Annotated in this window: 35 protein-coding genes and 1 riboswitch; of the genes, 14 read left to right on the top strand and 21 right to left on the bottom strand. The window is 48.2% G+C overall.

Annotation, left to right across the window (positions count from 1 at the left end; all coding sequences use genetic code 11):
• On the bottom strand, positions 1-110 hold a 110-nt coding region (locus KDK16_RS10945; protein WP_257276131.1), incomplete at its 3' end, for a GIY-YIG nuclease family protein.
• 437 nt (positions 111-547) lie between these two features.
• Here KDK16_RS10945 and pgtP point away from each other — a divergent pair.
• Complete coding sequence (gene pgtP, locus KDK16_RS10940; RefSeq protein WP_257276130.1) at positions 548-1,903, top strand: phosphoglycerate transporter protein PgtP; 1,356 nt, start codon at positions 548-550, stop codon at positions 1,901-1,903.
• 173 nt (positions 1,904-2,076) lie between these two features.
• On the opposite strand, the gene KDK16_RS10935 is transcribed toward pgtP, so the two are convergent.
• Together KDK16_RS10935 and KDK16_RS10930 are read right to left on the bottom strand one after the other, a co-directional pair.
• On the bottom strand, positions 2,077-2,508 hold the full coding sequence (locus tag KDK16_RS10935) for a DUF2147 domain-containing protein (protein ID WP_257276129.1): 432 nt from the start codon (positions 2,506-2,508) through the stop codon (positions 2,077-2,079).
• 97 nt (positions 2,509-2,605) lie between these two features.
• Positions 2,606-3,817 carry an aromatic amino acid transport family protein gene (locus KDK16_RS10930; RefSeq protein ID WP_257276128.1) on the bottom strand — a complete coding sequence of 404 codons (1,212 nt, stop codon included), beginning with the start codon at positions 3,815-3,817 and terminating at the stop codon, positions 2,606-2,608.
• A gap of 138 nt (positions 3,818-3,955) precedes the next feature.
• On the opposite strand from KDK16_RS10930, the gene KDK16_RS10925 reads away from it, so the two are divergent.
• Positions 3,956-4,297 (top strand): 5-carboxymethyl-2-hydroxymuconate Delta-isomerase, encoded by a 342-nt coding sequence (locus KDK16_RS10925; RefSeq protein WP_257276127.1) that lies wholly within the window; start codon positions 3,956-3,958, stop codon positions 4,295-4,297.
• Here the strand turns inward: KDK16_RS10925 and hisA are convergent.
• A complete protein-coding gene (gene hisA, locus KDK16_RS10920; RefSeq protein ID WP_257276126.1) occupies positions 4,294-5,061 on the bottom strand; it encodes a phosphoribosylformimino-5-aminoimidazole carboxamide ribotide isomerase in 768 nt (255 codons plus the stop codon). The two genes, KDK16_RS10925 and hisA, sit on opposite strands and share 4 nt — an antisense overlap.
• 143 nt (positions 5,062-5,204) lie before the next feature.
• Here hisA and KDK16_RS13640 point away from each other — a divergent pair, with 143 nt between their 5' ends.
• Positions 5,205-5,408, top strand: coding sequence for a S1/P1 nuclease (locus KDK16_RS13640; protein WP_368736483.1), 204 nt, complete (start codon positions 5,205-5,207; stop codon positions 5,406-5,408).
• Here KDK16_RS13640 and KDK16_RS10915 read toward each other — a convergent pair.
• Positions 5,402-6,151 (bottom strand): META domain-containing protein, encoded by a 750-nt coding sequence (locus KDK16_RS10915; RefSeq protein ID WP_257276125.1) that lies wholly within the window; start codon positions 6,149-6,151, stop codon positions 5,402-5,404. The genes KDK16_RS13640 and KDK16_RS10915 overlap by 7 nt on opposite strands.
• A gap of 178 nt (positions 6,152-6,329) precedes the next feature.
• Here KDK16_RS10915 and KDK16_RS10910 point away from each other — a divergent pair, with 178 nt between their 5' ends.
• Entirely contained in the window at positions 6,330-6,461 is a 132-nt protein-coding gene (locus tag KDK16_RS10910) for a hypothetical protein (RefSeq protein WP_257276124.1), read from the top strand.
• Between the two features lie 73 nt (positions 6,462-6,534).
• Here KDK16_RS10910 and KDK16_RS10905 read toward each other — a convergent pair whose 3' ends face one another.
• From KDK16_RS10905 to KDK16_RS10895, 3 genes are all read right to left on the bottom strand, one after another.
• Positions 6,535-6,915 (bottom strand): SET domain-containing protein, encoded by a 381-nt coding sequence (locus KDK16_RS10905; RefSeq protein ID WP_257276123.1) that lies wholly within the window; start codon positions 6,913-6,915, stop codon positions 6,535-6,537.
• 143 nt (positions 6,916-7,058) lie between these two features.
• Positions 7,059-8,885, bottom strand: a complete 1,827-nt coding sequence (locus KDK16_RS10900) for a DEAD/DEAH box helicase (RefSeq protein ID WP_257276122.1) — start codon at positions 8,883-8,885, stop codon at positions 7,059-7,061.
• Between the two features lie 632 nt (positions 8,886-9,517).
• Positions 9,518-10,093 carry a lysophospholipid acyltransferase family protein gene (locus KDK16_RS10895; RefSeq protein WP_257276121.1) on the bottom strand — a complete coding sequence of 192 codons (576 nt, stop codon included), beginning with the start codon at positions 10,091-10,093 and terminating at the stop codon, positions 9,518-9,520.
• Positions 10,094-10,417: 324 nt separating this feature from the next.
• On the opposite strand from KDK16_RS10895, the gene KDK16_RS13635 reads away from it, so the two are divergent.
• From KDK16_RS13635 to KDK16_RS13620, 4 genes are all read left to right on the top strand, one after another.
• Entirely contained in the window at positions 10,418-11,026 is a 609-nt protein-coding gene (locus tag KDK16_RS13635) for a hypothetical protein (protein ID WP_373690683.1), read from the top strand.
• Positions 11,027-11,263: 237 nt separating this feature from the next.
• A complete protein-coding gene (locus KDK16_RS13630; RefSeq protein ID WP_373690682.1) occupies positions 11,264-11,863 on the top strand; it encodes a hypothetical protein in 600 nt (199 codons plus the stop codon).
• Positions 11,864-12,113: 250 nt separating this feature from the next.
• Complete coding sequence (locus KDK16_RS13625) at positions 12,114-12,713, top strand: RING finger domain-containing protein (protein ID WP_368736485.1); 600 nt, start codon at positions 12,114-12,116, stop codon at positions 12,711-12,713.
• Positions 12,714-12,915: 202 nt separating this feature from the next.
• Entirely contained in the window at positions 12,916-13,494 is a 579-nt protein-coding gene (locus KDK16_RS13620; RefSeq protein ID WP_368736486.1) for an RING finger domain-containing protein, read from the top strand.
• 73 nt (positions 13,495-13,567) lie between these two features.
• Here KDK16_RS13620 and moaA read toward each other — a convergent pair whose 3' ends face one another.
• The gene (moaA, locus tag KDK16_RS10890; protein WP_257276120.1) at positions 13,568-14,548 is read right to left on the bottom strand and encodes a GTP 3',8-cyclase MoaA; all 981 of its coding nucleotides are present in this window, start codon (positions 14,546-14,548) and stop codon (positions 13,568-13,570) included.
• Positions 14,537-14,702: riboswitch (molybdenum cofactor riboswitch) on the bottom strand. (Overlaps the previous gene by 12 nt.)
• 407 nt (positions 14,703-15,109) lie before the next feature.
• On the opposite strand from moaA, the gene moeA reads away from it, so the two are divergent.
• The 6 genes from moeA to aqpZ all read left to right on the top strand — a co-directional run bounded on the left by moeA (position 15,110) and on the right by aqpZ (position 23,473).
• Positions 15,110-16,348, top strand: a complete 1,239-nt coding sequence (moeA, locus tag KDK16_RS10885; RefSeq protein WP_257276119.1) for a molybdopterin molybdotransferase MoeA — start codon at positions 15,110-15,112, stop codon at positions 16,346-16,348.
• 267 nt (positions 16,349-16,615) lie between these two features.
• Positions 16,616-17,785 (top strand): Na/Pi symporter, encoded by a 1,170-nt coding sequence (locus KDK16_RS10880; protein WP_257276118.1) that lies wholly within the window; start codon positions 16,616-16,618, stop codon positions 17,783-17,785.
• A gap of 105 nt (positions 17,786-17,890) precedes the next feature.
• Positions 17,891-18,637 (top strand): TonB family protein, encoded by a 747-nt coding sequence (locus KDK16_RS10875; protein ID WP_257276117.1) that lies wholly within the window; start codon positions 17,891-17,893, stop codon positions 18,635-18,637.
• A gap of 287 nt (positions 18,638-18,924) precedes the next feature.
• A complete protein-coding gene (locus tag KDK16_RS10870) occupies positions 18,925-20,529 on the top strand; it encodes an esterase-like activity of phytase family protein (RefSeq protein ID WP_257276116.1) in 1,605 nt (534 codons plus the stop codon).
• A gap of 200 nt (positions 20,530-20,729) precedes the next feature.
• Positions 20,730-22,436, top strand: coding sequence for a type IV-A pilus assembly ATPase PilB (pilB, locus tag KDK16_RS10865; RefSeq protein WP_257276115.1), 1,707 nt, complete (start codon positions 20,730-20,732; stop codon positions 22,434-22,436).
• Between the two features lie 326 nt (positions 22,437-22,762).
• Positions 22,763-23,473: an aquaporin Z gene (gene aqpZ / locus KDK16_RS10860; protein ID WP_257276114.1), complete on the top strand. Its 711-nt coding sequence runs from the start codon at positions 22,763-22,765 to the stop codon at positions 23,471-23,473.
• Positions 23,474-23,520: 47 nt separating this feature from the next.
• On the opposite strand, the gene putP is transcribed toward aqpZ, so the two are convergent.
• The 12 genes from putP to KDK16_RS10800 all read right to left on the bottom strand — a co-directional run.
• On the bottom strand, positions 23,521-25,011 hold the full coding sequence (gene putP, locus KDK16_RS10855; protein ID WP_257276113.1) for a sodium/proline symporter PutP: 1,491 nt from the start codon (positions 25,009-25,011) through the stop codon (positions 23,521-23,523).
• Between the two features lie 159 nt (positions 25,012-25,170).
• Positions 25,171-28,341, bottom strand: a complete 3,171-nt coding sequence (gene putA / locus KDK16_RS10850; RefSeq protein ID WP_257276112.1) for a bifunctional proline dehydrogenase/L-glutamate gamma-semialdehyde dehydrogenase PutA — start codon at positions 28,339-28,341, stop codon at positions 25,171-25,173.
• A 304-nt stretch (positions 28,342-28,645) separates the two neighbouring features.
• Positions 28,646-30,442 carry a hypothetical protein gene (locus tag KDK16_RS10845; RefSeq protein WP_257276111.1) on the bottom strand — a complete coding sequence of 599 codons (1,797 nt, stop codon included), beginning with the start codon at positions 30,440-30,442 and terminating at the stop codon, positions 28,646-28,648.
• Between the two features lie 141 nt (positions 30,443-30,583).
• Entirely contained in the window at positions 30,584-31,762 is a 1,179-nt protein-coding gene (locus KDK16_RS10840) for a hypothetical protein (RefSeq protein ID WP_257276110.1), read from the bottom strand.
• Positions 31,763-31,805: 43 nt separating this feature from the next.
• Positions 31,806-32,681 carry a hypothetical protein gene (locus tag KDK16_RS10835; RefSeq protein ID WP_257276109.1) on the bottom strand — a complete coding sequence of 292 codons (876 nt, stop codon included), beginning with the start codon at positions 32,679-32,681 and terminating at the stop codon, positions 31,806-31,808.
• Positions 32,682-32,818: 137 nt separating this feature from the next.
• Positions 32,819-34,948, bottom strand: coding sequence for a hypothetical protein (locus KDK16_RS10830; protein WP_257276108.1), 2,130 nt, complete (start codon positions 34,946-34,948; stop codon positions 32,819-32,821).
• A gap of 96 nt (positions 34,949-35,044) precedes the next feature.
• Positions 35,045-36,838 carry a hypothetical protein gene (locus KDK16_RS10825; protein ID WP_257276107.1) on the bottom strand — a complete coding sequence of 598 codons (1,794 nt, stop codon included), beginning with the start codon at positions 36,836-36,838 and terminating at the stop codon, positions 35,045-35,047.
• 88 nt (positions 36,839-36,926) lie between these two features.
• On the bottom strand, positions 36,927-38,492 hold the full coding sequence (locus KDK16_RS10820; RefSeq protein WP_257276106.1) for a hypothetical protein: 1,566 nt from the start codon (positions 38,490-38,492) through the stop codon (positions 36,927-36,929).
• A 156-nt stretch (positions 38,493-38,648) separates the two neighbouring features.
• Positions 38,649-40,586 (bottom strand): hypothetical protein, encoded by a 1,938-nt coding sequence (locus KDK16_RS10815; RefSeq protein WP_257276105.1) that lies wholly within the window; start codon positions 40,584-40,586, stop codon positions 38,649-38,651.
• 144 nt (positions 40,587-40,730) lie between these two features.
• On the bottom strand, positions 40,731-41,276 hold the full coding sequence (locus KDK16_RS10810) for a hypothetical protein (RefSeq protein ID WP_257276104.1): 546 nt from the start codon (positions 41,274-41,276) through the stop codon (positions 40,731-40,733).
• Positions 41,273-42,412: a hypothetical protein gene (locus KDK16_RS10805; protein WP_257276103.1), complete on the bottom strand. Its 1,140-nt coding sequence runs from the start codon at positions 42,410-42,412 to the stop codon at positions 41,273-41,275. Before KDK16_RS10805 ends, KDK16_RS10810 begins: the two co-directional genes overlap by 4 nt.
• 105 nt (positions 42,413-42,517) lie before the next feature.
• Positions 42,518-43,582, bottom strand: a 1,065-nt coding sequence (locus KDK16_RS10800) for a hypothetical protein (RefSeq protein ID WP_257276102.1), incomplete at its 5' end; no start/stop codon positions are given.

Below are 43,582 nucleotides of genomic sequence, written 5' to 3'. Positions count from 1 at the left end.
CCGCCTTTCTTTTCGCCCGAGTGCTCTTTCCAGCGCCGTTCGATATTGGTGGTAATACCCGTGTACAGACTGTTGTTACTTGCCAGAATGATATAAACGAACCAGTTCATGGAACCTGCATATAAAAGATAATTAACAGCATTTTACTGTACCGGACAGGCAAGTACATGGCTTCAATAACAGAAAATTAAACGATAGTTCTATTTAACAAATTTCATTCGGATATTAAGTTTTTTAGACTTTCGACTTGCTAAATCACAAATCTGGACTGAAATTAACACTTGATAAAAACCCATAGGCACATCTTCACACAGGTTCTGTGGGAGTTATAAAGCAGCTTCTCTTTTGATATCGGTGAGTCTAACCATCATTTTGCAGTTGCCTGTAAGAATGATTCTCGCAGTATGGAGAGAAAAGCCGTTTCGGATCATTCAGCCATGGACCCAATTGTCGGCCAAAGGAATACAAGACGTAACTCTTGGCTGCCCAGACATAAAAACATATTCGGGAAAAATGGCACTAGCAAATAAATTCGGGAGTACTTCATATGCTGGGCTTTCTCAGTCCTCCTGCTCATCAAGAGCAGATTGCGTCCAAAGAAGTCGATGAAACTTATAAAAAGCTCCGTTTTCAGGTTTTGTTCGGCATCATTGTTGGCTATGCCGCTTATTACCTGATTCGCAAAAATTTCTCTCTGGCCATGCCCAATCTGATTGAACAGGGTTTTAGCAAATCCGAACTCGGCGTGGCCCTCTCAGCCGTTTCTTTTGCCTATGGCTTTAGCAAGTTTCTCATGGGCAACCTGTCTGATCGCAGTGACGCCCGGAAATTCATGAGTATTGGCCTGATTCTTTCGGCTCTGACCATGATCTTTATGGGAACCGTTCCTTTTGCCACAGCTTCAGTCCCTGCCATGTTTGCCCTGCTGTTTCTTAATGGCTGGTTTCAGGGCATGGGCTATCCGGCGGGCAGCAGGGTCATGACACATTGGTTCTCCGTTAGAGAAAGAGGGGTTAAATGGGCCTACTGGAATACCTCTCATAACCTCGGAGCCGGTCTGGTGGGACCTATGGCCATATTTGCGGTCTTTCTGTTTGGCGACTGGCAATCACAGCTCTGGTTCCATGGCGTCGTAGCCCTTGTTCTGGCCGGTATCACCTGGACATTATTAAGAGATACCCCCCAGTCCTGCGGTCTGCCCAGCATCGAAGCCTGGACTGGCGATAAGCTTAAATCCTATGACGAGCATCACCATGAGCAAGAGATGTCGGCCAAAGACATCTTTTTCAAATATGTATTCAACAATAAACTGCTCTGGTATCTCTCACTGGCCAATGTCTTCGTTTACCTGGTTCGCTACGGAGTACTGGACTGGGCGCCAACTTACCTGAAAGAAGTTAAAGGTTTTTCAATGGCTCAAAGTGGCTGGGCCTATTTCTTTTACGAGTTTGCAGGCATTCCGGGTATCCTGCTCTGTGGCTGGGCCAGTGACCGCTTTTTCAGAGGCTGTCGTGCTCCAGTCAGTATGTGGATGATGGCGCTGGTCTGTGTAGCCATTGTTATCTACTGGCAGAACCCTGCCGGGCACCCGATGATTGATAACCTCTGCCTGATATTTGTGGGCTTTCTGATTTATGGTCCTGTGGTGCTGGTAGGTTTGCAGGCCGCTGACTCAGCCCCGAAGAAAGCGACCGGAACCGCCACTGGCCTGACCGGCCTGTTTGGTTACCTCGGTGGTGCGCTGTTTGCCAACCTGGCCATGGGAGTCATTGTTGACGCGATGGGCTGGAGTGGCGGTTTTATGCTGATACTGGCAGCCTGTGGCATGGCAATTCTGTTTTTGGCACTGACTTTGAAAAAGGAGAAAGACGACAAAGCTGAGCTCTTCAGTCAGTACAAATGACTGCCATATGGCTTCATTGGAGCCATTCACTGACCCCGGCAGTCATCTCTGCCGGCTATTATTGGCCCATGGACTTAGGGCCATTTTCAAATCTATCTAGCAGCCTGTCGGACTTAAGGCTGTCCTACTGCGTCTTGCAATCCTCGCTACGGACGCTTAAGTCCGACAGGCTGCTAGTCGGCTTTAACCCAAACCTGGGTTCTGCCTAACAATGAAAAGCCCACATACCCCCTAAGCTTGAGCTTTTTACCTCCGTCAATCAATTTCATGCTGCCGCTGTATACTTTGCCCGACTTCGGATCTAGCACTTTTCCGTTGTCGTATTGAGAACCGTCTTTTTTCATCCCCCAGAGAAAAGTCAGCCCCTCTATCTTCTGATCCTTATTATCACCTTTGCATTTTTCACAGACCGCATTTCTGGATGCAGGATCAAGGATCTCCACAATCTTGCCTTTCAGCTGATCACCTTCTTCCCAGATAGTCACCAGAGATTCCTTTTTATGGGTTTCTTCATCAACGGTGTACCATTGACCAACGTATCCATTGGCAAGAGACAAAGCCGGGAGAAGCAGCGCAGAGGCTACCAGAAGTGCTTTTCGTAACATGAGGAGTTCCTGTTTTCCTGAGTGGATGAACTGATATTAATCGGATCATTCTCAAACAACCAGACAAACTCTTCTGACAGTGATTTTTTATGAATGATCAAGAATCCAGAGCTGGCAGCCAGCCGGAAACAATGCCTGCCTGAGCAAGAATGACGGCCAGCCCGATCAAACACATAATCACCAGCAACAGTTTGCCCCCGGCCACCTGATAAGGCTCTTCAAGGTCCTGCTTTCGTGCTTCCCAGACCAGCATGACAGGAATAAAGACCGCCAGAATCACCAAAGCCACAGCAGCATAGCCCAGAGTCATCACGAAGCCTCCCGGAAACAAAACCGCCACCAGCAATGGCAGGCCCAGTGTCAGGCAGACAGTCTGAATACGACCCATGATGTTATCAGGTCTCTGGCTGACCTCAGCCAGATAATCAAACAGGCCAATGGCCACTCCTAAAAATGAAGTACCCAGCGCACAGACTGTGAAACCACTGATGAGATAACTAAAGCCGGAATAATGACTGGCATCCCCAATTTTACGGATAAGCTGGCCCACTGCATCCGGACTACTGTGCAGGCTGTTGATCTCCACAGATGACAAAGTACCGTTGGTCGCAACCTGCCAGAGTGAATAGACCACAAGGGGCAAGACACTGCCCAGCACCAATGCCAGGCGAAAATCTCCGGGCCTGCCTTTGACATATCGCACGACGGTAGGTACTGCACAATGATACCCAAAGGAGGTGTAAAGTACTGGCAAAGCGGCGAAGAGCATACCGGGTTCACCGACTCCAAGGGTGAGATTTTCGGCTTCTGCTTCTGGCAGTAGAAGCACCATGATGAACATCAATAACATCATCATCAGGAAGAACATTGTGCGATTGGCATAATCCACAACCACAGTCCCGATCACCACCATAACGGCAATAACAACTGCCACCAGCGTAGCTGACTGAGAAAAACTGAGAGCCAGTCCCATCCTGTGGCTGAAGGAAACAACTTGCCCTGCGCCGGCTGTGATATAGGCTGAACAGAGTGAATAATATAGAAACAGCATGGCCAGAATAGCCACAGCCTGACCAGATTTTCCCAGCAACCGCCCCACCACACCATGAAGGTTATCGGCTTCTGGCACGGCGCGGCAGGCCTCCGCTATGAGCAAACCTCCATAGCAGGCCAGAGCAGCCATTAACATCATCAGCAGGATGCCTGACCAAATACCCGTAGCAGCAGAAACCAGCGGCAAAGCCAGCATACCTGCCCCAATAGATGTGCCTGCTACCAGCAGGGTGCTTCCCAGTGTTTGACTGTTCATGTATTAGTTCATCGTTTCCTTTCCAAACAACCAGAATAGACAAGAATCAACAGGAATTTATAGAGCCACCTTTCTTGCTGTTTCTCTTCCCGAGCTTTTGATAGGCTACTTCACAACACTTCTTAAAGACAATTCGCCATGCCACATTGCGTCATCGAATACTCTTCAGACATTGAACAGAATCACTCAATCAGAGATCTGATTTCAACTGTTCATCAAAGCGCTCTGGAATCAAGGCTATTTAAAGCAGAAGACATCAAGTCCAGAGCCATCCCCTGTGAGTACTTTCAAACCGCTCAGCCTGAGCAATCCTTTGTTCACATCACCGTCAGGATTATGAAAGGTCGTACCACCACCGAGAAGAAAGACCTGAGCCAAAAAGTGCTCAGTGCTGCTGACCAGATCATCCCGAACGTGAATATTCTGACGGTTGAAATTCTTGATATTGATACTGACAGTTATTCAAAACGGCTTGCTTAAGATGGGTAATCCGTTTTACAGCTCGCGACGACATCCATAAACGCCAGGGAACCACCAAAAATATCCAGAGCACTGCCTATGGTAATGTGCACCTGACCGTTACCGGCTTTTCTCACCGCCTCAATGTCTTCCAGAGAGGCAATCCCCCCCGCATAGGTCACCGGAACGGGTGAATATTGAGCCAGCAGGGAAACCAGTTCCAGATCAGGCCCACCCATCAAGCCTTCAACCGATGCGGCATGAACAAGAAACTCATCACAATAGTGAGCCAGCTTCTCCAGTGTCTGAGCATTGATTCGAGTATCGGTAAACTTCTGCCAGCGATTCGTGACAATGAAATAGTCACCGCCTTTTTTCTTACAGGAAAGATCCAGCACCAGGCGCTCCCTGCCCACCGCGGCCAGCAATTTGTTGAGATTTTCAAAATTGATCTGACCATCCTTAAAAACGTAGGAGGTCACAATGACGTGGGAGGCTCCCATATCAAGGTACTGAACGGCATTTTCTGCTGTAATACCGCCGCCAACCTGAAGGCCTCCGGGCCAGCCTGAAAGAGCTGAAGCGGCGGCGACCTCATTACCGGGCCCCAGTTTTATGACATGGCCACCGGTTAACTGTTCCTGACGGTAAAGTTCCACAAAATAAGCCGCTGAACGGTCACTTTCAAAATTCACCTGAGCCGAATTATCACCATCACGCAGAGAGCTTCCCACAATCTGTTTCACCTTGCCTTCGTGCAGATCAATACAGGGTCGAAACTGCATAACGGGAACTCCTTTGTGTCTTGTTAACAGTAAAATGGAAGGTCTAAATCTATCACATTAACCGTGAGCTGAAAGAATCTTTCCAGCCATACCCTGACCAATAAGTTAGTAGTTGCTTCCGGAACAGAGGAAAAGAAGGCGCCATGTGTCGGTGGAAGTCCCCTGCAAACCGGACCAGGGAGAGCCTTGATATACAGAGAACATCAGTCTTTGATCAGATCAAAACAGGCAAGCCTCTCAGCAAAGAATATTTGCTGAGAGGGCAAAGGATTGCAAAAGAGAGGATAACGACTTCAGGTTATCAACTGGCTGAAGTTCTGAACAGGCATTCAAGCCATAATCATTGACCTGAGTTAAATTCCAGAGGTCTGGAGAAATCAATAATCTTATTCGAAGTACTGTGGGAAATCAGCTTTCCATTTTGCCTGACTTCTACAGCAACAGAATAGGTGTGGTTTGGCTCAATCAGAGAGGGCGAGTATGGAACATCAAATTTCAAGGGTCCATCAACCCCCTGATCCAGCCTGATTTTTTTCTCACCAATCAGATTCGAGTGATGATCCTTGTTGGTGATATCTTTCATCGAAACGATAACATCCGAGCCAGCAGGGAAACTGCCTGTGGATGATTTGATGACCCCTCTCACTTTCGCGCTCTCTGCAAAATAAGTGATCGTCTCATCATTGTGGCGCCCCTTGAGAGTCATCACCAGACCATTGGACGTCATGGTGTCAACCTGCTGAAGCCCTTTGAAATAAGCCATTTCCTGTTTCATGTAAGGTTCCGGACAGGCCATCATGGTGGAGCCCACTCTACCAAACTGCAGCTCATCCTGCTGCATCGTATAGCTACCAAAGTAACCATTACAAGGGCCGCGACCACTGATCTGACCATCCTTGCTGGAAGCAGACTGAAACTCAAGGGTAACTCTTTTACCATTTACCGGTGGCGCGCCATTCAGGGAATGCAGCACCCAGGTTTTACCCTCAACGTCAGTGGGTGTTACCACCACACTCTTGTCCGGTGTAGTACAGGCAGCAAGAAAACCTCCTGCTGCCAGCACCAGAACATAACGGCCCATGGTTCTCATGATTTTACCTTATACCTCACGTGAGACGGTTCTTGATTTCTGCTCTGGCAGAAAGGCCTGAGCATAAACCCTGAAGCTGCTCATTGAAAACCGCCAGAAACCTTCATTACCAAGGCCTGACACAAAATACGGAGCTATATACGGAATACAGTTCTATAAAAAGTAGTACAGAATCCTGATGAAACCCAAGATTGCAGTGACACCACTAACCCGGATAGAAGCGACACCTATACACGACAAAGAAGTAGCAAACAGTAGAACATCGACCGATACTCATATGACTGAACACCTCCAGATAAACATCTCTTAGTGTAGCAGCCAAATGATTCACAACATAAATCAATCATACTAACTAATGATTCCTGAATTCAGGTATCCACTGTTCAGGGTTCCCACTGAATACCTTCCCAAAGCGGCGATCGATCGTTTGGTGAACCGTTGTAGTTAATCGTTATCTCTTCATTGGGCCGAATTTTTTTAATGGCAATAAATTCAATCACCCGGTCGTCCATATCAAACCGATAGAGTGCATTAGGTGTGTAAGAGTGGTTATAAATTGAACCCAGCCCCAAAGCAATGGCGGCTGAATCCATTGCCTCGCCCCAGGTAAAGTAATAGTTGTATATTGACGTTTGATCGATATGTTCAAGATCTTCAGGAGGCAATTCAAGAACAGGGCAACGCTCGATGACCGTATCTCGCTCAATCTTTTTACGGGTAAAGACTCCTCGCCCTTTCGAGCCAGAAAATGCCACGTATAGCATAAACGAGACCTCTTTAATTTTTATTTCCTGACAGTCTACCCGCCCTTTAACGGTCTGTTAATCGACTTTTGCAGTGCTCCACTCAAAAAAAAAGCAGAAGTACCGGGCTTCTGCTTTTTCACCATCAGGGAAAGATGACCGGCTTATGCTTCACGACGAGGCCTGCGTGAACTCTGACGTCTGTCTCCACCACGATTATCACGATCTCTTCTGAAACCTTCACCTTCACGACCACGACCACGACGAGGAGGACGACTGTTATCACGACGACCATCATCAACCCAAACTTTCAGACCGAGAGCCTTGTTGCGTACCTTGACATTTTTCAGAGCATCCAGCGTAGTCGCATCCACACCTTCCGGCAGGTAGATGGAAGAGCAGGTGTCGAAAAGGCGGATGTGACCGATGTTTTTGCCAGAAATATTACTTTCGTTGGCAATCGCACCGACCAGGTCTCCGGGCGAAATACCCTGATCGCGACCTACATCAACACGGTAACGAACCATGCCTTCATTATCTTCTTTCCGATCACGACGAAGACGCTCACCACGATCACGGTCTCCCCTGTCGCCACGATCCCGGCGCTCACGCTGTGTACGTTCTGGTTCTTTACCATCCGGGAACGGACGATCTTTCTGAGCCATAAAACAAAGAACAGCGGCCATGTCTTGGTAACTCAGTGCATGTTCGGTTTCCAGCTCAGCAATGATTTCACGAAATGCATCCAGCTCTTCACCCATTTCCAGGGATTTCACAACCTCTTCCTTGAAGGCACGGATGCGCATATCACGGACGTCACGCATGGATGGCAGACGCATAGTTTCGATGCGCTGACGGGTAGCATGCTCAATAGCACGCAACATACGACGCTCACGATGCGTAGCAAACAGAATAGCAACACCCTGACGACCAGCACGGCCAGTTCGACCAATACGATGAACATAAGCTTCCGTGTCATAAGGAATGTCGTAATTTACGACGTGAGACATACGCTCAACGTCAAGACCACGGGCTGCAACATCGGTGGCGATGAGAATATCGAGAGAGCCTTTCTTCAGTCGATCCACCACTTTTTCACGCAGCCCCTGACTCATGTCACCGTTTAATGCAGCAGCAGCAAAACCTCTTGCCTCCAGCTTTTCAGCCAGCTCTACGGTCGCGGTTTTGGTGCGCACGAAGATAATCATGGCATCAAAAGGTTCGACTTCAAGGATACGGGTCAGTGCGTCCAGCTTGTGAAAGCCGCTGACCATGCAGACTTTCTGAGTGATGGTATCAACAGTGGCGGTTTTCGCCTTGATCTCAACAGTGGCAGGATTTTTCAGATGCGTATCAGCAATCTTGCGAATCTGTCTGGGCATAGTGGCAGAGAACAGGGCTACCTGACGCTCTTCAGGTGTCTGTTCCATGATCCATTCAATGTCATCGACGAAGCCCATGCGCAGCATTTCATCGGCCTCATCCAGAACGACCGCTTTAAGTGCATCCAATTTGAGGCTTTCTCTGCGGATATGGTCCATGACACGACCCGGCGTACCCACAATAACATGAGCACCACGCTTGAGACCTCTCAGCTGACCACGCATATCCTGACCACCATAAACTGGCAGTACATGGAAGCCAGGCATGTGACGGGCATAACGCTGGAAAGCTTCAGCCACCTGGATGGCCAGTTCGCGCGTTGGTGTCAGGACCAGAACCTGAGGATCATTGGCCTTCATATCCAGTCTGGAAAGCATTGGCAGGGCAAAAGCGGCGGTTTTGCCTGTACCGGTCTGGGCCAGACCCAGCAGGTCTCTACCATCCAGAATCCGGGGAATACTCTGAGCCTGAATAGGAGAAGGTGTTTCATAACCAACATCCTGTACCGCCCTGATCACCGCCGGAGAAAGGGGCAGTTCAGCAAAGGTAATCATTGACTCAGTAGGGGTTGTGTCGTCAGACATCAAGTGCTCCGAAAAATTAGGCATTGATATGATCAGTGCTGTCCCTGTAGATACTCTGACAGGCAGCCGACGGGGTAATGCCGGTCTTAAGCCGTGAGAATCACCCATGGGCCAGTCGCAGGTAGAAAGACGGTCATCATGTTCTATGGAACAGGACAGGTTTCAGAGAGTCAGACAAGTTATTGATTAGCTTGAATAATCCAATGAAAACGCTGATCGCTCTTTCCGGATCTTGCGACCTGAGCCTGTGAACAGACTCCCATGTACACTGATCCACTGCACGATCCTTTTCGTAACGTGCGGTGATTATTAACCATGTTCCGGCCGCTCATTAACAGCCAGCGGCCTTTTCACTCATGGCAGTTGGGTGTCCATGACTTCGTTGATGATCTCGAAAGAACTGACAGGGTCGGTATCCGATGAGCATTCAATATGCAAACCGACCACAGAGGTAAACGGAGTACCAGGACTACTGGGAAGCCTTATTGAACAGCCTTCCCACAAAAGGGCGGTCATTCTATCGCTAATCGCTCAACATAGATAGCTGTATTTCAAGCAACCGGCCTGTTTTTAGCCGATAGAGAGAAGGGGTTTATAGCTACTGATGACTATTTGCAGCCATTTACCTATCCCACACCAAATACCAGCGGGTCTCTTCAGAATCTATGAGGCCTTTTGCCCGTCATCCCCCGATAGAAGTCCTGAATCTTCTTCAGGTCATCCTCGTATTTTTCCGTAGGGAAGAACATGGGACCAAAACCTCCCACTTTGGTTTTAAAATCCAGAAACCCCAGGGCAATGGGCACACCTGCACCAGCCGCAACATGATAAAAACCACTTTTCCACTGGCCTACCTTGCTGCGCGTTCCCTCAGGAGGGATAGTCACGATAAGATCCTCAGAAGCATTAAACCGGTCGACGACTTGCTGCACCAGTCCGGTATTTCGGCTTCGCTCCACAGGAATGCCACCCATCCAACGCATTATGGGGCCCATGGGCCCCTTAAAAAGGCCGCTCTTGCCCATCCAGGAAATCTTGATACCGAATCTGAAGGCAATGGCTATCACCAGAATAAAGTCCCAGTTGCTGGTATGGGGGGCAGCAATAAGGACATATTTTCGAGCATTTGGCTTTTTACCTGACAATTTCCAGCCTGTCAGTTTCAGACCCAGAGTAGAGATAAAGCGAAAGAGAGTATTAACAATGGGAGTATCAAAGATCGTATGAGTCATCAAGAAGGTTACCACAGGCAGTCAAGATCGAGACTGGCCCAGTATCCATAACAAATTAATGTTTATGATAAATTACATTCGCCCGGCCAGTCTTCGAGCGGGATTATACCCGTCCTAACCGGAATGTACACTTCAGCACACATTTTTACGTTTACCAAATTTCTCTTAAAATGGCCCAGAGGGGCCATGACGTGCAGGCACTGATAGAAGCGATCAGTCCGGGGGACTGATCATTCGGTGGGTGTTTGCAGATACAGAGTGTTTTTTTGTAGTGTAACCTTTCGTAATCTATCATCATCGAATGCTACCTGAAATTGATGCGCGATGAATATGTTTAGTTTATGCAAACTAGTGATTGTTATCTCACTAATATCATATGGTGCTTCCTACGGGTCTCAAGATAATACTTTTAATGATGAACGTGTAAATTCCAACCACACTATTTCAAATGAGGATTACGAACAGAACTTTTCGAGTGATCTAATAAATTTATTAACCTCAGTCTTGTTATATTATGATGAATTCAGACTGCCTTTACGTATAGCTGAAATATCAACTATTTTTTTGCTAAATTTCTATCTACTTAAAACGGGTAATATTTTCCCCCGTGAATGTATTTTTATTCTTGCCATTGCCTTGTTGTCAAGCTTTGTCTCTAACACTTCATATGACCTAAAAACAATTACCAATAATAGTGATAAAAACTCACCAGTAATCTATTTTAAACTCGTTGCACAAGAAATAGAGCACGTATCATCTTTATTGATTTACGACTACCTGTCAGTAAAGCTCTTTGCCGGGTTGTGTCCTATCTGTATAGAAACAGTGAGATACCCTGGCTGCTATGCGGCCTGTAAAAGGCACTGGTATTGCGAAGTGTGCATTCGTTCATGGCAGACACAATCACTTCTTTGCCCTCTATGTCGGCAGTAACCTCCAATTAAAATAATGAGAGCAACCGTCACCTCCTTCAATAAATGAACATTTCGGACAGTGAACTGCTTTTAGCTGAAGCATCTTTTTCTCCAGCCATTTTCTGTGGATAAAATATAGCCAGGACTTTCGTAACTCAGCAGTTGTTCGCAAGCGCAGTCTGCTGAATTTTTTTGTGATGTGACGCTTCATAACCTATGCTGACCAACTACACATTTAAATTCACATACAATAATTATGTTTGATTTATGCAGATTAGTGATATTTCTCTCGCTACTGTCTTATGGTGCTTCCTACGGGTCTCAAGATAATACTGGTTATGACGAACATGAAAGCTCCAACCGCACTATTTCATATGAAGATTACAAACAGAGCTTTTCGACTAACCTGTTAAATTTATTAACCTTTCTCTCGTCACATTATGATGAATTCAGGCTACCTTTACGTGTGACCGAGATAGCAGTTGTATGTTTGTCACATTTCTATCTACTTAAGCTGGGCAATACCCTTCATGATGAATATAATTTTATTTTTTTATCAGGCATTTTATTAAGCGGTGTTGCTAATATTTCATATGATCTAAGAATTAATCTGCATAATTATGAAAGCCTAACATTATTCATATTTAAATTAATCGCGCAAAGAACAGAGCACGCATCATCATTATTAATAACCGAATATCTGGCAGTAAAACTTTTTTCAGGATTATGTCCTATTTGTCTGGAACCGATGAGATACCCTATCGCCGTTGCAGCCTGTAAAAGGCACTGGTATTGCAAAGCATGCATTCGTATGTGGGAGGTGCAATCACCTCTGTGCGCCGTATGCCGACAGTAACCCTCGATGCACTATAGTGTATATCAGCCTTTCAAGGTAGCCGCTCATTTGCGGTGATCTTAAAAATTTCCAACCTGACCGCCAGCCTTTGCCCTTCAAACAACGCATTATTTACCATCCGGCTTGGATACTGAGAGCTGATCCCGCGAGCCTGGAAAGATAAATTCGGGGCCAATCCACTAAAATTCAATCTCGATAAGCAGGAGGTGTCTCTTCCCTGCTTGGATGTTCAGGAATTCAGGTAATAAATATGTATCATTTATGCAAATTAGCGGTGTTTATCTCACTAATATTTTATGGTGCTTCCTACGGGTCTCAAGATAATACTGGTTATGACAAACATGAAAGCTCCAACCACAGGCTTTCATATGAGGATTACGCACAGAGCTTTTCAAGTGACCTATCAAATTTATTAACTGCTCTCTCGTTATATTATGATGAGTTCAGGCTACCTTTACGTGTAACTGAAATAGCATGTCACAGTTTATTAAATTTTTATCTGCTTAAGCTGGGCAATACTTTTCATTATGAGTATCTTTTTATTGCTGCATATGGCACATTTTTTAGTCTTCTCGCTAATGCCGTATATGACATAAGAAAAAACAAGAATAATCCCGAAGACTTATCATTGTTCATATTTAGATTCTTTGCGCAAAGAATAGAGCACATATCGTCTTTATATGTTTCAGACTATTTGTCTGTAAAACTTTTCTCGGGACCATGTCCTATATGCCTGGAACCCGTGAGATACCCTATCGAAGTTGCAGACTGTAGAAGGCACTGGTATTGCACAGCATGCATTCGTATGTGGGAGGTACAATCACCTTTGTGTCCTGTATGCCGACAGTAAGCCATCGATGAAATAAAGAGTATACCGGTCAGCCTGTTCAATAAATACCCATTTCGGAAACAGAAAGGCTTTTAGCTGAAGCAGCTTTTGCTCCAGCCATTTTCAACGGGTGCTCGCAGGTGCAGTGTGCTGGACTTTTGGTGATGTAAGCTTTCGTAATCTACCATGACCTGGTGTTCCCTAAAATTCATATACAATAGATATGCTTTATTTATGCAAATCAGTGATATTTACCTTACTCATATCTTGCAGTGTTTCTTACGGGTCTCAAGATGATGCATCCAACCACACTATCTCATATGAAGATTACGAAAAGAGTTTTTCCAAAGACCTGATAAATTTATTAACTTCTCTTTCGTTATACTATGATGGACTCAGGCTCCCTTTACGTTTAGTTGAAATAGCAAGTGTTTCTTTTGTAAATTTTCATTTACTTAAACCAGGTAATGTTTTTCGTCAAGATTTTATAACTGTTTTTTCAACGAGCTTGATATTTTGCTTTTATTCTAATTTTACTTATGACTTAGTAGCATTTATCAAGAGTAATGAAAGCTTATCACTGGCCTTTTGTAGTCTCGTTGCACGAGTAACAGAGCACGTATTATCAGCAAGAATTTCCGACTACCTGACAGTAAAGTTCTTTGCAGGATTATGTCCTATTTGTATGGACCCCATAAGATACCCTGTCGCCGCTGGAGCCTGTTTAAGGCACTTCTATTGCGCATCATGTCTTCAAATATGGAAGGCACATTCACCTTTGTGCCCTGTGTGCCGACAATAATCCCCGATGAACCAAAGAGTATACCGGTCAGCCCATTGGAGGCCTAACCCTCTTAATCGAAGGGCGGGATCTCTCAGCCACCAATCTGGGCAAGATTCCGGGTGCCTCCGGTATACCCCTGATCCAGAAAATGACTGTCGACTTTCAATCTCAGTACTGATCGAATCTCCCGGATCAATTCATCCTGCTGACTGTCGTCCTGTAATAAACGTCGAAGGTCGTGGCCTGATTCAGAGAACAGGCACAGTTGCAGATGGCCCTGACTGCTAACCCTCAAACGGTTGCAGTCTTTACAGAAGTCTCTTGAATAGGGGGTGATCAGTCCAATGCGCCCCTGATAATCAGGATGACAATATTCGTAAGCCGGACCCGCATCCTTATTTCGGGCCATTCTGACCCAGCCCTGCTCCAGAAGCTGATCTCTTATTTGCTTTCCGGGGACATGGTATTGATTGAAAAAACAACCATTATCACCCGTCTGCATCAACTCAATGAAACGCATGGTAACAGGCTGGTGCTTAATCCAGTTCAGAAACGCGCCCAGTTGAATGTCGTTGACCCCTTTCATCAAAACTGCATTGACTTTGATAGAGGTAAGACCGTTCGCAAAGGCCTTATCAATACCTACCAGTATTTCCTGAAGACGGTCGTGCCCGGTTATTGCTGCAAACGCTCGGGGGTCGAGGCTGTCGATACTGACATTAATCTGATCAACACCGGCATCCAACCAGGACTCTACCCTCTGATCCATTTTGTAACCATTCGTGGTCATGGCAACATTCTGAATACCCGGAATGGACTTGATCGTACTGACAATGTCATTAAAGTCATTGCGCAGGGTGGGCTCACCACCGGTCAGACGAATTTTCTCAACACCGACCGCCACAAAAGCGGTCACCAGACGTTTAATTTCGGCAATACCCAGCGACTGCATGTGACTGTGCTCTTCACAGCCATCAGGCAGGCAATAGTTGCACTTGAAGTTGCACAGATCAGTCAGAGACAGTCTCAGATAGGGGAACGTTCGTCCCTGTCGGTCATGTAATGGTCGCATTTCACACCTTTCCAAACACGGGAGGCCCAGACATTTCTATATGAACCCTGGCAACCTTGCGTGTAACACACACAGGTTACGGCTTGGCAGCCATGCCTTCAGGACTATTACCTGATCAAGGGTTAGGCTGCGAAGCTCGGCGCTTTATTTAAATTAATTAGGCCCCCATCCTAACGCCAACTCAGTTAAATAGCCATGCCCGAAAGGACAATATTGAATGGCACAAATACCGTGAAACAGGCAAACCTTCCCGGTAAATTCAACCATGACACTGCGTAATCCCTATCAAAACCCGGAAAGAGTGATTGAGTAGCAACGGATACTTCAATAGACTTCTGCGCACTCAATGAATGATCGGGAATGCAAATACTGCCCCCCTACTGCAATCCTTCCCCTGAGCTGTTATCGGACTGACCGCATTCAACGGTTCGGGTAAAACAGCCCTGCTGGAAAAGCTGATCCCTCAGCAGGATCTCAACGACCCGGAGCAGATTGCTGAATTCATTTACGGCTTTTGTTTCAAAAAAGCCGTTGCAAAAACAGTAACGAGGAGATCTCTCAATGACTGACTGCTGTACTACCCCGGGGCTGATGCCCCTGCATGAAGGGCTGGAGAAGCTGATGACGGAAACACCGGTCGTCACAGAAACGGAAACGGTGGCTCTGGCTGACTGCCTGGACAGGGTTCTTTCTGACACGATCATTTCGCCGGTTAACGTTCCGTCCCACGATAATTCAGCCATGGACGGGTATGCACTCCGTTTCGGCGACCTGGCACAACATTCTGTAATGCCGCTGGCCGGAAAATCCCTGGCCGGACACCCTTATCAGGGTACTCTGCCCGCTGCTCACTGTATAAGAATCATGACTGGTGCCTCTCTTCCCGAAGGTGCCGATACCGTCATCATGCAGGAGCAGACCGAGAAAACTGAACAGGGTATTGCTTTTCGCAAGCCCCCTTCCCGCTCAGGTGATCACATTCGCCGTGCCGGTGAAGATATTCTTCATGGCTCTCAGGTTTTTGAAAAGGGTCACATCATCAAAGCTCAGGATGTAGGGCTGCTGGCTTCATTGGGACTCCCCACAGTTTCGGTCGTTCGCAAAATTAAAGTAGCGCTCTTTTCAACGGGTGATGAGCTGAAACTGCCCGGTGAAACACTGGGTCAGGGCAATATATACGACAGCAACAGATTTGCAGTATCTGCGATGCTCAAGCGCCTGGGAGCAGAAGTGATTGACCTTGGCAAACTCCGTGATGACCGCGAGGAGATCTGCAAAGCTTTACTGGAGGCTGATCAGCAGGCTGATGCGGTTATTACCTCCGGAGGGGTATCCGTGGGTGAAGCCGACTTTGTCAAAGATATTCTCAATGAAATAGGCCATACTTCCTTTTGGAGACTGGCCATCAAACCCGGCAAACCGTTTGCCTTTGGTAAACTTCCCAACAGTATCTTCTTTGGGCTACCGGGCAATCCGGTTTCCGCTACGGTGACTTTCCAGCAGCTGGCAGCACCCGCGTTGCATCATATGATGGGAGCAAAACCCGCTCCTGCTGCTGAACTGCCAGCAACCTGTCTCACCCCCCTCAAGAAACATCCCGGTCGCCTGGAATTCCAGAGGGGCATACTCTCAACCAACGAGAAAGGAGAAGCCGAGGTAGTCACAACAGGCAGTCAGGGGTCGGGCATTCTCAGATCCATGAGCATGGCTAATTGTTACATCGTTTTGCCTGCTTCCCAGGGAAGTGTTGAGGCAGGAGAAACAGTTAAAGTACAGATGTTTGACAAGCCTCTCGGGTAATTGCTCCCTGCCCTGAGGGCTGTCCCTAAACTCAGGTTTCCGCGCTTTAAGGCTCTGTAGGTTCTGGCGTGGAACGAGTTGAGCTTTCAGATACATCAGAAAACGATGACTGTCGTTTTTAGACGGTCTTTGTCCTGACTGCCTGTCATTGATCGACAGGTGTCTGCTTTAAATATTTCAAAAAAAAGTCATAACTGTAATATTTTTGAAATAAAACACCTATATTTTCGCCACCACCTTTATCCAAACAGCACCAAGGTGCAGAAAATGTCTGAAGCAACAAGTCAAGCCAGCACCAAAGCTGACTACAAATACACCAGCAGGCACTATGGACGCATCTGGATGAGAGTTATCCTCTGGATCTACGCTCTCCTGGTTGCCGTCAGCGTAGTGGGCTCTGGTTTTAAAATGGCTGTGGGCGGCGCAGAAGCTGCTGCCGAGCTGTTCAGCTTTGCCAACAATGCTATGCTGGCTCTGATTGCCGGTACCCTTGCCACCGCCCTGGTTCAATCTTCCAGTACGGTGACCTCTGTTATCGTTGGCCTCGTAGCTGGGGGCCTGCCCGTTGAAATGGCGATCCCCATGATTATGGGCGCCAATATCGGCACCACCATTACCAATACTCTGGTCAGCCTGGGTCACATGGGTTGCGACAAGTCCTTCAAACGGGCCTTTGCTGCTTCGACGGTTCACGACTTCTTTAACTATCTGGCGGTTCTGATTCTGCTACCTCTGGAATTGATGACCGGTTTCCTGAAAGATATTTCACAACACGTAGCCGCATTACTGGTAGGTGGCTCTGCTATTGACATGGGCGGCCTGAATTTTATCAAGCCTCTGACCAAGCCGGCCGTGAATATAGTGAAAGAGTTTGCAGGCCTTTTGCCGGACAGCACACTGGGTGGCCTGACTATGATCGCCTTCGGTATCTTTCTGATCTTCAGCTCAGTAGTGAGACTGGGCAAGCTCTTGAAAAAAGTTATGGTCGGTCGTGCCAAGGACGTTCTGCACAAGTCTATTGGTCGTGGTCCGGTTTCCGGTATTGCCTCCGGTACTGTTATGACCGTCATGGTTCAGTCATCTTCTACCACCACCAGCCTGATGGTTCCCCTGGTGGGCAGTGGCGTGTTCACCGTTCGTCAGATGTACCCTGTTACACTGGGTGCTAACATCGGTACTACCATCACAGCCCTACTTTCGGCAACGGCCATTGTCGGTGCAGAAGCCGGGCACGCCATGACCATTGCCCTGGTACATTTGTTCTTTAACGTGTTTGCTGTAGCCCTCATTTATGGCATCAAGTGGCTGCGTGAGATTCCTCTTTACGCTGCGGAAAAGTTGTCAGACCTGGCTGTAAAAAATCGCTCTTATGCATTCCTTTATCTGTTGCTGGCCTTTTTTGTCATACCGGGCCTGGGGATTTTCATAGCCCGGTAAAGCTTGCTTGATATCCTGAAGAAGCCCTGAGCATGTCAGGGCTTCTCTCTAATAACTGCTTATTTAATTCCTGTTTAATCTGCTATGCTCCGTGGGTTGCAAATCATGGAACAGGAATCCACCATCAGGCACCTGGCCATCCCCCTGACCCTGTCAGTGGTCTTTCACACCTTGCTTTTGGGCTTTATCGGAAGTATCCGGATGCCTGCTCCCAAAACACCGGGTATTCAAATACAACTGGTGTCTCATCACCGCTCTGTCACACCTGCCATTGAAGAAAGCCTGACCGGCACAAACGCGATAAACGACTCGGAACTAACAAAGCATGATTCTCAGAAAGAAAACACTGAGCACACTCAAATCACTGAACAAACAGAGCAGGCTGAAAAAGCAGAAAACAAGAAAGTCATAACAACCAGAGCAGAAAAGAAAGAGATTCAGCAAGAACCGACCAAACACGAAGAAAAAAAACACAGTGATGCAAGGCCTGCCGAACCTCCAGCTTCCACAGTCAGTCAGCAGACAACAGGAGAGCCTGTTGAGGAACTCATCAACTCAGAAGCCGGGCACACAAAACCAGATGAGTTTCAGAAATGGGTGGCTAAACTTCAGTACCGGATCAATCGCTACAAAGTTTATCCCTATCAGGCCAAAAGAAGGCGACTGGAAGGAGAAGTAAAAATGAAAATTGAAATCAACTCTGACGGAACATTGGGAAAGACCAGTGTGCTGGACGGTAAAAAGGCGTTTGAAGCCAGCAGTCTGAAAGCCATAGAACGCTCCCTACCCTTACCGCCCCCTGACAAAAAGCCTGTTACCTTGATTCTCTCCATTCATTATCAACTGCTGTGACATCGACCCCAACGTAAAGTTACAGAAGCCGGTTTCCGGAGTGTATACTTTCCAGAGCTTGGTGTTCTCATTCCTACACTTCAAAAACGCTGAAAAATCCACCAACAGAGCAACAGGTTCTGTTAGCCAGACTTCTTAAAACAGACCACATCAAACCTGGCTCTCAGATTTTAAAATACTTCTTTCCTGCCTCCGGCACTTTAGGAGCGACTTCAGTCAAAAATACACCTGCAATGAAAAATTGTGGCTATCTTTATGGGGTTGTTTCACTTCAGGTGTTGTAATCAATGATGAAAAGAAGAAGTGCCCTGCTTGGCTCAGCGCTTTGCTTCATTCTTTCGGCTACCGGCTGGTCAGAAGAACCCACAGGTAAAGAGGCCCCTCATAAAGGCGTCCGTTACTTGGGCAACCACATAATGCCCTCAGACACCCAGAGAAAGGTCACTCATATTACCGGTGCGCATTTCGTTTCCACCAGAAATGATTCAGCAGGGAGACTGTTCCTGCTTTCTGGAGATGCCGGGGCAGGTTTCACTGGTACTAACGGATGGAGCGTCTTCTCTAAACCCCACTATTACGAGGTCAATTTAAGCAGGCTCAAGCCGGATCGCCAGAACCCTCGTGACTCCATATTCTCACCCAATGATGTTACTGAGTATCAAATCACTGAGGGCAAGTATGCCAGAACCCACCCCCTCTGGCTGAAGGATGGCCATATTTCCCCCAGTAGCATCACAGCGACTCAGGACGGCAAACTGCTGATTGCCTCCAGTCAGAGTGAAAGAAGGGGCATTACCGGCGTTATTGATTACAGGGCTATCGATATCCCCGCTTATGCAGGCTACGGTTACCGACACGCCAATCGTGACGAAACCAGCATTGAGACCAGGAACAATGGTTTCCTGAAGGCCTGGTATGATGCCCATGAATTTTTTTCCGTGCCGATCCTTGACCTGATTCCCGCTGCTTTCCTGCATACCTTCAGGGAAATCCCTTTGCAACTCTCAAAAGGTGTTCACTTTTGTGATGTGGGTCTGTCATCAAAATTTCTGCTTACGAATGCGTATCCCAGAGCAGGTCAGGTGGATAGCGCATTAAGACTGCCCAAACATTTTGAAAACAACAACTGGATTCCTTTACATAAAGGTTTCAGTGGTATTCAGCAGGGACTTGGTGTGAAAAGTCTCGACCATATTCCCGATAGCAACGTTTACGTTGCTGCGGCCGCTGGTCCTCTGGTTCAGGATGCCACCAAGTGGGCTATCAAGGGACATGTCCCACCTGTCAGGGTGGTGACCTTCACTACCGAACGACTGTACAGTGGTGACGAGCTGATGCACGGACAATACTCAAACAGTGATGAGCTTCCCGCCAGGGGTGTAGTTTCAACTCTGTCAGAGAAGCTCTACAACTTCTCTCTTCTGGTTGTCACCCCCACTGTCAGAAAACAGCTAAAGAGTGATCCTGTTCGAACCGTCAGCGATATTGCGGTTCTCAATGATAAAAAGGCTCTGTTCCTTGAGAAAACAGAAATGCCTTATCAGGGTGCTCAGCCCAGCTTTATCACCAAGGTTTATCTGGTCGATCTGAGCAGCGGCAAGAATTTCAAAGGCAATGAAACCTTTGTTGACGAAGCATTGAACAAAGTATTTATGAAAACACCCAAAGACTTTATGTCCAAGACACTGCTCTTTGCCAGCAACCACCCTGATTCTCTGAGACAGATGCCTGACAAACCAGACTTCGATATTCATGAGGCCAATTTTGAAGCCATTGCACTGGGTCCTGATACTGCACAGGGGGACAAAACCTTCATGCTGGTGAGCTACAACAACGGCGAAGTCGAAACCCAAACTCGTCTTCTGCACTTTACCCTGCCGGTCATTGAATAGAGGCTGACACCTGACCTCTATAGAGTGTCGACAACGCCATTATCTCTGGTAATGGCTTTGTCGTTACCGGACTTCCTTTCCCGGGAACGACGCGCCCGCTTCAACACTTTACTAAATATCCTGTTTATGCTCTTGTCTTAGTGCTGATATAGTAGAAATCAGAGAACATACTCAAGAACAATAAAACGGATAGACAAGGCATGGTCGATAAACCTCTGACAGGACTGGCTGCTCGACTGGTTGTCGACCAGCTAATTGATGAAAAGACACTCCGCTCAGCACTTTCACAGGCAACTAAAACAAAGCAGCCCCTGTCCAGTTACCTGATCCGGGAAAAACTGCTCAGCGCCAAAGACATATCCGTGGCTACCGCGGAAGAATTTGGCATGCCAGTCATGGACCTTAACGCCTTTGACCCTGAAAACGTCCCAAAAAACCTGATTCAGGAAAAGCTGATCCGCAAGCACAAACTTATCCCTCTGATAAAACGGGGTACCAGGTTGTTTGTCGGGGTTATTGATCCCAGTGACCATACAGCCATTGACGAAATCCGGTTCAGCAGCGGCCTCATGGTGGATTCGGTAATGGTTGAAGAAGATAAACTGGACAAGTTTATTGATCAACTGCTGGATAGTGGTTTTGATGCCCTGTCGAATTTAGATGACGATGAGTTTGGTAACCTTGAAGAGCTGGAAGTCGGTGCCGTCGAAGATACCGATGAGGAAGTAGCAGGAGGAGAAGATGACGATGCTCCTGTCGTAAAATTCGTAAATAAAATGCTGCTAACCGCCATCAAAACAGGTGCGTCGGACCTTCACTTTGAACCTTATGAAAAAACCTATCGGGTGCGCTTTCGAACCGACGGTGTTCTCCATGAAACCGCCAAACCCCCTTCAGGCCTGGCGCCCAGAATTGCATCCCGTCTGAAAATAATGTCCGCTATGGATATTTCAGAACGACGTAAACCTCAGGATGGCCGTATTAAAATGCGTCTGTCCAAAAGCAAATCCATCGACTTCCGGGTTAACACCCTGCCCACCCTTTGGGGTGAAAAAATTGTACTGCGGATTCTTGATCCTTCCAGTGCCCAAATGGGTATTGATGCCCTGGGTTATGAAGAAACCCAGAAAGAAATGTACATGGAAGCCCTACACCAACCCCAGGGTATGATTCTGGTCACTGGCCCCACCGGTTCGGGTAAGACCGTCTCTCTCTACACAGGTCTTAATATACTCAACACCCCGGAAAGAAACATTTCCACGGCCGAGGACCCTGTAGAAATCAATCTGGAGGGCATCAACCAGGTGAACGTTAACCCAAAGCAGGGAATGGATTTCTCCCAGGCTCTGAGAGCCTTCCTTCGTCAGGATCCCGACATCATTATGGTGGGGGAAATTAGAGACCTTGAGACGGCCAACATTGCCATCAAAGCGGCCCAGACCGGTCACATGGTCATGTCCACACTGCACACCAACAGCGCTCCGGAAACTCTGACACGCCTGCAAAATATGGGAGTTCCTTCCTTCAACATTGCTACCTCTGTCAGCCTGATCATTGCCCAGCGTCTGGCTCGACGTTTATGCAGTCACTGTAAGGAACAAAAAGAGATCCCAAAAGAAACGTTGCTGGAAGAAGGCTTTACAGAAGCGCAGATCGAGGGTGCCAAAATTTTTGGGCCCAAGGGATGTGATCAATGCAGCAAGGGTTACAAAGGCCGTGTAGGCATCTATGAAGTCGTAAAAATCACACCGGCTCTACAGCAGATCATTATGGAAGAGGGTAACTCCCTTCAAATTGCCGAAATTGCCCAGAAAGAAGGGTTTAACAACCTTCGCCAATCTGGATTGTTAAAGGTTCTGGAGGGTATAACCAGTCTTGAAGAAGCTAACCGGGTAACCCTTGAGTAATAACGGCACCCAAACAATGAACATCGAACTCACAAAACCAAATGAAAAGCATTCATATTCATAACTTTGCAAAAAACAAAAAAGTTGTAACGAATGAAAAGTTTTCGAACAGACATTCAAAAAAACACGCTAAAAGTTTAAACAAAAAAACAAACTAACGACCATTTCCTAATAATTTGCAGGACAGAATGGCTTTTACTGACTAAATTGAATCAGGCGAGGGAAGGTATCGAAAATCAATACATTGTCTTCGTATTATAAGTCGGCTTAACAGTCGCTGTTGATGCGATTCCAACTGGTGTGCTGTTAGCTTTAATCAGGAAAATATGATGAGCTTAACAAACAAATTGGCGGCTGAGTTTTTCGGTACGCTTTGGTTGGTATTAGGCGGTTGTGGCAGTGCAGTACTGGCTGCTGGCTTTCCTGAACTGGGTATCGGTTTTGCTGGTGTCTCTTTGGCATTTGGCTTAACCGTTCTGACCATGGCGTACGCTATTGGCCACGTTTCCGGGAGCCATTTAAACCCTGCCGTATCCTTTGGTTTATGGTCCGGTGGCAGATTCCCGTTGAATGAACTGGTTCCCTACATTATCGCACAAGTGGCTGGGGGTATCGCCGGTGCGGCAATATTGTATTTCATTGCCTCAGGCGCACCGGATTTTGATGTATCGGATGGTTTTGCTTCAAATGGCTATGGGGCCCACTCCCCTGGCGGCTACTCAATGGTGGCGGTGCTGATCGCTGAGGTAGTGATGACCTTTATGTTTCTTATGGTCATTCTTGGAGCGACCGATAAGCGCGCTCCCGCGGGTTTTGCGCCAGTCGCTATAGGCTTGTGTCTAACCCTGATTCACCTGATAACCATTCCGGTGAGTAACACCTCGGTTAACCCGGCCCGAAGCACCAGCGTGGCAGTATTTGTCGGTGATTGGGCAACTGCCCAGTTATGGTTGTTCTGGGTAGCGCCTGTTGTTGGCGCCTTACTGGCAGGTAAAGTTTACGGCTGGGTGAGTGCTGAGAATGATGTACGTCAGTAATCCAGTGACTGCTCTTTAAACCGCAGCCACTGGAATACTCATGGCCTTCAGGCCAGAGCTTTTTCTACCCCATCAAACTCATCCACGATTTCCGCTTCAGGCTCGCAAGACATCAGGCTGACAACAACAATGGCAATGAGAGCAAACAAAATGCCTGGCACAATTTCGTAGAGGTCGAAGATACCCCCGGACACTTGTTTCCACAAAACAACAGTGACACCACCAACAATAATCCCCGCAAGAGCACCGTTGCGATTCATACGTTTCCAGTAGAGACTCATGATCAGTGCGGGGCCGAATGCGGCACCAAATCCAGCCCAGGCATATGAGACCAGACCCAGAACGGAGCTGTCAGGCGACATAGCCAGAACAAGGGCGACCAGAGCGATGAGGACTACCGCCAAACGACCAACCATCAAAACCTCTTTCTGCTCAGCATTCTTGCGAATCACTGCCTTGTAAAAGTCTTCTGCCAGTGCAGAAGAAGACACCAATAGCTGAGAGTCAGCGGTACTCATGATCGCAGCCAGAATAGCAGCGAGCAGAATGCCGGCGACGACCGGATGGAACAGTGCGTTGACCAATACCATGAAGATCGTTTCACCATCACCCAGAGACTGATTTGTTTCATTGATATAGAGCAAACCGATCAGCCCCACCAAAATGGCACCTAGCATGGAGATAGCACTCCAGCTCACTGCTATACGACGGGCTGTAGGTACATCCTGTTCCGAACGGATTCCGGCAAAACGCGCCAGGATATGAGGCTGACCAAAGTAACCCAACCCCCAGGCGACCAGAGAAATAATGGCCATCCACCCGAGAGCATTGCCGTCAGACGTGGTAAATGGATTCAACAGTTCGGAGTTATGAACACGCAGCTGCTCAAACACTGACGCATCGGAGCTTCCGGTTTGCAATGCAATAACCGGTACGATCACCATAGCCGCGGCCATCAAAAGGCCCTGAACCAGATCTGTCCAGGAAACAGCCAGGAAGCCACCGAACAAGGTATAAGAAATCACACAGAGCGTTCCGATGATGACCGCCCAGCTATAATCAAGGCCGAATACTGTTTCGAACAACTTGCCACCGGCAACCAGACCGGAGCTTGTGTAGAACAGGAAGAACAGCAGGATAAAGAGCGCCGATACTACCTGCAGCACCTTTGAAGTATCACGGAAGCGATTGGTAAAGAATTCCGGCAGGGTGAGGGCATTTCCGGAAGCTGCGCTGTAGACACGCAGACGACGGGCCATCAGTAACCAGTTCAACCAGGTACCCACCAGCAGGCCACCGGCCAACCAGAAGGCTTCAACGCCTGATGCAAAGGCATAACCCGGCAAACCCAGCAGAAGCCAGCCACTCATATCAGAAGCGCCTGCACTCAGGGCAGCAGGCCAGGGTCCCAAACTGCGTCCACCCAGAAAGTAATCTTCAGAGTCTGAAGTCCGCTTCCAGGCCCAGAGGCCTATCATCAGCATCATGCCCAGATACACGACAAACGTCATAATTGTCGCAAAGGTATTTATAATCATTATTTTTCTCCATACTGCATAACTTGTCCTGAGTACTGTCAGACAGAAATTTGATCCGCTCCCAACAGAGACACAGGCAAGATTTTGTTTTCAGAGCATCTGAAAAAGAGTAAAGGCTACAACCCTGCCCCTAAAGCCATAAAGGGCAGGCAAAGACGATCAGTGACCAGCCCCCAGAGACAACAGCGTGGCGTTACCACCGACTGCCGTTGTATTGATAGTGCGGGTACGTTCAGTAGCAAAGCGATACAGATAGTGAGGTCCACCGGCTTTTGGGCCTGTGCCGGAGAGTCCCTGCCCACCAAATGGCTGAACACCAACTACTGCACCAATCTGATTACGGTTTATGTAAGCGTTACCTACCTTGAGGCTCTGCTCAATGTAAGACGAAGTCGCTTCGTTGCGGCTGTGTACCCCCAGAGTCAAACCGTAACCTGTGCCGTTAATTTCCTGAATCACTTTATCCAGTTCAGAAGCCTTATAGCGGACCACGTGAAGAATCGGACCAAACTGTTCCTTTTCCAGTTGGCTGATGCTCTCAATTTCAAAGGCAACCGGCGCAATAAAGTAACCTTGATTGCACTCAGCGCCCAGATCCACTTCAGCAATCAACCGTGCTTCCTGCTTCATGCGATCGACATGAGCCTGCAGTCCTGTGTGGGCAACTTCGCTGATGACAGGACCAAGGTCTGTTTCGTGCAGAGCTGGATTACCCACCTTCAGTTCTGCCATCGCACCGACCAGCAAGTCCTCAATACGTTCAGCAATATCATCCTGAACGTAGAGAACCCGCAGAGCAGAACAACGCTGCCCGGCACTGGCGAAAGCTGACTGAACAACGTCATTAACGACCTGCTCCGGCAGAGCAGTGGAGTCTACGATCATGGCATTCTGACCACCGGTCTCAGCGATCAGTGGAATGATAGCGCCCTCACGCGCAGCCAGAGTCTGGTTTATGAGTCTCGCTGTCTGGGTTGAACCGGTGAAAGCGACACCAGCAATTCGGGGATCGGTGGTCAACTGATGACCAATATCCTTACCTTCACCCGGAACCAATTGAATCACATCGGCAGGCACGCCGGCTTCCAGCATCATCTCAACAGCACGTGCCGCAATGAGAGTAGTTTGCTCGGCGGGCTTAGCCACAACGGTGTTACCAGAGGCCAGAGCCGCGACAACCTGCCCCAGGAAAATAGCCAGAGGGAAGTTCCAGGGACTGATGCAAAGGAATACACCACGACCGGTCAGATAAAGCTCATTAGATTCGCCGGTAGGCCCGGGCATAACCTGAGGTGCAGAGAATTTCTCACGAGCCTGGTTGGCATAATAACGACAGAAGTCAACCGCCTCTCGCACTTCATCGAGACTGTCGTGAATCGTCTTGCCGGCTTCTTTGTGACAGAGTGCCACCAGCTCTTCAAGATTGGCTTCCAACAGACCTGCCAGCTTTTCAAGGCTCTGGGCACGAGTTTCTACTGGCGTCTGATTCCAGCTGTCAAACGCCTTGTGAGCCACTGAAATAGCCTGATCCACTTCTTTTTCTCCGGCGTAATACAGACGACCAGCCAGCTCACTGAGCTGATAAGGACACTGCACATCTACCGCTATTCCAGTTTCAACCTGTTGACCGGAAATCACAGGGCCTTTCTGCCATGTTTGGCTCATAAACTTCTGAACCGATTTCGAAAAAGGCTGCCATTGGGACTCAATATCGATATTTACACCTATGGAATTGACTCTGTCCCCTCCAAAAATATCTGAAGGTAAGGGAATTCGGTCATTGGCCAGAGAGCTGTGTTTCTCAAGCACACTGACAGGATGATGCACCAGATCCACCGCAGGCGTCCTGGCATCCACCAGACGATGAACAAAGGATGAGTTAGCTCCATTTTCCAGTAGTCGGCGCACGAGGTAGGGCAGCAAATCTTTGTGACTACCCACGGGTGCATAAATGCGAACGTCTGATTTTTCCTGATCCAGCACTGTGTTATAGAGGGCATCGCCCATTCCGTGCAGACGCTGGAATTCATATTGTTTGTGTTCAGCCATGCTCAGAATGCTGGCGACAGTATGAGCATTGTGGGTAGCAAACTGGGGATAAATAGTCCCTTTAACAGGCTCACTCAGCAGAAAACGTGCACACACCAAATAAGCGACGTCTGTTGCTTCTTTGCGAGTATAAACCGGGTAGCCGGAATATCCTGACTGCTGACACAGTTTGATTTCACTGTCCCAGTAGGCGCCTTTTACCAAACGCACAGGAATTTCATCACCCTGCTCTTTTGCCAGAGCAGCCAACCAGGCAAGAACGGGGAGTGCTCTCTTACCGTAGGCCTGAACAACCAATCCAAAACCACCCCACCCCCGGCATTCAGGATGACGGTAGAGCTTCTCGAACAGTTTCAGTGACAGCTCAAGGCGATCTTGCTCTTCGGCATCAATGGTGATTCCCACATTCAGACTTCTGGCACTTCGAATCAGTCCCAGCACACTGCCAAACAGTTCTTTAAGAACACGGGCTTCATTGGCCACTTCATAACGGGGATGCAAGGCAGACAGTTTGATAGAAACGGTGGGACGAAGGCCTTTATCACCGATACTCTGTTCCAGGCCAACGGACTCGACAGCCGCCATATAGGAAGCCAGATATTTCTGTGCATCTTTTTCGGTCAGTGCCGCTTCACCCAGCATATCAAAAGAATAGGTGTAGCCTTTCTCTCTTGGCTTTCGACCATTCTTAAGCGCTTCTGAAATCGTGCGACCCAGTACAAAATGCTCACCCATAATTTTCATCGCCTGATTCACAGCCTGACGAATCACGGGCTCACCCATTTTTTTAACCAATCGACCAATCACGCTAGCCGGGCGGCCGTCTTCAGACTTGCCCAATGTCACCACCTTACCGGTCAACATCAGCCCCCAGGTGGAAGCATTCACCAATAGTGAGTCACTTTGTTTGAGATGTTTTTCCCATTCAGCGACACTGAGCTTGTCGCGAATCAGGGCATCCGCAGTTTCCGAGTCAGGAATTCTCATCAGGGCTTCTGCGAGGCACATCAGCAGAATACCTTCACGGGTATCCAGACTGTATTGCAACAGCATGGAGTCAATCATATGAGTGGAATCTTCCCGGGCTCGAACCTGTTCGACCAGGTCGGTGGCTCGTCGGGTCACTGCAGCGAGCTGCTGCGGATCAGGCCTGGCCAAACCGGTCAGCTGTGCCAGCAAGGCTGACTCATCCACGCTGTATTGTGGAGAAATAGCCTCCCAAAGTTTGGCTGGACTCTGCTGGATGAATTCAGGCTTAAATACGGCACTAGCCTCGAACATGCGGTGTCTCCCCCAGTCACGGCAAACGTAATCCTATGCCGTATGATCAATCTAATCGGAAAATGCCTGTGTTTTTCATACCTATTGATGATGGCATTTCCACTAAAGGCGAATTAGCAGCCTCCAATGGCTTTTGGCCAGTGCACAATCATGCACAAAATCAAACAGAATTCCCAGATCTAAAGAACAGATTTTTCAATACTCCATATGCACTTTTTTATAGGATTTCCAGGACACATATTGCGGCTCAGCAGCTGTATCCAGCAATTCATTCACTTTACCTTTTGAGTCCGGGCAGAAGTCATCACTCCTGATTCACATCAACCACCTTGCGTTTTCGATGTCTTGTCTTATGTTCCAACAGCGCCATAACATTCTTACAGACTGTCCCACATGGTTGTTGCTGGCCATCCTTCCCGATCACGGTGGCGTCACAGATTTCTTGCCCGGAGTGGCATTCGCTTTTGTGATCCGACAGGGCGCGGGCGCTCTTGAAAGCCGCCCCACATGCCCATTGCAGGCCATCTTCCCTGACTCCTAACACGTCACATATTTTTTGTTCACCGTGGAATTTGCTTTTGTGTTGCACCAGGACGCGACCATTTTTGCAGACTGTCCCGCAGGGCCACTGCTGGCCATCCTCTCCAACTACGGTCATGTCACAGTTTTTTTGCCCGGTGTGGTATCTGCTTTTATGAACCCTTAGAGATGGATTATTCTTGAAGACAAGCCCGCATGGCCGTGGCTGGCCATCGTCCCCGACCAGAGTCTCGTCACAGGTTTGTTGCCCGCTGTGGACTACTTTTTTGTGAGATGACAGAGATAGAGCATTTTTGCAGACCATCCCGCATCTCTGCTTTTTACCGTCCTCTCTGACCACATCCACGTCACAGATTTGTTGCTCGTTGTGGTCTCTTTTTTTGTGATACGACAGGGCATTAGCATTCTCACAGCCCCTCCCGCATGGCCTCGTCTGGCCACCCTCATCGATCACGAGTACGTCACAGGTTTGTGGCCCGCTGTGGAATCTTCTTTTATGACACGACATACCTCGGGCATTCTTGCACACCGCCCCGCACTCCCACTCCCGGCCATCCTCCCCGACTAGTGTCTCGTCACAGATTTGTTGGCAGTTATCTTTGGCCTGTATTGCGCCGGACTGTGAAAGGTGAGCCTGGCTCTGACTCGATTGGGATGATTCAGCTGTGGTTTGTTGTGTTTCTGAATGGTCAAGCAATATGGAAATTCCGATTTCTTCGAAAAGACTCTGAAATATTTGATCAGTGACGTATGGGGATTGCATGGAAGAGAGATCAAACCATGTTTCGAAAGGCGGGTTTTGCAGTAAATTTGTGGTGCTTGGAGGATCACAATACACCATGCAACGAAGGCAGCACCCATAAGCCAAATGAGAGCATGAGCTTTGTCCGGATGTTGCTTCTGTCTGGATGGTCGAATTTTCTTCAGAATTCACCGGCCTTTCAGATCGTTCTCCGCTATCGGATGGTGGCCGGAATTGACAAATGCCACTGCAAGGATAGGCGAAACAATTTAAGCCTAAAGTATGCGATTTTTTTTGAGGGCCTCCGTTACCGTCGCTATAGTCAACATTCAGTGGACTGGTGAGAGAGCCTGTTTGATGAGAGGAAGCTTCTGTTTTTTCCTGAACGGATGATTCTGAAGGCTGGCCTTGTTGTTGCCTATGTTCAGAGCCAAACATCCTGATGATGGCCGCAAGTGAGCGATCCCCCTGTGTCAGCATAGATGTTACTTCCTGCTGTTCAATAGGGTTAAACAGTGTTGAATCCGGGCTCGAATAAGGGATGGCGCTTATAGGAACATTCTTGGCGATCAGGATCAATTCAAAAGCGGCCAGCAGGCAAGTGGCATATGGCCACTGCCATGAAGTCGATTCAATGATAGATATTTTTGCTCCATAACGGCCAATCCCGGATCGTTTGTTATCAAACAGCGAGCCCGGTCCTGCATAGCCGTTTGCGTCGGCCATGTCTGAAAATGTATTCAGGTGACGCTTCATAGAAAAGCTCTGGTTTGGAAAACCTGTTTTCTCTCCAAACTCAACAATAAAAGGTTCTGTCAACGTTTCGGCCTGGCAAACAGCAGACAACAAAAATACCAGCAGTGCCGCAATGAGTGAGTGTTTAATAATTCCATCCTTGCTTTCTGGTTCACAGAGAGGAAGGATAGATCAAGAAAACCTCGAGAAAGGGCGGATGTCAGATCAGGGACTGATGTCATCGATCTGGTCCAAATCAGCAGGCTTGCGTTTTCGATGTATTTTCTTGTGATCCCACAGGGATTTAGCATTCTTATAAATCATCCCGCAGGGCCGTTTTTGACCATCCTCCCCGATCACGGTCGCATCACAGACCTGCTGCCCGGTGTGCTTTCTGCTTTTGTGATTCCACAGGACATGAATATTCTTGCAAACCTTTCCGCATGGCCGCTGCTGGCCATCCTCCCCCACCACTGTTACGTCACAGGTTTTTTGCCCGTTGTGACATTGGGCTCTGTGAGCCGACAGAACTGCAGCATTGCTACAAACCTTCCCGCATGGCCGCTGTCGGCCACCTTCCCCGACCACTGTGACCTGACATTTTTTTTCCCCGGTGTGGTCTTTTAGTTTATGGTGCAACAAGGAATTAACATTCTTGCAGACCTTCCCGCATGGCCGCTGTTGTCCATCCTCCCCGACCACAGCTACGTCACAGTTTTTTTTCCCGCTGTGGACGTTTCTCTTGTGATTCCACAAGGCTACAAAATTCCTGCAGACCGCCCCACACGGCCGCTGCTGGCCATCCTCCCCGATCATGGTCACGACACAGGTTTGTTGCCTGGTGTGGGCTCTTGTTTTGTGCCCCCACAGGGCGTTACTATTCCGGCAGAGCACCCCGCACGGTCGCGGCTGGCCATCCTTTCCGATCACGGTTACATCACAGTTTTTTTGCCCACTGTGGTATCTGTTTTTGTGTGACGACAGCGATTGAAGATTCTTATAGGTCCTGCCGCATGGTCGCGGCAGGCCATCCTTTCCGATTACAGTCACATCACAGTTTTTTTGCTCAGTGTGGTATCTGTTTTTATGTGACGACAGCGATTGAGCGTGCTTATAGACCATGCCACATGGCCGCTGCTGGCCATCTTTCCCGACTATGATCACGTCACAGGTTTTTGGTCTGCTGTGGTCTCTTTGTTTGTCATCTGACAGACCTTGAGTACTCTTGCCTCCCCCCCTGCAAAGCCGCCACTGGCCATCCTCCCAGTCTTCTCCCGTCTCCCAGACGCATTGTTCGATGTTGTCTGTTGCTTGCATTGCGCCTGACTGTGAAAGATGAGGCTGGCTCTGACTCAGTTGGGATGATTCATTGTCTGTTTGTTGTGTTTCTGTATGGTTAAGCATTACGGCGATTCCGATTGCTTCGGAAAGATTCAGTAATAGTTGATCAGAATCCCAAAGTTCTTGAAGGGGGGGGGAGATCAGTCCATGACTCGAAAAGCAGTTCTTTTTGGGAATCTGCAGCGTTCTCAGGATCAAAATGGCCTATGCAACGAAGGCAGCGTCCAACAGCTGAGTGGGGACATGAGCTTTGTCCGGATTCAGCTTCTGTTTGGCTTGTCGAACTTTCCCCCGAATTCAGCGACAATTCAATAGCCTCCGTGCTAACGGGTGATGTTCGGAGTATACAAACGCCACGACAGGGATAGACAAAACAATTCAGACCCAGAGTATGCAGGTGTTTTTGAGGGCCTCTGTTGCCATCACCATAGTCAGTATTTAAGTAGCTCATGGAAAAGCCTGAGCGGTGGGTAGTTGTCTCCGGGGCTGGCTGGCTGGATGACTCTGATGACAGGTTTGGTTGTTGGTTGTGTCCCGCGCCAATCATCATAGTGATGGCCGCAAAGGAGTGCCTCCCCTCTGTCAACACAGAGGTTGCCTCTTGTTCTTCAATCGGGTTAAACAGCGGTGAATCGGAACTCAAATAGCTTTTTAAAATCCAGGCGACAACGATAACCACTTCTACAGGTAGCCATGAATAAAGGGTGATGCTCATAGGAGCATCTTTGGTGGTAAGGATCAGTTCATAGGCAACCGGTAGGTGAGTGGCATAAAGCCACTGCCACGAAATCGATTCAATGATGTTCGATTTTGCTCTGTGACTGTTAATCCTTTGTCGTTTTTTATCGGGTTTTGAATCTGATCCTGCGTAGCCGTTTTTGTCGGCAATGTCTGAAAAATTATGCAGGTCATGCATCATAGAAATGCTCTGGTTTGAAAAACCTGTTTTCTGCCCAAGTTCAACAACAAAACGTTTTGTCAACGCTTCGGTCTGGCAGACAATAGAGAACGACAGTAGCCCAAGCGATAACGCAAAGAGTGAATATTTAATAATTCTATCCCTGCCTTCCGGTCTAGAAAGAAAGGATAGATCAAGAAAATGAAAAGGCAGTTGTCAAATCAGGGACCGGGGTCATCGCTCTGGTTCAAATCAGCAGGCTTGCGTTTCCGGTGTTTTCTCTTGTGCTCCGACACAGATTCAGCATTCTTGCAAATCCTGCCGCATGGCCGTTGCTGACCATCTTCCCCAATCACGATCTCATCACAGGCTTGTTGCACGGTGTGCTCTACTCTTTTGTGACTCGAGAGAGCGCGAGCACTTATGCAGGCCTTCCCGCACGGTCGCGACTGACCATCCTCAGCGACCACAGTCATTTCACAGGTTTGTGGCTCGCTATGGTGTCTTCTTTTATGATCTGTCAGGCTTCCGGCATTTTTGCATAACTTCCCGCAGGGTCGCAGCTGGCCATCCTCCCCGACCATGGTCACTTCACAAGTTTTTTGCCCGGAATGGGCTTTGCTTTTGTGAACCGACAGAGCTAAGGCATTCTTGGAAAGTTTCCCGCACGGCCACGGCTGGCCATCCTCCCCGACTACGGTCACGTCACAGACTTTTTTCCCGGTGTGGCATCTTCTCTTGTGATTCAACAGGGCGCGGGCGTTCCTGCAGAAGGTTCCGCATGGCCGCTGCTGGCCATTTTCTCCAACCACCATCGCGTTACAGGTTTTCTGCCCGGAGTGGTATCCGCTTTTGTGCTGTGACAAAGCCTGAGCACTCTGACAGACCCACCCACATGGCCGCTTCCGGCCACCCTCTCCGACCAGGGTGACACCACAAACTCGTTGTCCGCTATGGGTTCTTCTTCTGTGACTTACCAGAGCAATAGTATTCTTGCAGACCTTCCCGCATGGCAGCAGCTGGCCATTCTCTGCGACTACTTTTACTTCACAGGTTTGTTGCCCGCTGTGTGCGATTCTCTTGTGATTCAACAAGGCTTGAACATTCTTGCAGACAGTCCCGCATGGCTGCTGTTGACTATCCTCCCTGACTATGGTCACGCCACAGGTTTGCTGCCCGCTGTGGATTTTGCCTTTGTGATCTGACAGGGCTTTAATACTTCTGCAGACTTTCCCACATGATTGCTGCTGACCATCCTTCCCAACCACAGTCATGTCACAGGTTTTTTGTGCGATGTAGTCTCTTTGATTCGTCAGAGCTTGTTGGTGATGGGCGGCCCCTCCGGAAGGAAGGCAACCCGAAAATGGAGTCTCCGTTGGGTCTGTGAGATTGGGAGCCGTACAGGAAATCCCGTTTTCTTCCGGAAGACAATGATTGCTCAGACTGAGTAACCCATCGATTATAACCCAGTCATCAGCGTTGGCAGACAACTTCCCGGGCACTTGTACATCATCATTAAATCTCCCTTCAAGGGCATTGGCACAGGCGGGCTCCGCACTCATTGAGTGTGTAGCATTTCCAAAATCAAAATGGTTTATGGAGCTAAGGCAGTGTTCATTCACCGAATGAGAACGTGAGCTTTGTCTGGATGTTGCTCCTGATGGTCGCAATTGACAGACGCCATAACAGGGATGGATGAAACAATTTAAACCTAAAGTGTGTGAGTATTGTTCAGTGTCTCCGTTACCACTGCCGGAATCAGAATAAAGGAGGCTGGTGAAAGAGCTTGAGGAGTGGGTGGTGGCTGCCGAAGCTTGGTGGCCGGATGATTGTGATGTTGGATATTGTAATGAGCTACCTCCAGAACCATGCATCATAGTGGTGATCGCAAACGGGTAACCCCTCTTTGTCAGCATAGAGGTTACCTTTTGTGGTTCAATCGAAAAAAACAGTGGTGAATTGGGCTTCCAATAGCTTTTTAAAAGCCGGGCAACAACGGCAACCACTTCTACAGGTAGCCATGAATATAAGAGAGAGCCAAAAGGAGTATCTTTCGTAGTCGGGATAAATTCGTAACCAACCAACAGATGAGTAGCATAGAGCCATTGCCACGAACTCGACTCGATGATGGTCGTTTTTACTCCATAATTGCAAACACTGTGTCGTTTTTTATCAGCAAGAGAATCTGATCCTGCATAGCCGTTTGTGTCAGCAATGTCTGAAAAGGTGTGCGGGGCACGCTTTATAGAAAAGCTCTGGTTTGGAAAATCGCTCTTCTGTCCAAATTCAACCACAAAACGCCTTGTCAACGCTTTTGCCTGGCTGAAGATAGACAACAACAATATCAGCAACAGTGCCGCAAAGAGTGAGCGTTTAATAATTCTATCCTTGCATTTTAATTTACAGAGAGGAAGGATGGACCACCCCGTGAAAGGGCGGGCGTCTGATCAGGGACTGAGATCATCCTCCTGGTCCAGATCAGCAGGCTTGCGTTTTCGGTGTTTTCTCTTGTGCTCCGACATAGATTTAGCATTCTTACAAATCCTCCCGCATGGCCGTTGCAGACCATCTTCCCCAATCACGGTCACATCACAGGCTTGTTTATCTGTGTGTACTCTGATTTTGTGATTCGATAGAGCATGAACATTCTTGAAGACTGTCCCACATCGGCGCTGTTGGCCATTGGCCCCGATCATGGTTACATCACAGCTTCTCTGCCCACTGTGACATTTGCTTTTGTGAGCTGACAGAGATGCAGCATTTTTGCAGACTTTTCTGCATGGCCAATGCTGGCCGTCTTCCCTGACTACTGTTACGTTGCAGGTTTTTTGCCCGCTGTGATCTCTTCTTTTGTGGTACGACAGGGAATTACTGTTCTTGCAGACCCTCCCGCATTGCTGCTGTCGGCCATCTTCCCCGACCACGATCGCGCCACAGGTCTGTTGCCCCCTGTGGAATTTGCTTTTGTGATCATTGAGGGCGCAAGTACTTCTGTAGATCATCCCGCATAAGCGTGGCTGACCATCCTCCCCGACCACAGTCACGTCACAGATTTGTCGCCAGCTGTGGCATAGACTTTTGTGATCCGACAGGGCTTTAGTATGTCTGAACATCGCGCCGCATGAACGCTTCTGGCCATTTTCCCCGATTACTTTTACGTGACAGGTTTTTTGTCCTCGGTAGTCTGTGAATTGTGGTGTACCTGACTGTGAAAGTTGAGGCTGGGTCTGACACAATTGAGATAAGTCAGTGACTGTTTGTTCTGTCTCTCTAAGGTTAAGTGTCATGGGACTTCCGAATTTTTCGCAAAGACTCTGTGGTGGTTGGTCAAAGTCGCATCGAAGTGGTATACGAGAGAAATCAACCCATCTTTCGAAAAGCGGTTTATGTCGAGAGTGTTTAGCGTTTTCCGGATCAAGATCCCCCATGCAAAGCAGGCAGTATCCAAAAGCCAAATGGGGGCATGGGCTTTGTCCGGAGGTTGCTTCTGTTTGGTTTGTGAAACTTTCTTTTAAATTCAGCGACCAACCATCAACCCCACTGCTATCGGATGATTGTCGCCATTGACAAACGCCACAACAATGATCAACAAAACAATTTAAACCCAAAGTATGCAGCTGTTTTTTTGGGCATCTGTTACCGTCGCCACATTCAGTATTCAGGTGGCTGCTGCGAGAGCCTGCAGGGTGGATGTTGGCTTTTAAGGCATGTTGGCTGCATGCTTTTGATGGCTGCCCCTGCTGTGGGGTTTGTTCAGAGCCAACCATCATAGTGGTGATCGCAAACGAGTTATCCTGACTCTTGGTTTGTTGTTCAATGGCGCTAAACAGCGGTGTACAGAGGTTCCAATAGCTTGTTGAAAGCCAGACAACAGCGACAACCACCTCTAAAGACAGCCATGAGTATGGGTTGACACATATAGGGGCATTTTTGGTCGTCGGGATCAATTCGTAAGCAACCAGAAGATCAGTGACGTAAAGCCATTGCCATGATATCGATTCAATAAGGGCCGTTTTTACCCTATAACCTCCGGGCCAGAGTGGTTTTTCGTCAGGTGGCGAATCCAATACCGCATAGTCCCTTGTGTCGGCAATGTCTGAACATAGATGCTGGTCACGCTTTATAAAACAGCTCTGGTTTAAAAAACCTGCCTTCTGTCCGAACTCGACAATAAAAAGCCTTGTCAACGCTTCAGCCTGACAGGCAAAAGACGACAATATCAACAACAGCGGCAGTGCCACAAAGAGTGAGTGTTTAATAATTCTATTCTTGCTTTCTGGTATACAGACAGGAAGGATAGATCAAAGAAATGAAAGGGCGGGTGTCAAATCAAGGTTTGGGGACATCGTACTGATTCGCACCAACAGTTTTGCGTTTTCGATGTCTTCTCTTGTGGTCTGCCAGGGATTTAGCATTCTTACAGACCAGCCCGCATGGCTGCAGCTGCCCATCCACCCCAACCACGGTCACGTCACAGGTTTTTTGCCCCGTGTGCTCTCTCCTTTTGTGATTTGACAGGGCATAAATATTCTTGCAAACTCTCCCGCACTGCCGCGGCTGGCCATTCTCCCCGACCACTGTTACCCCACAGATTTTTTGCCGACCGTGAGCCCTGCTTTTGTGATCCGACAGGGCGTTAGCATTACCGAAAACCTTTCCGCATGGCCGCCGCTGGCCAGCCTCTTCGAACACGGTCACGTCACAGGTTTTTTGCCCGGTGTGGTTTCTCCTTTTGTGCGAAGACAGGTAACTGGCACCCTTGAAAACCTTCCCGCATGGCCGCTGTCTGCCATCCTTGCCGATCACGGTCACGACACAGACTTCATGCTTAGTGTCGTATTTTTTTTTGTCATTTGACAGGGCTTTTTGACAATGGGTAGCACCTTCGGAAGGGAGACAATTCAAAGCTGAGTTCCTCATTGGGCGTGTGGAATGGGTAAGCGTGATGGAAATCCCGTTTCCTTCTGGAAAACTATGACCAGCTAAACTGAGTAACCCATCGATTATAATCTGGTCATCAGCCGTGACAGACAAATCCACGGGTATTTGCACATTATCATTGGGTGCCCGGTCAGAGGCAGAGGTACAGATGAGCCCGGTACTCGTTGATTGTGTAGCGTTTGCAGGATCAAAATAGTTTATACAACTAAAGCCGTGTTCATTCGTCGTGTCTGGGTATGAGCTTTTTAGGGATCCTGATAACCGGAATTGACAAACGCCATAACACGGATGGACGAAACAATTTAAACCTAAACTGTGCAAGTATTGATGAGGGTCTCTGTTACCACCGCCATACTCAGAATACAGGAGGTGAGCGAGAGAGCCTTTAGGGTGGCTGGTAGCTGCCAAGACTTGCTGGCTGGGTAATTCTAATGGCGAGTATTGAGATGGGTTGTCACCAGAGCCATAAGTCATAATGGAAGTCGCAAACGCATACTCTCCCTTCAGCAAAGATATTGCCTTCTGTTGCTCAATCGGCTTAAACAGCACTGAATCGGGGTTCCAATAGCTTTTTAAAAGCCAACTGACAGTGATAACCACTTCAAAAGGTAACCACGAATCTGGTTTGGCGCCCAGATGAGCGTTTTTGGTGGTCAGAATCATTTCGTGATCCATCCACAGATGAGTGGCGTAAAGCGGTTGCCTCGAAATCGATTCAATAGTGATGGTTCTTATTCCGTAAATAACAGGTTTGTGTCGCTTGCTATCAGATGATAAGTCAAGTCTTACACAGCCGTTTTTGTCAGCAGTGACTGACGGGCTTTGCGACAATGTATGCCGACCACGCTTTATAGAAAAACTCTGGTTTGGAAAGACTGCATCCTGTCCAGGCCCAACAATAAAACTTCTTGTCAACGCTCCGGCCTGACAGGCGACAGACAACAACAGTAGCAACTGCAGTACTGCGAAGAGTGAGTGTTTAATAATTCTATCCTTGTATCCTGGTTTACAGATAGGAAGGATAGATCAAGAAAATAACTGTGTTTTTACGCCAAAAATCTTCTGTTAAAAACTCTCTGTTAAAAACCAAAGGCGACAACGGGAATAAACTCATCCTTTCTGATCCACATCAGCAGGCTTACGTTTTCGATGCATTCTTTTGTGGTCCAGCAGGGCTCTGGCATTATTGCAGACTTTTCCGCATCGGTACTGTCGGCCATCCTCCCCGACTATGGTCACATTACAGTTTTTTTGCCTGCTATGATCTTTGCTTTTGTGATAAGACAGGCGTTGGGCATTCTTGCATACTTTCCCGCATGGCCGCGGCTGACCATTCTCATCAACTACAGTCGCGACACAAGTTTGCTGCCCACTATGGACTTTGCTTTTGTGATCCGATAGTGCTTGAGCACTCCTACAGATTTTCCCACATGGCCATTGCTGGCCATCCTCCCCAACCACTTCCACTTCACAGGTTTTTTGCCCGGTGTGGTATCTTCTTTTGTGATCCATCAGGCTTTTGGAACTCTTGCAGATCTCCCCGCATGCTCTCTGTTGGCTATCCTCCCCGACCACTGCCACATCACAGGTTTGTTGCCCGGTGTGATATCTTTTTTTATGAGATAACAGGCATTGTGCATTCTTGCAGACAGTCCCGCACGGCCGCTGCTGACCATTTTCCCCGACCACAGTCACGCCACAGGTTTGACGCCCGCTGTGGAATCGGCTTCTGTGATCTGTCAGAGCTTTAATACTTTTGTAGACCTTGCCACATGTTCGCTGCTGACCATCCTCCCCGACAGTGATTGTATAACAGGTTTTTTTCCCACTATGATGTCTCCTTTTATGATCTAACAGGGCTTGAGCATTACTGCAGACCTTTCCGCATGGGCGCTGCTGACCACTCTCCCCAATCACGGTCGCGTCACAGTTTCTTTGCCCGGTATGAATTCTACTTTTGTGAGACGACAGAGATTGAGCGCTCTTGCAGACTGTGCCACATGGCCTCGGCTGGCCATCCTTCCCGATCACGGTAACAATACAAATTTTTTGTTCAATGCCGTATTTTTTTTTGTGATCTGACAGGGCTTGTTGCAAATGGGTAACCGCTCCTGACGAAAAACAACCCGAAGATGAAATCCCGTTACCTTCTGCAAGACTGTAGCCGCCCAGACTGAGTAACCCAACGATTATAATCTGGTCATCAGCATTGACAGACAAATTCCCGGGCATTGGTACATCATCATTGAGCGGCTCGTGAGGGTCGTCGATATAGGTCAGCGCTGCGCTCATTGAGTGCGTAGTGATTCCAGAATCAAAATAGTCTATGCAACTGAGGCTGTGTTCTTTCACCGAGAGAGGATACAAATTATGTAAGGGTGTTGCTCCTGATGGCCGGAATTGACAAACGCCATGGCAGGGGTGAACGAAACAATTTAAACCTAAAGTGTGTGAGTGTTGCTGAGGACTTCCTTTACCATGGCCAGAGTCAAAACACGGAAGATGAGCAGAAGAGCCTACAGTGTGACTGGTGGCTGTCAGGGCTTGCTGGCCGGATGATTCTGATGACGGATATTGCGGTGGGTTATCTCCGGAGCCAGTTATCATAATGGTGATCGCAAGTGGACGCCCCCCCCGTAGCGTAGAAGTTGGCTTCAGTTGTTCAATCAGGTTGAACAGCGGTGAATCCGGGTTCCAATGGCTTTTTAAAAGCCAGGCGACAGCAAAAACTGCTTCTGAAGGTAACCATAAACAAGGGGTGAGGCATACAGGGGCATCTTTGTTGGTCAGGATCAGTTCGTAAGCAACCAGAAGATGAATGGCATAAAGCCATTGCCATGAAATCGACTCAATGATTGTCGTTTTTACTCCGTAACCTCGGGGCCTTTGGCGTTTGTCATCATTCCGCGAAGTTGATCCTGCGTAGTCTGTAGTGCCAGTATTGTCTGACGACTTGCCCGCTAATGTAGGTCGGCCTGATTTTATAGAAACATTCTGTTCTGGATAAGCTGCACCCTGTTGAAGCTCGAAAATAAAATGTCTTATCAATGCTTCGGCCTGACAGGTGCCAGGAAACAACTGTAGTAACAGCAGTGCCGCAAAGAGTGAGTGTTTAATAATTCTATCCCTGCATTCTGGTTGACAGAGAAGAAGGATAGATCAAGAAAACCTCGTTAAAGGGCAGGTGTCTGATCAAGGACTGAGGAAGTCGTTCCGGTTAGAATCAACGGGCTTGGGTTTTCGATGCATTCTTTTGTGATTCAAAAGGACTTGAGTATTCTTACAGACTCTCCCGCATGGCTGTGGCTGGCCATCCAAACCAACTACGGTCATGTCACAGTTTTGCTGCCCGGTGTGGTCTCTGATTTTGTGAACTGACAGGGTTATATTATTTTTGCAGACCTTTCCGCATGGCCGCAGCTGGCCATCCTCAGTGAACACTGTTATTTTACAGCTTTTTGGCCCACTATGGCTTCTTCTTTTGTGATCACTCAGGGCTCGGGCACTCCTGTAGGCCTTACCGCATAACCGCGACTGGCCATCCTCCCCGACTTCAGTTACGTCACAGTTTTGTTGTCCGCAGTGGTAGCTGCTTTTGTGATATGACAGGCGGTGAACATTCTTGAAAGCCTTCCCGCAGGGCCTCAGCCGGCCATCCCTCCCGACTACGGTTATGTCACAGGTTCGTTGCCCGCTGTGGTATCTGTTTTTGTGAGCTGTCAGGCGATTAGCATTCATGTAGACTCTTCCGCAGGGCTGCTGCTGGCCGTACTCCCGAACACGGTCACGTCACAATTTACTTGTTCTCTGTCGTATTTTTTTTTGCGATCTGATAGAGTTTGTTGGCATTGCGTAGCCCCTCCCGAAGGGAGGCAACTCGAAGATAAGGATCCCATTGAGCCTGTGAAATCGGCAATCGTACGGAAAATCCCGTTTTCTTCTGGCAGACTATGACCACGCAGACTGAGCATCCCATCGACCAGATGATCAGGGCTAAAAGGAAAATTCCCGGGCATTTGCACATCATCATAGAGCGGACTGTCGGAGTCAGTGCTACAGGCGAGCCCTACAGTCATTGATTGTGTGGCGTTTTTAGGATCAAAATCGTCTATGCAACTAAGGCAGTGATCAGTTTTCGTGTGAGGGCAGGAATTTTGTGGGGGTGTTGCTCCTGATGGCAGGAATTGACAAACGCCATAACAGGGAAAAACGAAACAATTTAAACCCAAAGTATGCAGAAGTTTTTGAGGGCCTCCGTTGCCGCCGCCACAGTCAAAATGAAGAAGGCCAGGAAAATAGCCTATAGGTGGGCGGGTGGTTTCAGTGGCTTGCTGGCTGGATGATTCTGATGGCGGGCATTGTGATGGGTTATCTCCAGAGCCAGGCATCATAGTGGTAATCGGAAACGTATTACCCCGCAGTCTCAATATAAATTTATTCTCTTGCTGTTCAATCGGATTAAACAGTGATGAATCGGGGCTCCAATAGTTTTTTAAAAACCAACCGACAACAACAGCCACTTCTAAAGGTACCCATGAATGAGAGGGCGAGCTTAGAAGAGAGTCTTTGCTGTTCAGAGCCAGTTCGTAACCAACCAGCAGGTGGAGGGCGTAGAGCCATTGCCACAAAAGCGACTCAATCAGGGACGTTTTCATCCCGTAACTGTATGGTCTGTATCGCTTTTTATCCGATGGCGAAGTTGATCCTATGTAGCAGTTGTTGTCGTTAATCTCTGACGGGTTGCCCGTCAATGAATGCCAGTCACCTTTTACAAAAAAGACCTGTTTTGGAGAACCTTCATCCTTTTGAAGCTCGATAATAAAATGTCTTGACAGCGCTTTGGCCTGGCTGACGAGAAACAACGACAGTAGCAACAGCAGTGTCTCAAAGAGTATGTGTTTATTAATTCTATCCTTGTTTTCTGTTTGACAGTGAGGAAGGATAGATCAAGAAAAGCACGTGAAGTAGTCGGCGTCAGATCAAGGACTGAAGTGATCGCCCTGTTCCAAATCGACAGGCTTACGTTTTCGATGTCTTCTTTTGTGGTCCGTTAGGGCCTGAGCGTTCTTACAGCCCTTGCCGCATGGCTGCAGCTGGCCATCCTTCCCGACCACTGTCTCCTGACAGGTTTGTGGACCGGAATGATATCTTCTTTTGTGAACCGACAAGGCCACAACACTATCGCAGGTCATCTCGCATGGCCGCGTCTGACCATCCTGCCCGACTACGGGCACGTGACAAATTTGTTGTCCACTGTGGTATCTGGCTTTGTGATCCAACAGGTATAGAGAATTCTTGCAGACAAAGCCGCATGGTAGCCGCTGGCCATCATCCCCGACCACTGTTGTGTCGCAGATTTTCTGCCCACTGTGGATTTTTCTTTTGTGATACGTCAGGTTGCGAGCATTTCTGCAGGCGGCTCCACATGGCCGCTTTTGTCCGCCCTTCCCGACTACCATCACGTTACAGGTTTTGTGCCCGCTGTGGTATCCACTTTTGTGATCCCACAGGGCTTTGAGATTCTTACAGACCTTTCCGCATCGTCGCAGCTGGCCATCTTCACCGAACTCCATCAGATCACAGGTTTTTTGATCAGTGTGGTATTTACATTTGTGTGCCAACAGGGCTTCAACATTCTTGCAAACCATCCCACATGGCTGTTGCTGACAATCCTCTCCAAACACCATCACTTCACAGGTTTTTTGCTCACGGTGAACTCTTTTTTTATGATGTTTGAGGGTATTAGCATTCCTGCATACCGTCCCGCATGGCCGCTGTTGTCCATCCTCCCCATCCACTTCCACGTCACAGGTTCGCTCTCCGCTGTGGAATTTGCTTTTGTGATCAGTCAAGGCGCAGGCATTTCTGCAAGCCTTCCCGCATGGCTGCTGTTGACCATCCATCCCAACCACGGGTACGTCACAGGTTTGGGGCCCGCTGTGGCTTCTGCGTTTATGATCTCTCAGGGCTCTCATATTTTTGCAGACCTTCCCGCATGGTTGCTGCTGACCATCCTCCCCGACCATGGGTAAGTCACAGGTTTT

This window comes from Endozoicomonas sp. SESOKO4, from assembly GCF_024606275.1.
Note: the sequence above shows the minus strand (reverse complement) of the source record. Positions and strands in the feature narration are given on the sequence as shown.

What these genes read in the sequence shown, in the direction of transcription:
- KDK16_RS10870 (WP_257276116.1), top strand. Translation starts at nt 18,925, where the DNA reads ATGATGAAAAGAAGAAGTGCCCTGCTTGGCTCAGCGCTTTGCTTCATT.
- aqpZ (WP_257276114.1), top strand. Translation starts at nt 22,763, where the DNA reads ATGATGAGCTTAACAAACAAATTGGCGGCTGAGTTTTTCGGTACGCTT.
- KDK16_RS10910 (WP_257276124.1), top strand. Translation starts at nt 6,330, where the DNA reads ATGAAACCCAAGATTGCAGTGACACCACTAACCCGGATAGAAGCGACA.
- KDK16_RS10895 (WP_257276121.1), bottom strand. Translation starts at nt 10,093, where the DNA reads ATGACTCATACGATCTTTGATACTCCCATTGTTAATACTCTCTTTCGC.
- putP (WP_257276113.1), bottom strand. Translation starts at nt 25,011, where the DNA reads ATGATTATAAATACCTTTGCGACAATTATGACGTTTGTCGTGTATCTG.
- hisA (WP_257276126.1), bottom strand. Translation starts at nt 5,061, where the DNA reads ATGCAGTTTCGACCCTGTATTGATCTGCACGAAGGCAAGGTGAAACAG.
- KDK16_RS10930 (WP_257276128.1), bottom strand. Translation starts at nt 3,817, where the DNA reads ATGAACAGTCAAACACTGGGAAGCACCCTGCTGGTAGCAGGCACATCT.
- KDK16_RS10875 (WP_257276117.1), top strand. Translation starts at nt 17,891, where the DNA reads ATGGAACAGGAATCCACCATCAGGCACCTGGCCATCCCCCTGACCCTG.
- KDK16_RS10810 (WP_257276104.1), bottom strand. Translation starts at nt 41,276, where the DNA reads ATGAATGCTAATCGCCTGACAGCTCACAAAAACAGATACCACAGCGGG.
- KDK16_RS10900 (WP_257276122.1), bottom strand. Translation starts at nt 8,885, where the DNA reads ATGCCTAATTTTTCGGAGCACTTGATGTCTGACGACACAACCCCTACT.
- KDK16_RS10915 (WP_257276125.1), bottom strand. Translation starts at nt 6,151, where the DNA reads ATGAGAACCATGGGCCGTTATGTTCTGGTGCTGGCAGCAGGAGGTTTT.
- KDK16_RS13625 (WP_368736485.1), top strand. Translation starts at nt 12,114, where the DNA reads ATGTATCATTTATGCAAATTAGCGGTGTTTATCTCACTAATATTTTAT.
- KDK16_RS13630 (WP_373690682.1), top strand. Translation starts at nt 11,264, where the DNA reads ATGTTTGATTTATGCAGATTAGTGATATTTCTCTCGCTACTGTCTTAT.
- KDK16_RS10880 (WP_257276118.1), top strand. Translation starts at nt 16,616, where the DNA reads ATGTCTGAAGCAACAAGTCAAGCCAGCACCAAAGCTGACTACAAATAC.
- KDK16_RS13635 (WP_373690683.1), top strand. Translation starts at nt 10,418, where the DNA reads ATGAATATGTTTAGTTTATGCAAACTAGTGATTGTTATCTCACTAATA.
- KDK16_RS10935 (WP_257276129.1), bottom strand. Translation starts at nt 2,508, where the DNA reads ATGTTACGAAAAGCACTTCTGGTAGCCTCTGCGCTGCTTCTCCCGGCT.
- KDK16_RS10925 (WP_257276127.1), top strand. Translation starts at nt 3,956, where the DNA reads ATGCCACATTGCGTCATCGAATACTCTTCAGACATTGAACAGAATCAC.
- KDK16_RS10840 (WP_257276110.1), bottom strand. Translation starts at nt 31,762, where the DNA reads ATGCTTAACCATACAGAAACACAACAAACAGACAATGAATCATCCCAA.
- moaA (WP_257276120.1), bottom strand. Translation starts at nt 14,548, where the DNA reads ATGCGACCATTACATGACCGACAGGGACGAACGTTCCCCTATCTGAGA.
- pgtP (WP_257276130.1), top strand. Translation starts at nt 548, where the DNA reads ATGCTGGGCTTTCTCAGTCCTCCTGCTCATCAAGAGCAGATTGCGTCC.
- KDK16_RS13640 (WP_368736483.1), top strand. Translation starts at nt 5,205, where the DNA reads ATGTGTCGGTGGAAGTCCCCTGCAAACCGGACCAGGGAGAGCCTTGAT.
- putA (WP_257276112.1), bottom strand. Translation starts at nt 28,341, where the DNA reads ATGTTCGAGGCTAGTGCCGTATTTAAGCCTGAATTCATCCAGCAGAGT.
- KDK16_RS10905 (WP_257276123.1), bottom strand. Translation starts at nt 6,915, where the DNA reads ATGCTATACGTGGCATTTTCTGGCTCGAAAGGGCGAGGAGTCTTTACC.
- KDK16_RS13620 (WP_368736486.1), top strand. Translation starts at nt 12,916, where the DNA reads ATGCTTTATTTATGCAAATCAGTGATATTTACCTTACTCATATCTTGC.
- pilB (WP_257276115.1), top strand. Translation starts at nt 20,730, where the DNA reads ATGGTCGATAAACCTCTGACAGGACTGGCTGCTCGACTGGTTGTCGAC.
- moeA (WP_257276119.1), top strand. Translation starts at nt 15,110, where the DNA reads ATGACTGACTGCTGTACTACCCCGGGGCTGATGCCCCTGCATGAAGGG.